Origin of the sequence: Bacillus timonensis (assembly GCF_004799755.1) — a bacterium.
Taxonomy (GTDB): Bacteria; Bacillota; Bacilli; order Bacillales; family Bacillaceae_L; genus Ferdinandcohnia; species Ferdinandcohnia timonensis_A.
The window spans coordinates 115,051-172,721 of sequence record NZ_SLUB01000002.1 but is presented as its reverse complement, the minus strand read 5'-3'; the positions used below and the strand labels follow the sequence as shown (position 1 = coordinate 172,721).

Sequence of the window (57,671 nt, the reverse complement as noted above, 5' to 3'; positions counted from 1 at the left end):
TATTAAATGTTGCGTTACCATCTATTATGATTGATTTGAATATCGAAAATTACTCAACTGTTCAATGGCTTGCAACGGGCTATATGCTTGTAAGTGGTGTGTTAATTCCTGCTTCGGCGTTTCTAATTACAAGGTTCTCAAACCGAAGCCTATTTATTACATCCATGCTAATTTTCACAATTGGTACTGCCATGGCTGCATTTGCTCCAAACTTTGGAGTATTAATTGCAGGACGGATGGTTCAAGCGGCAGGTTCTTCTGTGATGGGACCATTGTTGATGAACATTATGCTCGTGAGTTTCCCGCTAGAAAAACGTGGAACTGCAATGGGTGTTTTCGGATTGGTTATGATTACGGCACCAGCTATTGGTCCAAGTTTATCAGGCTATATTGTAGAGCATTATGACTGGCGCGTTTTATTTGAAATGATTTTACCTCTTGCAGTGATTAGTTTAGTTCTCGCAATTTGGAAATCAAGAAACGTGATGGAAATTAATAAAAATGCAACAATTGACTACCTTTCCGTAATCCTATCAACACTTGGATTTGGCGGTTTATTATACGGATTCAGTTCTGTAAGCAATGACGGATGGACGGATCCCCTTGTATTGACATCATTAATTATTGGTGGCATTACACTCATCTTATTTATTTTACGTCAATTAAAATTAGATAAACCTATACTCGATTTAAGAGCATATAAATACCCTATGTTTACACTAGCCTCTGTAATTGCCATTGTAAACGCAGTGGCGATGTTCTCTGGAATGATTCTAACTCCTGCTTATGTGCAAAGTGTTCGTGGAATATCGCCATTTGAATCTGGACTAATGATGCTTCCGGGTGCCATTGTTATGGGGATTATGTCACCGATAACTGGTAAATTATTCGATAAATTCGGTCCCCGTCTACTATCAATTTGTGGACTTATCATTACAGGAATCTCGACCTATTTATTAACACAATTACAGATCGATTCTTCATACACCTACATCATTACAGCATACACCCTTCGTATGTTTGGAATGTCAATGGTCATGATGCCGATTATGACAAACGGATTAAATCAACTTCCAGCACATCTATATCCACATGGGACAGCGATCAATAATACTGCTCAACAAGTTTCTGGTTCGATCGGAACCGCCGTTTTAGTAACAATCATGAATAGTGTCGCTAAAACTGAAGGAGAAAGTTTAGTCGCAAATATGGACCCAACTACAATAACTGAAACGACACAAGTTCTTATTGGCAAACAAGCTTTACTTGCGGGCATTAATTATTCCTTCCTTGTTGCTCTAGGTATCAATATTGTTGCCTTAATTTTATCTTTTTTTATTAAACGAGTAGATGTACGTGGAAAAGGAATGCCAATGCTTGAAAAATCAGCTCCAGTTAAGACTGCTACAAATTAATAGTACGCCCCCTGACATCTTGCTCAGGGGGTTTTTCATTTCCTTTTAACAATAAAAAAACAGATCCTATATTAGAATCTGTTTTGAACGGTTTATATTTGGTTCATTACATTTTTTGAACATTAGCCGCTTGTGGTCCTCTGCTACCTTCTTCGATATCAAAAGTAACTTCTTGACCTTCTTCTAACGTTTTGAACCCTTCGCCTTGGATTGCTGAAAAGTGTACGAACACATCGTCTCCACCTTCAACTTCGATAAATCCAAAACCTTTTTCACTGTTAAACCATTTTACTTTTCCTTGTGCCATTATGCTTCCTCCTATGTAATGCAACAAAAGTTTGTTGCAAGGTATTGCATGAATTATTATGTCCATAGAAAAAACTTTTTATAACCAAAAAGTTGATTCTATTTTTCAAAAAAAATTTTGTGGAGGAAAACAACGTGTTGTCTTATGCTAAAGAGCTTTTATTATGGTTATTCACAACCTGTAATAATCTTGTATTTGTCTCCATTTCTGATCCACACAATGGGCAGTTTGGTTCTGTAGTACTCTTAAAATTATCTCGTACCCATCCATTACATTCCTCAGATGTGCATTCCCACACCTTCGTTTCTTCAGTAACAATTTCTTCGACTGGTCTTCTTCCAAAAGCCATTCAAATCATCTCCTTTGTTTTGGTCGGCACGAAACGTTACAAAAACCATTACAGCTATAATAAAAAAACTTATTATAAAAAGTAGTTCTAAGAGCGCAAATAAAGCGCTAGGTTTCCCTGAGAAACTCCTTATAATAAGTATTATTATTAATTTATCTCTATTAATTAAATATTATACCACTTTCTGCCTATATTTGTAAAACTGCCGTATTATACATCATATAGATGGCACGCTGTGAAGTGAGACGGCTTTACTTCCTTCCACTTTGGAATTTCAATTGCACATCGTTCCATTGCATATTTACATCTTGTTCGAAACACACAACCTGATGGTGGAGATAACGGAGTAGGTACCTCCCCTTCAAGTACAATTCGCTCTCGTTTCACGGTTGGGTCTGGGATTGGAACCGCGGACAATAGAGCTTTTGTGTACGGGTGCAGTGGTTCATCATACAGAGACCCGCTATCTGAGAGTTCGACCATGTTACCTAAATACATCACAAGGATTCGATCTGATATATATTTAACCATTGATAAATCATGGGCAATAAATAAATAGGTTAAATCCATTTTTTCCTGTAAACTCTTTAACAGATTAACAATTTGAGCCTGAATCGACACATCTAAAGCTGAGATTGGTTCATCACAAACTATAAATTTTGGGTGAACCGCCAATGCTCTCGCAATCCCTATGCGTTGCCTTTGTCCCCCGCTAAATTCGTGCGGGAATCGATTGGCATGCTCTGGGCGAAGGCCAACTAATTCTAAAAGTTCATGGACCCGTTCTTTTCTTTTTTTACCTTTTGCGAGATGGTGAATATCAAGTGGCTCTCCAATAATATCTTCAATTTTCATCCTTGGATTTAATGAAGCATATGGATCTTGGAAAATAATTTGCATATCCTTGCGTAGTTCCTTCATTTGCCTTTGATTAAACTCATAAATATTTTCCCCTTCAAAAAGGACCTCACCGGCTGTAGGCTCAAGTAAGCGAATGATTGTTTTTCCTGCAGTTGATTTTCCACAGCCACTTTCACCTACCAATCCAACGGTTTCCCCTTTGTTAATAATTAAATTTAAATCATCAACCGCCTTTAGTGGCTTCTTTTGGATGGGAAAGTATTTCTTCACATTTTTCACTTCGATTAACTTTTGAGTTTTTACAGCCACTTTTTAACCTCCTCCTTAGACAAATTGCTTACGATTTTTAGCCATCGGATGCTTTAACCAACATGAGCTGTATTGGGTTGGGCTAACTGCCTCAAATTCCGGTTTATGTTCTGCACAAATTTTCATTGCCATTTCACATCTTGGATAAAATGAGCATCCCTTTGGCGGGTCAAGTAAATCTGGAGGGGTACCAGTAATGGTTGAGAGTTTTTCATGTTTATCCATATCTAGACGTGGGATAGATTTTAACAATCCCTTTGTATACGGATGAGTCGGTTTAGAGAAGATTTCTTCAACACTACCTGTTTCCACGATCTCACCTGCATACATCACAACAACCTTACTACACATTTCTGCTACAACACCTAGGTCATGGGTAATTAAAATGATGGAAGTATCTGTTTTTTGCTGAAGTTCCTTCATTAGTTGCAATATTTGAGCCTGAATGGTTACATCCAATGCAGTAGTTGGTTCATCTGCTATTAAAAGTCTCGGCCTGCAGGCGAGGGCAATTGCAATCATAACTCGCTGCCTCATTCCACCAGAAAATTCATGCGGATATTGATGGATGCGCTTTTCAGGCTGTGAAATCCCTACCAATTCAAGCATTTTAATAGCATGCTCAAGTGCTTCCTTTTTGGAAATCCTTCTATGCCGGATAATGCCTTCCGCAATTTGAATTCCAATTTTTGTAGTAGGGTTCAACGATGTCATCGGATCCTGAAAAATCATCCCTACCTCATTTCCTCTTATTTTTCCCATCGCTTTTTCTGATTTGAGAACAATATTTTCTCCATTTAACAGGATCGAGCCTTTTTCAATTTTTGCTTGTGGAGATGGAAGAAGTCGCATGATGGCTTTGGCTGTCACACTTTTCCCACAGCCTGATTCCCCAACAATGGCGATTGCTTCCCCCTTTTCCACTGAAAAGGAAACCCCTCTAACCGCTTTAACCTTCCCCGCACTTGTATCAAATGAAACATTCAAATCATTGATTTCTAATATATTTTCCATCTACTTTTCCCCCCTATCTATTTCCGCAATTTTGGATCGAGTGCATCTCTTAATCCATCGCCAAACACATTAAAAGCAAACATTGTCAGCGAGATGAGAAACGCTGGGAAAAATAATTGATAGAAATTCCCAATTAATATACTTCCTAATGCATCATTTGCCATTGTTCCCCAACTTGCTTGTGGAGCCGGAATCCCAAGACCTAAAAAGCTAAGTGTCGCTTCTGCAAAAATCGCAGTTGGAACGGTTAATGTCACGTTAACTAAAATCGGTCCCATCGTGTTTGGTATCATATGCCTACGTAATATCCACGAGGTTTTTGCACCCATTGCATTTGCAGCTTGAACATATTCATATTCCTTGAGCTGAAGTACCTGTCCGCGTACTAGTCTCGCCATCGGTATCCAACCGGTTATTGACATTGCTATAATTATCGCCCATATACCTCTTTCAAGTACGATCATCACTAAAATAACCATTAATAAGTATGGAATGGCATAGAGCACTTCCGCAATTCTCATCATGATATTATCGGTTCTGCCTCCACGTATACCGGAAATACCTCCGTAAATTATCCCTGCTACAAAATCAATGAGAGCTGCCATTAGCCCAATAAATAACGAAATCCTAGCACCATACCATGCACGTGTAAACAAATCTCTACCAGAAGCATCCGTTCCAAACCAATGCTCTGCATTCGGACGGAGATTCTTCTTTGTAAAATCCTGCTCATAATACGTGTATCCGTTTAAATGAGGTCCGATAATCGCCAAGATTCCAATAATGATAATGATGATGAGCCCAAGCATCGCTAATTTATTTTCCTTTAGACGATTCCATACATCCCTCCAATAGGAAATGCTAGGTCTAGCAATTTTTTCTGCATCCGCATGTTTCTGCTCAACTGGTGCAAACATGTCTTCTGTAAGATTTGGTTGATTTTTCATTTACTCTCCCCCGTTACTTTAATTCTTGGATCAATCCACGTATAGGCGATGTCAACAATGAGAATAAAAAGAATGAGGATAGCAGAATAAAAAATCGTCGAACCGAGAATGACTGGATAATCTCGATTAAAAATACTTGTCACAAACATTTCTCCCATACCTGGGATACCAAAGATTTTTTCAATTATAAAGCTTCCTGTTACAATATTGGCTATTAGGATTCCAACAATCGTTACAACAGGCAAGATTGCATTTCGAATCGCATGCTTCAAAATAATGGCACCTTTTTTTAGTCCCTTCGCTTTTGCAGTTAAAATATAGTCCTGGCCCATCACCTCTAGCATGCTTGACCTCATTAACCTCGCAATGAAGGCCATTGGCATCATCGCTAGTGACAGAGTCGGCAGTACAGTATGTGACCAAGATTTCCAGGTTGCAACTGGGAACCAACGTAATTCAACGGCTAAGTAATTAATGAGAAAGGTTGCCAGAATAAAATTTGGTACGGAAATCCCTATAATTGCTAGAATCATAGAGGAGTAATCAGGCCACCTATTACGATAGAGTGCCGCAATAATTCCAAAAAGCAATCCTAGTGGAATTGCAATCAATAAGGCTTGTGTTCCTAAATGCAAGGAAACAGGGAAGCCATGAACGATCAAGTCATTCACTGTTAGTGTTGAGGATTTGTATGAAGGCCCAAAATCAAACTGTAAAATAGAAAGTAAATAAAGACCATATTGTACAAGTAAAGGTTTGTCCAAATTATAATAGCTTTGAAGATTATTATAGACCGCCTCTGGCATTGTACCTTCTTGGGCAAATGGGTTTCCTGGAATACTATGCATTAAGATGAATGTTAGTGTGATAATCACCCAAAGGGTTACAACTGCAAGAACTATCCGTTTACCAATATATTTAAGCATGTTATCCCCCTTATTTAATGGATCGTCAACTACAAACAGCCATGTCCGATGGCAAAGGTAGTCGTCAGCACATCATATGCAAGTAAAAATCGGGTATGCTGGATTCCAGCATACCTCGATTTTCTTGATACCTAGTTTTTGATATCTGCATAAATGAACTGTGGATAACTATTGATTGGTGTGAAGATGCCTGTTACATGTGGTTTTACGGTAAATGGTTTTGTATAGAAATAAACTGGGACAACCGGCATTTCATCCATTAAGATTTTTTCTGCATCATGCATGGCTTTCATTCGTTCTTCTTGATTCATTGTTGTTTTCGCTAAGTTAACTAACTTATCGTATTCCGCGTTGCTCCAGTTTGCATCATTATAAGGTCCATCTGTCACCCATAGATCCATGAATGTCATAGGATCTACATAGTCACCAACCCAACCCGCTCTGGAAATTTCATAATCTCCTGCTTTTTCCCGATCGAGCTTAACTTGGAATTCAACGTTTTCTAATGTAATGTCAACACCAAGATTTTTACGCCACATTTCCTGAACAGCCTCAGCTATCATCTTATGTCCTTCTGACGTGTTGTAAGTCAGTGTTACAGCAGGAAACTTATCAAGACCTTCTTCGGCTAGTCCCTCTTCCATAAGCTTTTTCGCTTCTTCAATATTTGCTTCGAATAGTTTTCCTGTATTTTCTTGGTAATCACCTGAAACATCAGGGATTCCTGGCGGTACAATCGAATATGCCGCTTTTTGACCACCTTGAGCCACATGCTCCACAATCGTTTCACGGTCAATCGCCATTGATAATGCCTTTCGAATCTTTACATTAGTAAATGGCTTCTTCTCTGTGTTTAGATTATAGTAATACACGGCAAGATCCGTTCCAATTTCAAACTCAGGGTTGTTCTGATCCTTTAATTGACCAATGACATCCTGTGGTAATGGATATACTAAATCCAATTCATCCGATTGGTACATTTGCCATGCTGTATTCTCATCATCAATAATGACAAAATGAACTTCATCTAAATTGATTTTGTCTTTATCATAATAGTTTTCGTTCTTTGCGAGTTTCATGCTTTCTTTATGCTTCCACTCAGTCAATTTGAAAGCACCATTTGATACATACGTGTCTGCTTCCTGATACCATTCTGGATTTGCTTCCTGAACAGACTTATTAATTGGATAATACGTATAGAATGATGTTAAATCTAAGAAATAAGGAGTTGGTTGCGCTAGCTTCACTTCTAATGTTGTATCATCTACTGCTTTTACACCTACCGCTGCTTCAAGTGCAGCTAAATCCGCACCATCTTCTGCAGAGTTGTACGCTTCTCCACCCTCTAAATAATAGAGTTGATATGCATATGTAGATGCAGTTTCTGGGTTTAGTGCGTATTTCCAAGCATATTCGAAATCATGTGCTGTAACAGGGTCACCATTCGACCATTTTGCATCACTACGAAGCTTGAAAGTCCATGTGAGTCCATCTTCACTTGGCTCCCATGATTCTGCCATTCCAGCTACAATTTCTCCTTCAGGCGTCTTTTTTGTTAAACCTTCAAAAGCATGCTCAAGAATCCAAGAATCATGTGTTCCTTGTGCTGTGCCAGGATGTAAGGAACCAGGCTCTTCATTATTATTTAGGCGAAGAATCTTTGGTCCAGATGCTTCTTGATCATTTTCTTTTCCTTCCTCACTAGGAGTAGTAGGCTTTTCTGGTTCATCTGTTGTCGATTCACCACTAAAACAACCAGATAAAGCTAAAAAGATAGAAAGCAATAAGACCAATCCAACTGAAAGCTTCCTTTTCAAACAATTGACCCCCTATACTATTTTTTGAAACCATTTTGATTTCTACATTAAATCTATAAATAAAAACGAGAAAATATTACATATGAAGTAAATTTCTTTTGTATTTAAGTGATAAGTACTAGTTTTTCTTTCATACTTTAATACAACGACCTTTTAGCCTGGTAAATTCTCTCGTCTGAAATCTGGTAATACTTTACCTGTAATCTAGTAGTTTGGTACACTTAACGTAATAGTGAAAACATGGAGTGAATGCAAATGAATCGGATTGAAATAACGGAGGTTTTACGAACGGTACCACTTTTCAAAGAATTAACGAGCAATGAATTAAATGAGATGGTGAACATTGCTCAATATCGTCAATATAAAAAAGGTACACATGTTTTTATGCAGGATGATCCTTTAGAGAATGTTTATTTTATCTATAAAGGAAAAGTCAAAATATATAAAAATGATATAAATGGGAAGGAACAAATTGTAACAGTCCAAAAAGATGGAGATATGTTCCCCCATGTTGGTTTTTTCCGAAAAGGAAATTATCCAGCTTATGCTCTGGTAATGGAGGATACACAAGCAGTGGTTATTTCCATTTCTCATTTTGAGAATGTTCTTCTACAGCATCCACAGGTTAGTATCAAGCTTTTCCGGGTTATGGGTGAGAAAATTGTAGACCTCCAAAATCGTTTGGAGGCACAAATTTTAAATAATACATATGAACAAATTATTAAATTAATCATTCGCCTTTGTAATACAGATGGAAAAGGGCTCTCAGATGGCAGGATCATGATGACCACACAATTCACCAATAAAGATTTAGCAAATATGATTGGAACCACACGTGAAACCGTCAGCAGAACCTTAACAAAATTAAAGAAGAAAGAGATTGTCGAAATTGATGAAAAAGGGAATATCATTGTTGATCCAGAAACCTTAGAGAATGAATTATTCTCATAAGACAGAACTGAGCCCAATATAAGCTCAGTTCTTTTTTCATGCCTAAAACAAAAACATTTTCAATGGAATTGAATATAGTGTGAGTAGATTAAGCGTCTAGGGAGGAGAAAAGCGTGAAAGACGAAAAGTCAGATAAACCAATCCGAAAATATGATCATGAGTCATTCGGTCCACTGATGAAATCAATGAATGAATTCTTTAGCCAACAACCTATTAAACGTCTATTAGATACCATTGATGATTTCTTTGAAAGGCCGTTTCCCTTTGCATCCATACCCGTGGAAATGTACGAAACAGATACAGAACTTATTATTTCAGCAGAGATACCTGGGATTAAAAAAGAACAAATCGACATCGAATATTCAGAAAGATATGTGACAATCACTGTCAATCATGTTGAGGAATTGGAGGAAAGCAACGAAAAAAAACAATATTATGTTAAAAAGCATTCATATAATAAAGCAAGTCGCACTGTCGCATTACCATATCCGATTCATACAAATAATTTAAATGCTTCGTATGTAAATGGTGTCCTCAAAATTCGTATTCCAAAACAAAGAAGACGTAAAATTATGATTGATGAGAGCATGTAAAATAACATGCTCTTTTTTACATACTTTCGATAGAAGATTAGCATCATATGGCTAGGAGGTGTAAACATGGAGAAGAAGTTAGGCAATCAAAATCTACCTGATTTTAAAGAACTGAATGACCGGTTTATTGCAGAAGCTAGTGATGAGCCCATTCTTGTGATTAAAACGAATCTAGATCCCAAAAACTCAACCGAAGAAAACCCCTACTATAAAGAATCTGAATCTGATGATGAGGAATTTTCCTCATTTTTCGAAGAATCCTAACAACGAAACGGTGATTAACTATGGACAAAACACTAGGCTATTTAGTAGAAACTATTTCAAATTATGGCGATGAAAATAAAATAAGTCGTGCTATATTAACAAAGTTGGTAAAAAATCAATACCGCTCTGAGGAAGCTTTGGTTAGGGATTTGGATGAGGAAGAAATCGAATTTTTGAACAAAATCCTACCGGATGAAATCAATTATGCCATGGACGAAAAAGATTTTACACGTGTAAATCAATTAAACGAAGTATATGAATTGCTTTAGAAAAGGTGGAACAGATGGTAAAAGGATTTAGTACTAAGCAATATTCAAATACAGACGTCGAAGAAGTAAAACGTCTCAATGCTAATTCTGGATTATCGTATAATGAAGCATTACAGCTTTTAGTAAAACAATATAATGAACAGAAGAAGAAACCATAAACTATGTAAAAAAGAAAGCTGAAATCCTTATGACAGCTTTCTTTTTGTTTAACTTCTACACCTTAAACGCTTTCGTTAACCCTTTTACAATTGAATTAACTTGGTTTATCGTACCGACCATTTGACCCGCAGTGTCCATCATTTTATTGATGTCATAGGTACCATCATCTTTCTTAAATTGATTGAGGATGGCCCCTCCCCCTTTTTTCTGCACCTGCCCCATCCCAATTGGATAGGGTGTTGGAAATGGTGTTGGGGGTGTTTGATACCCAGATGATGAATATCCCGGGAAACTATTGATATTATATTGCATGTAAGAAGGAGGATAATAGGGATTCCATTGGTTCTGATTGTCTCCACCATAAAATTGTTGATAGGTCGCCTGGTCATAATTTGGCCACGAATAGCCATAAGGTCTTAAAGCTTTGTTCCTGCCAAAAGATTGATACATGTGGAACAAACCTCCTGTGATGTTCGTTTTCTATAGATTATGTAAGAACAGGCTTAGGTGTTCATCCCCATAAAAAAAGATACCATTTAGGTAAGGGTATCTTTTAACAAAAGGTATTTACTTAATTTGGAGTTGTCACCTTCACAAGAATATTATCAAGAACGTACTGGATGGATTCATACATATTTTTAAAGCGTTTGACTTTCGTATCCTGGTAAAAGCTTTGGATAGAGATATGTTGGATGTTTTCATGGGTTGCATCAATCTGATTGGGATGAAGGTTTTTAGGAAATTCTTTGTTAATCCAGAAAATTGCCAGCTCCCTCCACTTATCAGCGATTGCCATTGTATCATCAACAAAAGGCTTTACTTCTTTATAAAAATCTACCTCATTTAATTCACTCTCTTTAATATCTTCTAATCGTTTAAGCGATTGATCACAGAGATCCTTGAGCATCTTTGTATTTGCGAGTAATTCTGTATACATTCTCTCACCTCAACATCTATCATACCGCTTTAATAGCTTAATGTTAAGTGATAGGAATGCTCCTTATCGGTTTCTGATACTCGTCCACCCTTTTGATTTTGACACGCATTTCTTAATGAGTTTATTTCATTTTCAATTTGTTTCATATGATAAATATTCTGGCTTCTTTCTTCATGTAAATGCTTTCCTACCTCTGTCTGAATTTGCATATCAATTTTGTTTAACGTAGATAGCAATTGATCAATACTTTCAAGAACATGTCCTTTTTTCGTAAGTTCGTCCTTCAATATATCCACCCTCCTATACGATCTCTTTTTAAGTTATTTCGATGTGAATTATTTTCCTCCTGCACGCTTGACAAAACTAGTTTGTATTCGTCAAAGAAAGTGGAATTCTCCCATTGTTTATCCCTGTTTTCGACAAGGGTTTCATACATTTTTAGAATGGTTTCCACGAAAGATGCTCACACTACCTGTAGGAGGTGAAGATTCCATGGCAAAGCAAAATAAAAAGAAAAACAAACAAGAACGTAATGAAGAGAAAGCACCTGGTTATGGAGACAAAAAACTGGAAGGACCTGATCGGCCGTCCACATAATATACATACAAAGGCTGAAAAGTTCAGCCTTTGTTTTTTCGTAGTAATTCCTCTATTAATATCCCAAGTTGCATCTGCTTTTGCTTATTTAAGTACCAATTTGTAAGCTCAACTTGGTCATCTAACTTAACTTCGTAATACCATTTTTCCTTCCTTTTTCCTTTATACCAATCAATCATATTATCTTGTTTATGCCTGATGATCGGATACGTAGTGCGTAAAAATGGAGTATTTCGAAATCTTCTTTCCGAAACATATTGTTCATAGTCAAATCTTGAGCCTGTATGCTCTACCTTATTTGAAAATCTGAGGAATTGATCATAATATCTGTTGTGAAATAGCAAAGATGCCAACTTTTTACCAAGTTCAATTCGTGCATCTAGGTTTGTGAATTGATAAACAGAGAAACCGTATAACCTTCCTTCAAATGTTGGAAAAATGACAGAACTAAAGTGAAAAAAATCTTGAAGATTATAAAAAAGGCGTTGAAAAACCCTTTTCCTGTAAAATGGATGCTCGATAACTGGTTTTTGGATGATGTTTTGTTCATTAATGATTTGGGCGGTTACTAAACGGTTTCCTTCCCGATACCTCCAGTAATACTCCCATTCAATTTCAATAAATCGAGATACAGAAAAAAATTTAAGCAAGTGAAAATAAGGTTTACCTAATTGATATGAATATTCGTAAACTAAGAGCTGTGGAAAAGCATCGGAAAAAATAAGCCAATTCGCGCGTTCATATGTATGGAACAGAAATTTTCGCTCTTTTTTACTTAATATTTTAGGAAGCCACTCTCCTTCAAGATCTGTCATGTTCCAACCAGCATTTCTAGATACCTGACTTGCTAAGAAGGACCATCTTATCTCATTATGTTTTCGATAGTAGCTTGCATAACTTTTGGTCCTCGAAATATTGTCAAGATTTCCTTTTGCGGTTTTCGAGTTTATTTTATATAAAAGTTCTTTCTCTTCTATTGTTAATTGAAAATCTTGCATTCTTCGTTCATTAACCATTTTTTCAATTTCTGCAATCTCATTCATACATGCACACCTCTCACAGTATAGTGTGCCCTATCCCCTGTATCTCCACGCCCCCAAAAGTATATTTTCAGGCGAATAGTATGGTATAGTGATTGTAATTCTATAAACCTTAACCCAACTGTTTAAATTTCGTTAAACTATTTACCAAATTTTTTTGGTATAATAGGTGTCTTAAGGGGGATGGGAGAATGGAATTTCGTTATCCAAATGGAAAAGTATATAAGCCCCAGCAGGTAAAAAATAAACCACAACTCAAGCAAAGAATCTATGGAAATCGTGGGATGACATTAGAAGAGGATCTAAATGAGACCAATCAATTTTATTTGGAACAGGAAATTGCCGTTGTCCATAAAAAACCAACACCTGTTCAAATTGTAAACGTAGATTACCCACAAAGAAGTGCTGCCGTCATTAAAGAGGCTTATTTTAAGCTGGCATCAACAACCGACTACAATGGCATTTATAAAGGTCGTTATATTGATTTTGAAGCGAAGGAGACGAAAAATAAAACCTCTTTCCCGCTCCAAAATTTTCACGAGCATCAAATTAAGCATATGTCCGATTGTTTAAAACAGGATGGAATATGTTTTGTGATCCTATGTTTTACAACGTTAGATGAAATCTATTACCTTGAAGCAAAACACCTTTTGACCTTTTGGAAAAGACAATTGGAGGGTGGCAGAAAATCGATTACGAAACAAGAAATCGAAACGTTTGGCCATCATATAGCTATTGGCTATCGACCAAGAATTGATTATGTTAAAGTTATTGACAAGCTTTATTTTAGCTAGATAATTTAGCAATTACGCCATGAATGAAACAAATCCTTCCTATCATACGTCATATTATAGGAAAGCATTTTGAAAGGCAGGAAACAAGTATGTCTGAAAAATACCAATCACGTGAAGAGCGTCGACATGCAAATCAAAAGAAAAAAAAGCGAAAAAAAGCGAAAGGCTCGATTTTTAAACGAATCTTATTAATTATCCTATTAATTGGAATTATCGGTATGGTAGCAGGCGCCACGACATTTTTCGTGATGGCAAGCGGTGCTCCAGAATTAGATGAATCCCTCCTAAAGGATCCACTTTCATCAAAGGTTTATGATATGAATGGCAATAAAATTTATGAATTCGGGGCAGAAAAACGAACGTACGTGCCTTTAGATCAAATACCTGATGATTTGAAAAATGCTGTATTAGCTGTTGAGGATGCCCGTTTCTATGAACACCACGGTTTAGATGTGATACGTCTTGGTGGAGCTGTTGTTGCTAATCTCACTGAAGGATTTGGTGCAGAAGGTGCTAGTACGATTTCACAACAGGTTATTAAGAATTCCTTTTTCGTTGAGGGAGAGAAAAAGCTCACAAGAAAAGCACAGGAACTTTGGCTTGCATTTCAATTAGAACGCAAATATTCAAAAGATGAAATTCTTGAAATGTATTTAAACAAAATTTACTATGGTGTTGGAAACACATATGGAGTTGCAAAAGCAGCAGAAATATATTTTGGGAAGCCACTGGATGAACTCGAACTTCACGAATCTGCATTTATTGCAGGGCTTGGGCAAAATCCAGGAATCTATAACCCATTTGTTCATCCTGAGAATGCAGAAAAGCGAAGAAATATCGTGTTAAATTTAATGGTAAGACATGAATTTATTACGAAAGAAAAAGCAGACGCTGCAAAAAAGATTCCAATTGAATCATCCATTGTAGAATCAAAAGAACAATCACATCCTATCGATTCTTTCATGGATCAAGTAAAAAATGAGCTTAAAGAATATGGCGATATCGATGTGTATAATTCAGGAGTGAAAATTTACACAACTTTTGATCCTGAAGCACAAGCACATGTTGATTCATTATTAGCAAATGAAAATCCAAATATTCAATTTCCAGATGAGCAATTTCAAGCTGGTATTGCAATTGTCGATACGAAAACAGGTGAAATTAGAGCATTAGGTGGCGGACGAAATCAAGCGCAAAATAGCCGTGTTAACTATGCACTTGATAACTCAAACCAACCTGGCTCAACAATCAAGCCTATTTTAGACTATGGTCCTGCAATTGAGTATTTAAAATGGTCAACCTACCATCAGATCAAGGATGAGCCATACACCTATTCAGGTCCAGAGAAAACACCTATAAACAACTTCGACAGGAAGTATATGGGGCAAATTACAGCAAGAGTTGCCTTAGCACATTCAAGGAACATTCCAGCTCTTAAGGCATTTCAAGAAGTTGGAGTTTCAAAAGCAACGGAATTTGCAAACAACCTAGGCATTACATTTGAAAAAACAATTAATGAAGCATATGCAATCGGCGGAATGTCAGGAGGTATCTCCCCTCTTGAAATGGCTGGTGCCTACGCAACTTTCGGTAACCAAGGAAACTTTATTAAACCACATGCCGTTACTAAGATTGTATTTCCAGATAATCGAGAAGTTGACCTTGCACCAGAACCTGAGACAGCAATGTCTGAAGCAACAGCTTTCATGATTACAGACATGCTAAAATCAGTTATGGACTTTGGTTCTGGACGAAGATATGATGTTTCCGGATTGCAAATTGCCGGCAAAACAGGTACAACAAACTACACCGCAAAAAATATTAAAGACTTTAATATTCCTGCTGGTGGTGTTCCAGATATTTGGTTTAGTGGTTACACACCAAGCTATACGGTTTCCATTTGGACAGGATATGGAAGTAACAAAAATGCAATCATGCCTGCTGATCAAGGCTTAGCACTAAAATTATTTAGAGACATCATCACCAACCTTTCTGAAGGGAAAGAAGCAGAGGATTTCGTAATGCCGAAAACGGTCGTTAAGGTCGGTGTGGAAAAAGGATCGAATCCTGCAAAACTTCCAAGTGAATTTACACCAAAAGATGAAATTGTCTATGAGTATTTCATTAAAGGTACAGAGCCGACTGAGGTGTCAGATAAATATGATAAGCTAAATCCACCATCAAACCTTGATGTGATGTATGACCAAGTTACAAATCAACTTAATTTAACATGGGCTTATGCAGAAGGTGAAATGGAAGGAAATAGCTTTGAGGTTAGTGTTTCAATTGACGAAGGGCCTGCAAAAGTTCTTACAACAACGAAAGAATTAACATTTGCAGTTCCTGATGCGATTCCAGGGGCAATATACAAATTTAGTGTAGCTGCCGTGAATGATGAAAATCCTGAAAAACGCAGCGATCCTACTTCGACAACAATAGAAGTTCCGGAACCACCCGAAGAAGAAGAAGAAATCGAAATCCCACTACCTCCTGGTAATCCGGGAAATGGTAATGGAAACGGCAATGGTGGCGAAAACGGTGGCGAAACTGGTGGTGAAGGTGAAGGAAGCGGAGAAGGTGACGGTGGAGGACCGATCTTCCCCCCACTCCCACCTACTAACGGGGACCGAGAATAGGAACAACAAAAATAACGCGCAGATCATAACTGTGCGTTATTTTTTATGCTTACGTATTTTCATTGTGGCATAAAGTTTTAATACTTCATGATAAAGTTCATTTAATTGAACAAATGAATGATATTGACTCGGCTTTTTTAAAATAAATGAAAGACGCTCATCAAGATTAATTGGTTTATAATCCAAATCTTCAAGGCCATTTTGAAGGACTTCTTGATCTGGTGGTCTCTTTCCATTTATTACGAATAAAAAGGTTAAAAAAGCATCAATCGCTTCATCCATTGGCTCCTTAACAGCTGATTTATCTCTGTTGCGAAAAAGATTCATTAAATGTTCTTTCCGGGCACTCCACTTTTCAGTTATATCAGAAATGACTTTTTCATTAACCAATCTTGTCCTTCCCCTTCATACGCTTTTTACCTTCTCGACAAACCTCAAGAAGCGGACAAATTTCACACTGGGGATTTTGAGCCTTACAATGGTATCTTCCGAAAAAGATCATTCGATGATGGGTAGCAGACCATTCTTCCTTGGGAACCTTTTTCATTAATGTCTTTTCGACCTCTAAAACAGAGTCCTTCCATTTACAGAACCCTAGTCTTTTGCTAACTCTTTCCACATGTGTATCAACCGCAATCGCCGGAATTCCGAAGGCAACGGAGACAACAACATTGGCCGTCTTTCTGCCAACTCCAGGAAACTTTGTTAATTCATCACGGTCTTGTGGAAGGATGCCGCCATAGTCTTCTAGCAACATTTGACATAATTTTCGTATATTTTTTGCTTTGTTTCGATAGAGCCCAATAGAGCGAATGTCATTTTGAAGTTCTTCTAGAGAAACCGCTAAATAGTCCTCAGGGGTTTTGTATTTTTCAAAAAGGGTTGCCGTTACTTTATTGACCAATACGTCTGTACATTGGGCAGATAATGAAACAGCAATCACCAATTCAAACGGATTCCTATGGTTTAACTCACAATGAGCATCTGGGAACATCTCCCCCATTGTATCTAGACAAAATCGAATTTGTTGTTTATTTAACATTTATATCACCTTATATACTTTAACTTATAAATTTCGTTAACTTTCTAACCAATTGTAAAACGGGATTGTGCGCTTATAGTTCCCCTGCTGCGTTTGATCCGTTTGTTTTTGCTTATGTTGATATTGACGGAACTTTTGTGAATGGTTTTGGGCTTGTGTAATTGTACGGATGCCATTCTTTTTCCATTCAAATAGGATTCGATCAATATAACGGAAATTAAGCTTGCCAGACATGACAGCTTCACGTAACGCTGCTTTTATGATGGAAGGATCGTGGTGGTCTTGGTCGAGCCACATCGCTAATGATTCACATTCAAAAGGAGAAAGTGGTCGTCCAAATTCTTGTTCAAAAATGCTATAAAGGTCCATTTCATGCTGTTTATCCAATTCTTTTTCTTCGTCCATGTTTTGCTGTACGAGATATTGAAGCATTTTCTCCCATAATGGTCGCATTGAGTATTTTTCGTAGATGACACGATTTTCGTCATTGCCTTCATTTATTTCTAAATATCCACGTTGAATAAGCTGACGTAGGATTTCCATGCATTTTTCTTCTGTGATTGTCATGCGGTTCGAGATTTCAATTGGTGTAGGAAAGAAATTTCCACTGTCCATAAAGGTTAGGATGTGAAATAAGACCATCATTTCCTCTTCGTTTAATTGTAGATGTCGATACGAGGACATTAACATTTTCGGAATTGAAATACTGCCTTGTTCGAATAAATCAACTAATTTATCCATTTTCATGTATAAACACCTCTTCATTACCTAGTATAACATGAGACCTTAGCGTAGGGTTAAGAAAGAAATATTTGGTTTGGATATTTGTCCAAAATAAAGAGGACCTTCTACTTTGAAGGTCCCTTAACGTTGTTTAATTATGGATATAGACGGTTTAGTAGACGTGGGAATGGGATTGTCTCACGCACATGTTCAACACCACTAATCCAAGCCACAGTTCTTTCTAGCCCTAATCCAAAGCCCGAATGTGGAACAGAACCGTATTTACGCAATTCTAAATACCACTCATAAGCACCACTTGTTAAACCATGGGCTTCAAGCTGTTGTTTTAAAAGTTCATAATCATGAATTCGTTCAGAACCACCAATGATTTCACCGTAGCCTTCAGGAGCAATTAAGTCTGCACATAATACTACATCGTCTCGGTCAGGTGCTGGCTGCATGTAGAATGGTTTAATTGCCTTCGGATAATTTGTAATAAACACTGGTTTATCATAGCTTTCTGCAATAGCTGTTTCATGTGGAGCCCCGAAATCATCGCCCCACTTAATATCATCGAAGCCTTTTTCATGTAAGAACTCAATTGCCTCATCATAAGAAATGCGAGGGAATGGTGCTTTTATCTGTTCTAGCTTAGATGTATCGCGACCTAAGGTTTTAAGTTCAAGTTGGCAATTTTTCAAGACAGATTGCACAATATGAGATACATATTCTTCTTGTACTTTTAGGCTTTCTTCATGCTCAGTAAAAGCCATTTCCGGCTCAATCATCCAAAACTCAATTAAATGGCGTCTTGTTTTTGATTTTTCAGCACGGAATGTTGGTCCGAAAGAGAACACTTTTCCTAAAGCCATAGCTGCCGCTTCCATATAAAGTTGTCCACTTTGAGAAAGATATGCATCTTCATCAAAGTATTTTGTAGCAAAAAGCTCAGTTGTTCCTTCAGGTGCACTCCCTGTTAAAATAGGCGGATCAACCTTTGCAAATCCACGATCATTGTAAAACTCGTAAGTTGCACGAATGATTTCATTACGAATTTTCATAACGGCATGTTGTCGTTTTGAGCGAAGCCATAAATGGCGGTGATCCATTAAGAATTCTGTCCCATGCTCTTTAGGTGTAATTGGATAATCAACAGCCTCATGAATAACTTCTACATTCGTGACTGTAAGTTCATAACCAAACGGAGATCTTTCATCTTCTCTTACAACACCAGTAACATATAGAGATGTTTCTTGAGTGATTGATTTTGCTTTCTGGAAAACATCTTCAACCACTTCTGCTTTTACAACGACTCCCTGGATAAAGCCTGTCCCATCTCGAAGCTGTAAAAAAGCAATCTTTCCGCTTGAGCGTTTATTTGCTAACCAAGCACCGATTGTAACCTCTTCACCCACATATTTATTAACCTCTGAAATAGTTATTTTCACAATTGTCCCTCCAAAACCGTAAACCTTATGTATAAATACCTAATTTACCTACTTCATTATACATTTGTTAAGTGGACGAATCAAGAAATACCATGGGGACGGCCCTTTGGTTGCGTAAGAACCAATCGATCGTCCCCAATTATCATGATTACTGCATTTTCTCTTCAACAAATGTATGAATACGTTTAATAGCTTCTTCTAAAAGGTCTAACGATGTTGCATACGATAAGCGCATATTATCTGGTGAACCAAATCCTGATCCTGGAACAACCGCAACGAGCGCTTCCTCTAGTAATGCCTTCGCAAAATCATCCACATTATGATAACCTGTCAATTCAGCACATTTTTTCGCATTCGGAAATAAATAAAATGCTCCCTGTGGCTTAATACATGAAATTCCAGGAATGCTAACTAATTTATCGTATATTACATCTAATCGTTTTTCAAATGCCTGTCTCATTGTTTCAACCGGTTCTTGATTACCTTCATAGGCGGCTAATGCTGCATATTGTGCAATGGATGTTGGATTTGAAATACTGTGACTTGAAAGATCTGTCATACTTTTGATAATTTCCTGTGGACCTGCCGCATATCCGATTCTCCAACCAGTCATTGAATGTGATTTCGAAAGTCCATTGATGATAATCGTCTTTGCCTTCACTTCATCACTAATTTGCGCAATTGATGTATGTGTAGCCCCGAAATATACGAGCTTTTCATAAATTTCATCTGAAACGATCCAAATATTATGCTTTACACATAATTCACCAATCGCTTGTAATTCTTCTTTCGAATAAAGCATACCAGTTGGATTACTTGGTGAATTCAAAATTAGGGCAACAGTTTTTTCTGTAATTGCCGCTTCAAGCTGGTCGACAGTTACTTTAAATTGATTTTCTTCTTTACCTTCTACATATACAGGTACACCTTCTGCAAGCTTAACTTGCTCAGGATAACTTACCCAGTATGGTGTTGGAATGATCACTTCATCATCTTTATCTAAAAGCACTTGGAATAGGGCATATAAAACAAACTTTGCACCAGAACCGACTATTACTTCAGTTGGCTTATATTCTAATTGTTGGTCATTTAAAAGTTTTTTACAAATCGCTTGTTTTAATCCAGGTAATCCAGCAGATGGTGTATATTTAGTATGCCCTTCTTTCATAGCCTTTACTGCTGCCTCGATTATATAATCTGGTGTATTAAAATCCGGCTCACCAGCACCAAGTCCAATTACATCATGACCCGCAGCTTTTAATTCTTTTGCTTTCGCAGTTATAGCTAGTGTTGAAGAAGGCGTTAGCGCAGCTACTCTGTTTGCTAATTTCACGGTATTCCCTCCATGTTTTATGGTTTGATTGAATTGCGATATTTACCATTTTCAAAATAAAGTTTATGGTAGGTCAAACGATTATCACTACCGATATAAATAATTTCCCATATCGGGTTATTATCTTCGATTCCCAGTTTAACGGAGCGAATTTCTTGTGGATCTCGTTCACTTTTTAAAATCGTAAGGGCTTCATTTTCTGAAATCCCTTCACGTTTATAGCGTGTTACAATTTCCCCTTTATCCAGCGGAATCCAAGCAATCATTGCTTCATCTTTAGCATTTTTCCCAATGACAACTTGATATGCTTTTGTTCCAAGATATGTATAGCTATCTTCTATTGTTTCCATTTGCGTTTTCTCAAGCGCGATTTTATTTCCTTTTGCTTCAGCATTGTTTAATGGCTCAAGAGCCTTTTGATAAATAGTAACTCCTTTCCAAATAATAAGGACAAGGAGAACAACGAGTATGCCAATAATCCATTTTTTCATTTTTTATTCACTACTTTACGTACGATAAATTGTAAAAACGCACTTTTTTTGATCATCTCGATCAAGTGCAAGACCAAACATGAGATCTTCATGCTTTAATGTTCGATTTAACAAATCAACAATTTTATATAAATCAGGAGTATTTTGAATTTTAACAGTTGATAGAACTTCTATCTTACTTTCCAAGCAAGAGCTCTCCCTTCATTCATCACAAATTTTACTACTCATACGTTAGACGCATCAGGCAACAATAGTAGTACTACAACATTACAGTTGAAGTTGTCTTACATTTTATTGCCTTACATCATTATAACAGGTGTATAACCATTCACAATACAGTTTTTCAATAAAATCAACTCCAATCCCATGCCTTTACCTGTCTTTTGACAGGTCTTTTTTCGTTAAAGCCATTCATCTATATGATCTAAAAGCTCAGGAAGTGGTTTGTGGAAAAATTTCATTTTTGGAATTGATGTTAGAAACTTTTGTCCATACTGAGTTGAGACAATTCTGCGGTCCAGAATAAAAATAACCCCTTTATCTTTTTCAGATCGGATTAGCCTACCTATGCCTTGTTTAAAACGTATAATAGCATCCGGTAACGAGAGGTCTCTAAAGGTGTCTCCTCCCTTTTCTTGAATCTCCTTGGCACGAGCAATGGACATCGGATCATTTGGTGGTGCAAACGGAAGTCTAACAATAACAAGTGCGCTTAAATCCTCTCCAGGAATATCCACACCTTCCCAAAAACTACTTGTTCCAAGAAGAATTGCCTTATCAAAGGCTTGAAAATTCTTCGTTAATTTTGCGCGACTCCCACCACTTATACTTTGGGCGATTAATACAAACTGTTCAAGCTGTTCCCTATCTTTTAAATTCAAGTAAGTTTTTTGTAGCATTTCATAGGAAGTAAATAATACAAGCATCCTACCATTTGTTTTCTTTGCAATTTTAGCAATCTGATCTGATATTGAATCAACAAACTCATCCTGAGAAACAGAATTGATTAGTGGTAGATCTGTTGGTACCATCAGTGCTGCCTGACGCTCAAAATCAAACGGTGAAGGTATCGATAATGTTAAAGGTTGAAAATCAACCAAGCCCAGTCTTTCAATCATATAGGTAAACGAATCATCTACCGTTAATGTTGCTGAAGTCATGACGACACTTTTCTTAAAAGTAAAAAAGTGATCAGCTAAAAAGTCTGAGATGTCTGTCGGCTCTACTAGAAGGGCTGCCGAGTTGACAGGACCTTTTGGATCAATTTCAATCCACGTAAGCTGATGCTGATTGACGTTCAGAATGTTTTCAATAAGGGAGCATTTCTCCATTAATAAATCGATAGTCAAGATATAATCATTAAATAACCCAAGCTGTAATGGCGTAAATAAGGACTTATTTTGGATGATTTGCTGTTTTTGATAATTGACTTTATTTATAAGTTCTTTTTTTAATATGTTTAACTTTGTTAATTGCTCAATTGCTTCCTGCCAATATCCACCAGATTCCTGTATCGGATAAAAAATATATTGAATCCGCTTCTTTTCATTTTCTTCTTGCTGTTTCATTAAAACATGACTGCGGATCATCCGAAAAAAATCATTAGCTGCTGCTTTAATATCCTTGATAAGTTGATTTACACGCAAAAAAGAATCTAAGTCAAATCCGTTTCTTTCCATCAGTTTCGAAGATTTTGCAAGCAAGTCATTCGTGTCGAGCAGTCCAATTCTCATGAGGACAGAATGGATTGATAAATAATGAATATGGAAGCCAAGTTGCCGTTTTGCTAAAGCTTCAAAATGATGGGCTTCATCCAGTATTAAATATTCATACGGTGGCAGAATTTCAAATTGATTATTTAAATCCTGTAAAAGTAAGGCGTGATTTGTAATCACGATATCTGCTTTTTCAGCCGCTTTCTTTGCCTTTTGATAAAAACACCTTGATTCCCAGATAGGATCTTCAAATCCGGGATGTTCAACTGTACATTTCACTCGTTCCCATAGTAACTTGCCACCTGACGGTAAATTAATTTCGTCAATATCCCCTGTTTCTGTTTCTGTTAACCATACTAAAATTTGCGCTTTTGTTAACACTTCATCATAATTATCTGTGTTCTCATAAAGAGTTTGTTCAAACTTTCTTAAAGAGAGGTAGTTCCCTCTTCCTTTTAAAAGCGCAGCATTAAAATCAAATGATAGAATGTCACGCAATTTGTGCATATCTTTTTCCAAAAGCTGATGCTGCAGCTGTAGAGTATTCGTACTGATCAGGCAGCGTCCCTTCATTTTGGAGATATAAATAGCAGGGAGCAAATATGCGATTGATTTACCTATCCCCGTACCAGCTTCAATCAAAGCATGCTGGTTTGTTTCCATTGCATGATGTATCGTTTGTACCATTTCTAGCTGACCTTGACGAAACGGAAAGTGGTGAATCACTGAGTGAAATATCTCAGTATATGTATAGCTTTTTTGTTTTCGTCTTTCTTTTTGTTTCGTAATTTTATGAAGTGCAAGGCCACGATAAATATCAAATTTTGTATCCTTTTCCACTTGGTTTGATTTTTCTTCTAGAATTCCACTTAAAATTTCACGAATATCGCTTTTGAAAAACCTTGATAGTGAATATAATTTTTGAACCGTAACAAGCGGTAATCGTTCGATTTTATGTAAAATTTTCAAAAGAATTTCAGCTGTAACTTCTGCATCACTATCGGCTTGATGAGGGTTTTCATGGGTTAATGATAGAGACTCAGCAAGTTGCCCCAACTTATAGCTATCTGCTAAAGGAAGCATGACTCTTGATAGTTCAACCGTATCGATGGTGAGACAATGAAAATTTTTGAACCCACACTGTGCTAATTCTTCCTGCAAGAACGAATAATCAAAAGGGACATTATGAGCTACAAAATAGGAATCCTCAAACAATGAAATTATTTCTGGCGCAACGATTGAAAAATCAGGTGCATTCGCTACCACTTCATTAGATATCCCAGTAAATTGCTCAATAAAAACCGGTATGTCCTGCTTCGGATTAACGAAGGTTGCAAATCTTTCAACAATTTCTCCATCTTCAATCACAACCGCTGCAAACTGTATGATTTTATCACCTTTTTTTGGTGAGTTCCCGGTTGTTTCTAGGTCTACAACGACAAAGCGTTTTTTCATTGGTGCCACCTCCTAACACAAACGCCCCCAAATTGGGGGCGTATATACCGTTTATAGTACAGTTGCAGCTGGTTCTTCAAAGATTAATTCTTTAATTTGATTATTTTCGTTCATAATCGCTACTCGCGGCATATGATTTTCTACTTTTTCCTCAGGTACAATTGCATATGAGATGACAATTATGACATCGCCCTCTTGTACTAGACGAGCGGCAGCACCGTTTAAACAAAATACACCGCTTCCTCTTTCACCAGGAATAATATACGTTTCAAGTCGAGCCCCATTATTATTATTTACAATTTGAACTTTTTCATTAGCAACCATCCCGACTGCATCTAATATATCCTTATCAATGGTAATGCTACCCACATAGTTTAAGTTAGCTTCTGTTACACGTGCTCTGTGTATTTTTGCGTTCATCATTGTACGGAACATGATGCTCCTCCTTGAATCTCTTTTAGATTTCCATCAAAGATCAAAAATATTTATACATCAAAAGTAATATTATCAATAAGTCTCGCTTTTGTAAACTTGACAGCTAGCGCAATAATGATTCTTCCCTTTAGTTCAGAAAGCTCATCCAGTTCAGGATAGCGGTACATTTCAACATAATCGATAACCCCTGATGTATGTCCTGTAATATGTTTTTTTATTAATTCCTCAATCACCTTCGGATTACGTTGTCCCTTTTCGATCTCTCGTTTTGCCATTTGAAGACTTTCATATAATTTTGTTGATTCCAACCTCTCTTGTGGAGTTAAATTAACATTACGAGAACTTTTCGCAAGTCCATCCTCTTCACGAACAATTGCCACTGGTACAAGAGTTATTGGAAAATTAAAATCTGTGATTAATCCATCCACAACAGCGACCTGCTGAGCGTCTTTCAAACCAAAATATGCCCGATCTGGCTGTACGATATTAAATAATTTAACAAGTACCGTCGCAACTCCGTCAAAATGACCATTACGCTGCCTACCGCATAATACATTGATTCTTGAATGGACGACTGCTGTAAGAGACATTTTTGTTGGATACATTTCTTCAGTACTTGGATGAAAAAGAACATCCACACCATTGTTCTCTGCTAATTTACGATCACTTTCAAAATCACGTGGATAGGAATCAAAATCCTCATTTGGACCAAATTGCAGTGGATTTACAAATATACTCACAGCTAGCACATCATTTTCACTTCTAGCCTTATTTATTAAGGTCAAATGTCCTTCATGAAGATAGCCCATTGTCGGTACGAATCCGATTGTTTTTCCCTCTAGCTTTAATGACTTCATATATTGCTGCATTTCTTGGATTGATGTGATGACTTTCATGTTTATTTTCCCCCGTAAAGATTAGCAAGCTCTTCTTCTTTCATTGTATACGTATGTTTTTCTTCTGGGAATGAGCGTGCTTTTACCTCATCCACATAATTTGAAAGTCCTTGTAAAATTGGTTCATTCACTGAAGCATATTGTTTTACAAACTTAGGAACACGATTAACCCCATATGAAATCACATCGTGAAATACAAGAACTTGACCGTCCGTTTGGTTTCCAGCACCAATACCAATTGTAGGAATTGAAACGCTGTTTGTTACTTCTTCACCTAATTGTTTCGGTACGCATTCTAATACTAAAGCAATTGCTCCTGCTTCCTCGACTTTTTTTGCATCCTCAATTAACTGTCTTGCACTTTCTGCATCTTTTCCTTGTACCTTATAGCCACCTAATACTCCTACTGCCTGTGGTGTTAAACCAAGGTGCGCAACGACAGGAATTCCTGCTTCTGTTAAAGCTGAAATCGTATAAATAACGTCCTTTGCCCCCTCAACTTTAACAGCGTGGGCTCCAGATTCTTGAATAATTCGTGCTGCATTTTTCAACGTTTCTGAACGTGAAACATGATAAGACATAAATGGCATATCCGTTACAATAAATGTATCCATTGCTCCACGTTTTACGGCCTTCGTATGATGAATCATATCATCTACTGTTACTGGAATAGTAGAATCATAGCCTAATACAACCATCCCTACTGAATCACCGACAAGGATCATATCCACTCCGGATTCTTCTGCAAGCTTAGCAGATGGGTAATCATAAGCCGTCAGCATAACAATTGGCTCTTTCCTTTGTTTCATTTTCAAGAATTCCGTTGTTTGTTTCATCATTTTTCCTCCTTTTGGCTTTTAGAAAGTCAACAAACCTTCTTTAAAGTCGCCTTGCTCAAGTGTCCCTTGAGTTTCCTAAAAAGAGGAGATGAAAAGACCGATTCGTGGTAGTTTTTTGCGAAAATAAAGTAAAAAATCCTACTTTCAAATAGAGAAAGAAGGATTAAACATGAATAAGTTCGGTAAATTTCATCCCTCTGTCCCAGTCCAATGGATCAAGGCAGAATACAATTGTGTATTGCATTGTTAAAAAGTAAAAGCTTGGTGCATGGTGTAGTTCCATAACGGATACCACCCATTACTTTGAATTATATAAAAGATTCTCATTCTTTTCTACACTTTATTTTTTAGGAAGTTCAATATCTGCTGAATAAATATGATGAACCGTCCCTGCTGCATCCTCAAGAAGTAATACACCTTCCTCATTGATGCCAATTGCTTTTCCTTCAATCGAGCCAGAAATGGTTCTAGCAATAATCTGCTTTCCAATACTTGTCGCATAGCTTTCCCATAAAAGTTTCACGACCTTAAAGCCATGTTGTAAATACTCCTTGTATAGCTTTTCAATTTTCAATAAAATCACCTGAATTAATTTGGCACGGTCAATTTTCTCGCCTTTTTCAATCGCTAGTGAACTAGCAATGGTATGCAGATTCTCAGGAAATTGACTCAATTCTTGATTTACATTTATGCCAATTCCAATAATGACTGAATTAATTCGGTCTGTTTCAGCTTGAAGCTCCGTTAAAATACCCACAATTTTTTTCTGATGGATTAAAATATCATTTGGCCATTTTATATCTGGCTCCAAACCTGTCACTTCTTGGATTGCTTGGACGACACCAACTGCAGCTAATAAAGTTAATTGCGGTGCTTGTGATGGTGGAATTTGTGGTCTTAAAATCATACTCATCCAGACTCCGGTATGTTTAGGAGAATACCATGTCCGATCCAATCTGCCTCGTCCAGTTGTCTGCTCTTCTGCCACAACAAGTGTACCTTCGACAGCACCTTCATACGCTAATTTATGGGCAATTTTCTGGGTAGAGGTTACCGATTCCTCAAAATGAATATTTCGCCCTAAACTTTTAGTTTCAAGGCCCAGCTGAATTTCATTGGCACTAATTTTATCAGGCTTCGTAATAATACGATAACCCAGTTTGCGAACGGCTTCTAATTCATATCCTTCATTTCGTAAATCTTCAATATGCTTCCATACGGCTGTACGCGAGCACCCAAGTTGCTCGCTTAATTTTTGTCCAGATATAAACTCCCCGTTGGCACTAGAGAAGACTTCTAACAATTTCTTTCTTATTTCTGATTGCACGATAGAAGCCACTCCTTTATCTTTTCCTTGTTATTTTCAACTTTGTTTTCCAGAATTGCATTTTCAACTATTTCATAAAGATCCGCTACCCATTTCCCTGGTTTTTGCTTGTACCAGAGTAAAAAATCTTCACCAGTAATATCAAGTTCGGAACGTTGTGTAATAGGCAATTTTTTAAATTTCTGTAACGGTGACACTTCTTGATGAATCCTTAAAACTTCTAAAATGCGTTCTATCTGTTGGATACATTCTATCCCACAATCATATAGGAGACGTTTATTCCAACCTGTTTGTATGACTTTTTCAAGAAAAATTCTATTTTTTACAACTTGCTCAATTATTTTATTCGGCAATTTCCACTGTCTTAAAAATGCCTTACTATCGTTTTTGTTCAATAAATAACAAACAAGTGTCCAATATTCAGCTCTCTCTTGAAGTTGACTCCATTTATAGTAGGAAAACCGTACTAAACTTTGAATTTCATCTGTAAAGCCTGGTAAATATTGAAACAAATTGGTTTTTACTAAGATTGGAATGGATTCCTGGCAACTCGGACCACTCAGTAATTTTTCAAATTCTATTGTAATCCGCTCTACTGAAATCTTTTTTAATAATGCCGCATTTTCTTTAATGGCTGACTCCGTTTCCTTACATAATAAAAAGGACAATTGGCTTGAAAATCGAACAGCCCTCATCATCCTAAGTGCATCTTCAAAGAACCGTTCGTTAGGGTCACCGACAGTTTGAATTCGTTTCTCTTCAATTGCTTTCTTTCCTCCGAAAGGATCAATAATGGATCCATCGATCGTCATTGCAATTGCGTTCATCGTAAAATCTCTTCTTTTTAAGTCCTCATGAAGGGAAGTGACAAATTCAACATGAGAAGGTCTCCGATAGTCATCATACCCTTCCTCTGTTCGAAATGTAGTCACTTCATATTGTTCATCGTTATGTAAAACTATGACTGTTCCGTGAACAGCACCTACATCAATGGTTTTCGGAAATATAGCCATAATTTGCTCTGGGCGGGCAGAAGTTGCGATATCGATATCACCAATCGGTCGTTGTAAAAGATAATCACGGACTGAACCACCAACAAAATAAGCCTCATAGCCGTTGTTATGTAATGTTGTAAGAATTTTTTTTGCTTTTACAAAAGGTTCATCCATCATCGAGAGCCCCTCTCAACGTTTATCTTCAAGAATAGAATAATACAAATCCTCATAATCATTAACAATTCGCTCGGAATTAAACTTTTCTTGAACAGAGCGGATTGCCTGATTAGACATTTTTCTATGTAAATCGGAATCTTTTAATAATGCGATTGATTTGCTTGCGATGTCTTCAATATCCCCTAGTTCACAAATATAGCCATCTATACCTTCATCAATGACCTCTGGAATACCCCCCGTGTTTGTTCCAATCGTTGGAACCCCACAAGCCATTGCTTCAATTAAAACAAGTCCAAAACTTTCTTTTTCAGATAATAAAAGCTTTAAGTCACTAATTGAATATAGTTCTGGGAGGTTTTCTTGTTTTCCCAAAAGGAGAACTTTATCATTAAGTCCAAACTTATTAATTAATTTGCAAGCAGTGGTTAATTCAGGTCCATCTCCAACCAATAATAGCTTGGATTTCACTTCTTTTTGAATCAAGTTAAATGCTTGTACAACGTCAGGAACACGTTTTACCTTTCGGAAATTAGATACATGAATAATAACTTTTTCATCTTCTTGTATCCCATACTGTTCTCGTAAATCATCCACTTTTCGTTTGTAGTAAATTTTCTCGTCCACAAAATTATAAATCGTTTTAATCTCTTTTTTTGGCTCAATTAATTCATAGGTTTGTTCGACAAGTGATTTAGAAACAGCTGTCACAGCATCAGATTGTTCGATTCCAAACCGAATAAGTTCAGTTAAAGATGGATCATATCCGAGAACGGTAATATCAGTTCCATGAAGGGTAGTCACAATTTTAACATCCCCACCCACCATTTGCTTTGCTAAATACGCGCACGCTGCATGTGGGATGGCATAATGAACATGTAAAAGATCAAGCTTTTCCCTTTTTGTAACCTCTGCCATTTTACTTGCTAAAGCTAAATCATAAGGTGGGTATTTAAATACCGAATATTGATTGACTTCTACCTCATGAAAATAAATATTTGTGTATATTTTGTTTAAACGGAATGGAAGACTTGAAGAAATAAAGTGGATTTCATGTCCTTTTTCTGCAAGTAACTTCCCTAACTCTGTTGCAACGATACCTGATCCTCCAACTGAAGGATAACAGGTGATCCCGATTTTAAGTTTCATTGAAGAATCTCCCACTTCTACATTAATTACAAATACGGATACTGCTAAAGATTTGAAAGCTTATTGATTACCGCCTTCTTGTCTTTCACGTATGATTTCACGCCAAGAAAAAAATCCTTTTTCAAGTCCATGAATCAGTACCTCTGCCGTTCCCATATTCGTTGCTAATGGAACAGAATATACATCGCATAATCTAATCAATGCAGAAACATCTGGCTCATGTGGCTGTGCAGTTAGTGGGTCTCTAAAAAAGATTACCATGTCCATTTGATTATTTGCAATCATCGCCCCGATTTCTTGGTCACCGCCTAGTGGTCCTGATTGAAACCGGTGGATTTGCAGTCCAGTAGCTTCAGAAATGCGTAAGCCTGTTGTGCCTGTCGCGAACAATTCATGTTGTTCCAAAATAGATGTATAAGCTGTTGAAAACTGAACCAGGTCATTTTTCTTTTTATCGTGAGCAATTAGAGCAATTTTCATAGTTATGTATCCCCTTATTCGATGATATTTTCTAACCCATACACTAAAACATCAAGATTCATTACAGTGTCAACTGATAATTTGACACCTGACATGAAGGATGCGCGGTTGAATGAATCATGACGTATGGAAAGCATCTGTCCATTTCCGCCAAACATCACTTCTTGATGCGCAACAAGTCCCGGCAAGCGTACACTATGTATGCGTATTCCATCGTACTCAGCACCTCGAGCTCCTTGGATTGTTTCTTTTTCATTAGGATGTCCTTGTTGTTTTGTTTCTCTAACTGCCGTCAATAATTCGGCTGTTTTAACAGCTGTGCCAGAGGGTGCATCAAGTTTCTGGTCATGGTGAAGCTCGATAATTTCCACGTCTTGAAAATACTTGGCAGCCATTTGTGAAAACTTCATCATTAGTACAGCACCGACAGCGAAATTAGGTGCGATAATTGCACCTACCTTCCGTTCCTCTGCCATTTGAGACAGTCTATCTAATTCTTCTTTCGTAAAGCCTGTTGTGCCTACTACAGGGCGAACCCCATGTTCAATAGCAACCTCAGTATGATATTTACCTGTTTCAGGTGTAGTTAAATCAATCAAGACGTCTGGTTTTGTTTCTGAAAAGCACTCGACAATATCCGTAAAAATCGGTGCATTTACATTCGAAAACCCTTCTACATCACGTAAAGACTGACCATTGTTTTTTCGATCGATTACCCCTACTAGAGAAAAATGTTCTGTTTCTTGAACAAGGGCAACCGCTTCTTTTCCCATTCTGCCCCTCGGACCTGCAACTACGATTTTGATTGTATCCATGATGTATGTATTCCCCCTTATTTATTCGTGTCAATACGTGTCCATCTATCTTTGTCTCTTGTATTAAATTTGTTCATAACAGTATTATGTGCGTCTTCAAGGTCAATGTTCAAGGAATTTGCAAGACAAATCAGAACAAATAACAAGTCACCTGTTTCTTCAGCCACTGTTTTTTGCGTTTCTGTGCCTTTTTTAGGCTTTTCACCATAGTAGTGATTAACCTCTCTCGCAAGTTCCCCTAGTTCCTCAGTCAACCTAGCCAGTAATGCTAGCGGACTAAAATAACCTTCTTTGAATTGGCCTATGTATGCATCTACCTCTTCTTGCAGCTGTTTCATCGTTTTATCTGCCATTCCTATCACCTCTATCGTTTCTATTCCTATGTTAGCTTAAAATATAGCTTTTTGACAAATAATTCTTTTATACGACATGATTTGTTTGTTTTTCACCCATACTTTATAATGAAGTGGCAATTATTTCTATTCCGGGGGTATTTAACTTTGAAGTTTTCAATAAAAAATATTATATTCATTTTGCTGGGTTCCGCCATATTTTCGTTTGGGATTGTGCATTTTAATATGCAAAATAATCTTGCAGAGGGCGGTTTTACAGGAATCACACTTTTGCTGTATTTTTTATTTAAATTTGATCCGTCCTATTCGAACTTGATTTTAAATGTTCCATTGTTTTTTCTTGGGTGGAAGCTTCTTGGTCGTATTGCATTTTATTATACACTCATCGGTACAGTAAGTGTTTCAATATTTTTATGGTTCTTTCAACGTTATCAATTTGATATTCCACTTGATGGCGACCTGATGCTAGCAGCGTTATTTGCCGGTGTGTTTATTGGGGTTGGTCTAGGTATTATTTTTCGATATGGTGGTACAACTGGCGGTGTCGATATCATCGCAAGGCTTGTACGCAAATATGTTGGTTGGCCAATGGGGCGTACGATGTTCTTATTTGATGCGGTGGTTATTACGGTCTCCCTCATCTTCTACCTTTCTTATCGTGAGGCTATGTACACCCTGCTTGCTGTTTTCATTGGAGCACGAGTGATTGATTTCATGCAAGAAGGTGCCTATGCTGCTCGGGGCGCTATGATTATTTCAGAGAAGAATGATGAGATTGCTGAAAAGATATTACATGAGATGGATCGTGGAGTAACGATCTTAAAGGGAATGGGGTCGTATACGAAGCAGGAGAAGCATATCTTATATTGTGTTGTCGGAAGAAGTGAAGTCGGTCGTTTAAAGCAAGTGATTATCTCTGTCGATCCACATGCTTTTGTTTCAGTTAGTGATGTCCACGATGTGCTTGGAGAAGGGTTTACGTTGGATGAGAATAAAAAGCCGATCGAGCGGTGATCAAATTAAATTCAGCTCACTCACAAATTGGTCAAAAAAGTTATCCACAATGGTAAATTTTATAATTTCCTAGACCATGAGTAAAGCCGGTTATCCACTTTAGGAAACCGGCTTCCGTTTCTTTATTCTTCTCGAGTCATCCCTGTATATATTAGGATTAATCTCAATAGTTCAAGTACCGCTACCGCTGCTGCTGCAACGTAGGTGAGGGCTGCTGCGTTTAGTACTTTCTTTGTTTCGCGTTCTTCGTCGTTTCGTATGACGCCTGCAGAGACGATTTCATTCATAGCTCTTGATGAGGCATTGAATTCAACTGGTAGTGTAACAAGTTGGAATAACACGGCGGCTGCCATAAAGATAATTCCTACTAGAATTAAATTCGCCATTGTAAAAATAATACCAGCAATGATTAAAATCCACGAAAAGTTCGATCCAATGTTCGCTACCGGTACAAGTGCATGACGGAAACGAAGGAAAGCATAATCTTGTTGGTCTTGAATCGCATGACCAACTTCATGGGCTGCAACTGCTGCACCAGCGATAGAATTTCCATAATAGTTGTTTGTTGAAAGTCGAACGACTTTTGTTCTTGGGTCATAATGGTCTGAAAGTAAACCTGGTGTTTCTTCGATTCTTACATCATATAATCCATTTTGATCAAGTATTCTTCTTGCTACTTCTGCACCCGTCATACCTGATGAAGAAGGAATTTTTGAATACTTCTTATATGCACTTTTCACCTTAATTTGTGCATATATCGGAATGATAATGATCAAAGCAAAATAAACTAGAATCATTTTTTTTCCTCCAAATTATAGTATAATCTAATTTTAGATAGAGATTCGCTCAATGTCAATTGTCTTGCTTACAAAAATCTCTAAAGTAAACAGTGGGATATGTCCCACTGTTAGCGTTCTTCGTAATCTCTCTGTTTTTGGCGTTTTTGCTTGTCACCTTTATATTTTCTCCAGCCCACATAGATTAATGTAAGAATAATCGCCCCACCTGTTGAAATCATCACCCAAATCAGCGACGGATCGGCATCATCCTCCGTCATACGCTCAAACATATTTTTTAGATCTAATTCCATTTGTTCAAGCTGTTGTATTCTAGTAGCAGTCTTCAGGTCTTCGTTACGGTACGAATCTAAGAACGCAATATGAGAATCTATTTTTTGAACATCTTGAGGAGTGATGTCCACAGTAATACTCGGATGAATGATATTATATTTTGATAGAAAGATAGTCAGCAAGTGATTAAAAGTTTCCTGATCACCTTCTTCAATCGTTTCCTTCATTTGGTCAAACGTCGTCATTATAGAATCTTCCAATTCTGTCCACATTGGCTGATACTCAGACCTCATCGCATCTACCACTAAACGAAATTGGGTAACACGATTGACTCTTTCTTCAAGTCCGAGTGAATTAGATGTAACTGCTTCAAGGGCAGATTCATGAGTTAATGTAATGATTCGTAGTTCATCCATTGAAAAAGATCGGTCACGCTGATTCATTCGAAGGAATTCATTTGAAAAATGTGTTAACAATTGCTTAGCATCCTGGTATCTTTCCTGCTTCACCATTTGTAGGGCTTGGTCAGATATTTGATCAAGCTTATCCCAATTTTCTTCATTGGAGGTAGCGTTTATGGATATAGGATGAATCATAACTATAAAACAAATAATGCATATAATTCTAGAAATTTTCATACTTGTCCCTCCTCAAACATCTATTAAAATGTATGATAGATTGGACAAGAGTAGACCACTAATTTATTGAAGTTCTAGTTGATAGCGATCTTTTTTTATACAAAGTAAATAAGTAATGAGGATGGAAACCATACTTAACCAAAATGTAAAATAGCCGATCTGCGGTATATATTGATCGAGTACGCTATATCTTGGCATCATAAAGAAAACATAATCAATTACATCATTATGTAAGGTCCATACTGCTGCGATCATTAAATGGATTGGCTTTATGCGATAGTACGGAGCGTATAATAGTCCTTGAATTGCCATCCCGAGGTGAGAAAAAATCAACATATACCCATAAATATTGAAACCATCAACAAAATAAGTAAGAATATTCATGACCACTGCCCATATCCCATATTTAAAAAGGGTTACAATTGCCAACGCTTCAATAAGCGGCCAATTTCTTCTTAGCAAAAAGGCGATTAACACAAAACAAAAAAACAAGCTTGCCGTCGGGCTGTCTGGAACAAAGATTAAAAATTTTGGTGGAGTAATGTTTAGTTGACTTTCATACCAAACATATCCGTAGATAGTTCCTGGAATGTTAATAAGTAATAAAATCCAAAGTACCCATCGTTGCCCCATTAAATATGTAATCCATTTCATGCATGTACCAACTTTCCTATTTTCTTACATCAAGATTCTCTTAAATACAGTTACCTTGTCAAGAAAAATCAAAAAAAAAGCTGACCCTTAATAGTCAGCTTTTGTTTGTTTATTTAGAAGTTACACTTGAAATAAATTCAGCGAGCTTTTGTAATTCTTCGTCAGATCCTTCAAAGGCGTTAGCAGGCATATTACCTTGACCTTCTCTAGCGATCCTCGCAATATCCTCAGGAGATAATCCATTATCGACTAGCGCCTTTCCAGCTGGACCTCCTTCAAGGTCTTGACCGTGACATCCAATACAGCTTTGAGCTGAATAAATCGCATAGCCTTCTGAATCCTTATCAATTTCTGCCTCTGCTACTATTTTCGCAGATTCAGCTCTTGCTTCCCAGTCTACATGAGATGCAGATTCCCATGTTAAGTATGCAACTGAAGCAAATGCTAAAAGCATCATACCTGTAGCAATTGGACGCTTTGATGGTCTACGTTCAGGACCACGATCTAAGAATGGTGCAAGTAAAAGCGCTCCAAATGCAAGTCCAGGAATAACAAGTGTACCAATAACGTTAAAATCACCAGATGCATATGTGTATTTAATCAATTGGTACATGAATAAGAAATACCAGTCTGGTAGCGGTATATAACCTGCAGCTGTAGGGTCAGCGACTTTTTCAAGTGGTGACGGATGTGCTGCTGTTAAACATAAAAACGCGACTAAGAAAACAGAACCAACTAACCATTCTTTTAAGAGGAAGTTTGGCCAGAATGCTTCTGTTTTCCCTGGATACTCGGAGTAATCCTTAGGAATATGTTTTTTATTACTTACAGGAACACGTGAGTCCCCAACAAATTTCATTCCTTTTCCACGATGCATAATCGGTCCCCCTCCTTTTTAGAGAATTTTCATTCAAAAGAGATAGTATTATTCATTAAATTTTCGAGCATACCCTAATCCTTTTGTTCTTAGGTAATTCGTTAAAGGATGCTTATCCTTTACACTTCAAAATTAGAAGTCAATGGCTTGCATCCTACAGTGGACCAGAAATACCTTGACGACGAATCATGATAAAGTGAGCAGCTAGTAAACCGAATAATGCTGCTGGTAAGAAGAATACATGAATCGCAAAGAAACGAGTTAGTGTTTGAGCACCAATAATCTCAGGATGCCCTGCAATTAGAGTCTTTAAATAAGGCCCAATAAGTGGAACAGATTCAACAATTTGAATTGTAACCTTTGTTGCAAATAACGCTTTCATATCCCAAGGTAATAAGTAACCTGTTAAACCTAGAGCTAACATAACAAAGAAAATTAATACTCCAACAATCCAGTTAAGCTCACGTGGCTTTTTATAAGCACCTTGGAAAAATACACGTAGGGTATGTAAGAACATCATAACGATTACAAGACTCGCTCCCCAGTGATGCATTCCGCGAACAATTTGACCAAACGCTACTTCGTTTTGTAAATAGTAAACAGAATTCCATGCATTGATGATATCTGGAACATAGTACATTGTTAAGAACATACCAGATAATACTTGGATGACGACGATAAAGAAGGTAAGTCCTCCAAAGCAGTATACAAACGCACTAAAGTGGTGCGCTGGGTTTACATGCTCAGGAACCTCATGGTCTGCAATATCTGCCCAAAGAGGAGTAATATCAAGTCGTTCATCAACCCAATCAAAAATCTTATTTAACATTGATTACGCTCCTCCTACAGGGTTTGGTTTTGTTTTCCCTAAATATAAATAACCATCTTTCACTTGACTATCAAATACATCTAATGGGCCCATTGGTGGTGTGCCAGGTACATTCTTACCATCCTTTTCATATAATCCATAGTGACAAGGACAGAAGAAACGATTCGGGTTACCTGGATCCTCAGCCCAAGATACAGCACAGCCAAGGTGTTTACATACTGGTGATAATGCGATGATGTCGCCGTTATCATTTTTATAAACCCACGCTGAATTTGAAACTTCTGATTCATACCATCCATCAACTTGATTTATTTTGAAATCAAATTTTTGGGGTTCTTTCGTAATCTTATCAACACTCACTACTTGTACCATGTCGTGTTCAGCTTCTGGTTGAAGTAATGGGTCAATTGCAAAGCGGACCATAGGCATTAACATCCCAGCTGCCATGAAACCACCTACACCTGTTAGAGTATAGTTCAGAAATTGACGTCTTGAAACCCGTTGTTTATTCTCGCTCATTTTTTTCCCCCCTCTATGCTAAGCTAAGTCCACTCCGGACATAATTGTACACATTAAAAACTAGGACATTCTCATGATATATCAATATTTGGTACAGGTCAATAATAGGATTTGCCGAAACAGTGGCAACTATGTGACTTTCTTAGGAAAAGTCAGGAATTTTTTATTGTTATAGTCACATAATGTTAAAATCGAATACACCTTGGCGTATTTGCGCCCAGATTTTTTCCTCTGAAATTCTGTGGCATCCGCCGGAGGCTTTAACTTTAATCAGCAGAAAGGTTAATTTTTGCTGGTTAAAGTTAAAGCTTTTGCCAGATATTTGTGAATAGTGTAACAAGCTGTTTCATTTGATCCTGAAGCATGGTTTGCTTGTACTTTTCTTCGACGTATTCTAGTGGTAAAGTTGGCAGCCATATTAGTGAACCATTCAAATCTGATTCTACTTGCTTCCAGTTGCTATCTGATGTAATAAAGATGGTATGCTTCATACCACCACTAATCAAATCGCTTGTCCACTGATTTAATCGGTTACTTGCCATTTCTAACCCTTCACCATTTGAATATGTAAAGGCCGGAAACAGTATAATTCTTCCTTTAAATTGCCGCTCCACTTCATTTGAAAGAATGGTAATAAACTCACCCATAGAAACCGTATTCTTTAAATTCCCTTCAAGAGAAACTGGTATCAACGGAATCACTGCTGTATCCACGTATTCTTTTGCTTTCAAATAAACATCCATATCCTTCGTAATCCATTTCATTTTGTCTGCTCCCTTTCCCATTTGCTGTACGTAAATCAGATTCGTATCGTAATTTCGAGTTTTAAGCCAAACTCCCAAACTACCATACCATAATTAGGATAAATAAAAAAGACTGACTCGTTGTCAGCCCCTTCTAAGGTAAGCTTTTCTATCTTATAATTGTTTAAGCTTTTCAGTTAGCCTCTTAAACTCTGGTTCATCCTGTCTGTCAAGCGCCTCATCAATTCGCTTTAACAGATGCTCTTTTTGAAACATATGAATGGACTGATCAAGAAACTGTTTCGCAATCTCTTTATCCTGCTCATTCACCTGAAGATGCTTTGGCATATATGGATTCTCTTCAAGCACAGCCACATAATTAGGAGAATGGAAGGAGGATCTGAAATTAAGCTGAATATAAATCTCTTCTTCCCTGTTGAGGCGAATATCATGAAATGATTTTTCAGCATCCGTTGTCATGACATTTTCCTTATAAAAACGGAATGGTACATCATCAACACAATGCGTTGACATAATTATTCCTCGAGGGCAGTATTGGGCCTGCTCAACAAAGTGGACATTTTTCATGAGTTGGTCATGGCTCATTAAATAGTTTAAAATCCAAACACACTCTCTTCGTTTTAGCTGATAATTATTTAGAAACCAGCGTATGAAGTCTTTTTTCTCGTTGACAGATACAGGGGTAGTCATCGCACGCTTCCCTCCTCTGCTAGTATTGAGTAGTCATAATGATAATATACTGATATACTTCAACAATCACATTAAAAAATCCTTCTTAACATGAAAACTTTCGTTTACTCCAGTTCAGAAATGAATGCTTCAATTTCATACTTCATTGGGTCAAGCTTTAAGAGTTCCTTAAATATTTCGACAGCCTCTTGTCTTTTTCCGTCCTCCATTAAGAAATAACCAAACTCTTCTAAAAACTCTGGAGTTTCTTTAAAAGAAGTATATGCACGACGGTAATGGTTTAATGCATCCGAATATTGTTCTAATTTATTTTTTGCAAAACCGAGATCCCACTCGAATTGTTCATCATACTCTCCGTAGCTCATGACAGATTCAAGGCATTCCACGACATCCTCAAATCTTTCTTCCCGTAATAAAAACTTAGAAAGCTGCAAGGTTGCTTCCAGGTAACCAGGGTCAATTCCTACAGCTGCACGAAGGTATTTTTCTGTATTTTCCTTATCACCTAGCATCATAGATATTTTACCAGCGTAGAAAGTAAGCTCTTTATTTAATGATTCCACTTCAAGTCCTTCTAATAAGACATTAAAGCTTTCCCTCAAGCTAGCTTCTTCTTCATATGCCTTTGCAAGATATAGATAAAGAGAAGAATAGTCCGGGTCAAGTTCCTTTAGGCGCTCCAGAACTTCAATTGCTTTTTTATAATATTTCGCTTGATATGCGGTAACGCCAAAGCCAAACAATGTATTACTATCTTCCTGTTTTTTGATGGCTTCCTCATAATACGGTAGAGCTTCTTCAAACTTACCTGTTGTACTATAACTTTCCGCAATTCGGGCGTTAACATTTACACCTGCTATCTCGTCACCATTATGTAAAACTTTCTCATAATACGGAATACTTTTATTGTACTCTCCGTGACTTGAATACAATTCGGCTAAAGCAAAGTCAATGATCGTTTCATCATTAGATTTTTCCTTTGCTAACAGAAGCTTTTGCTCACTAACCTCAAATAAACCTTGCATTTGGAACAAATCAGCTTGTAAAACAAGGGATTCTAAGTAAACGGGGTCATCCTCTGCAATTTGTTCTAAAATATCAATTGCTTTCTCTTCCATATCAAGGTCAATCAGGACTTCAGCCAAAAAAACAAATAGTTCTCCTTCATCAGGGTAGCGTGATATTAATTCTTCTACGATTTCTTTTGCATCCTCGACAAAGCCCCATTTAAAATAATGCTCAGCAATTGTGTATTTCTCATCATCATTTGCATATTCTCTAAGTTGTTTTAAGGCTTTAAGTCCTTCTTCTGCGTTTCCATCTTCAACTAACTGAATGGCGTTTTCTATTTTATGCATAAATTATGAACTCCTCATATCTATCTCTCATTCACCAATATTTCGTTATCATAAGAAGATACAAAATAACCAGGTTTTTTCACTTTACATTCATTACCAAATCCGGAACGAAAGTATACCTTGGTGCCTACTTTTGTAAAATTCCCCTTGTGCATGGTGATAGTTGGTATAAGATTATGATAATCGAGAGTTGGCTTTTCATCAACTGAATAGCTTATAGAATCTTGTTCATATAAATTATAATCAAGCTCCCCACCAACGCGAATATCGCCTTTATCAGGATAAATCCCACTCTTTTTTAAAAAGTCTATGGACAATGGCACATCCTCGCTAGGGCAGAACGGAATTGTTGGGATTCGATTATCGTAGGTGATCTCTTTCCAAATCAGTTCTCTTCGATTATTAGCAAAAACGGTTTTCTCCTTCATCTTCCAATCTGGGATAATTGGAATTCGATAAGAATGATAGGATTCCCTAATCCATCCCCATGGTACATTATATAAATCATCGACTTTATTAATTGTCACGATAATTACCGGGATTTTTTTTCGCCGACATGCAACAAGGAAAGATGGTGTTAGGCTTTCGAGTGGAGTACGGACACCCAAATAATAGTCTATAGGACTATTTAATAGAAAATGTTTTGTGTTAGTAAGGGTTCGGGCTATTTCATGCTCATTCTTTACATCACTTATCACAAGTATGGTTGTACAACCTTTGCGCAAATAGTTTTCCGTCATTTCTTGCTTAAATGATTGAAACGAATATTCTTTCGTAAAGGAGTAGTTTATCATGACATGGCCAGGTGTTAACAGATATTGCGATAAGTTCGTTTTCATAAATGAAAGTCTTTTGAGGTTTTCCTTCATATAATCAACGCGGTGATTTTTTATAAGAATCGAACATGTGATAACTTTATTATTCTTAAGAACATTCGCTTTTTCTAATATATATGGCATCAAACCTCCCCTTTCGCATTAATTTATACACTTCTCTTTAAGACAAGCTATGCGATAAGCGGAGGATGTATGATATTAATTCCTTTAAATATGTAAAAACCCATGGAATTTTAAATTCCACGGGCCATTATGCATTAGTTTTCTACGATTAATCCATTTAGATGTTCAAAAAAACTTGGGTATGATACAGAGATGGATTCAGAATCTGATAGAGAAACTTCATCGTTTGCAATACATGCCGCAACAGCAAGCATCATTCCAATTCTGTGATCACCATGACTATGTACTTCGCCACCAGTCAATTGTTTTTTATCTCCATAAATAATCATTCCATCATCAGTTGGCTCAATCACTGCTCCTAGTTTAGAAAGCTCCCCAACAACAGTATCAATACGATTTGTTTCTTTCACTTTTAATTCCGCTGCATCTTTGATAACCGTTTTTCCTTTCGCTTGGCTCGCTAAAAGAGCGATAACTGGAATCTCGTCAATCAAACGAGGGATAATGTCGCCACCGATTTCAATCCCTGTTAACTCGGAAGTCTGAATGGTTAAGTCCGCAATAGGTTCATTATTCTTGATTCTTTCGTTTTTAATCTCAAGACGAGCTCCCATCTTAACTAAAACATCGATAATTCCTGTTCGCGTTGGGTTCATCCCTACATTTTTTAACGTAATTCGACTATTTGGCACAATCGCTCCCGCAACTAGGAAAAAAGCGGCAGAGGAAATATCACCAGGTACTTCAATATTTGTCCCCGTTAGCTTTTGACCACCTTTTAGTTTTACAGTAAGGCCATCTTCTTCAACCTCGCATCCGAAAGCACGTAACATGCGTTCAGTATGGTCTCTTGATTTATGAGGCTCCGTAACTGATGTTATCCCTGTAGCGTTCAAACCCGCTAAAAGAATCGAGGATTTCACTTGTGCACTTGCTACAGGAGAAATATAGTCAATTCCCTCCAAGGAGCCACCACGAATCGCTAAAGGTGTAAAATTGCCGTCTTCCCTACCATCAATTTTTGCTCCCATTTGACGGAGCGGCTCTGTTACACGTTTCATTGGTCTTTTGGCAATCGACTCATCACCTATCATGCAAGTATGAATAGGCACACCAGAAAGAAGTCCCACCATTAATCTAGTCGTCGTTCCTGAATTTCCAGTATCTAATACCTCAGCCGGCTCTCGTAGTCCACCGAAGCCCGCTCCCTCTATCTCTACATGATTATGATCCTGTGTAATTTTCACACCTAATTTTTCAAAACAACTAATCGTGCTTAAACAGTCATCCCCTAGTAAAAAGTTATCCACAATCGTTTTACCTTGCGCAATGGCCCCAAGCATAATTGAACGATGGGAAATTGACTTATCACCAGGAATATCAATTGAACCCTTTAAGCTAGCAATATTTGTACGTAGTTTTAGTAAATCCAAAATACCACCCCTAGAAAACATTTTCCATTATCCATTATATGTATCGTAACTCGTTTTACTTTCAATACAAACTTTCGCTTTTTGACGATCTTCGTCACTTTGGAAGCTAATCCTTAGCACTCCATAGATTTCCTCTCGTGTCTCAATAATTCTGATATTTGTAATGCTAATTCTTTCCTGAGCAAGAAGTCCAGTAATTTCAGAAACAATACCTGGATAGTCCGGAATATCAACATATAAATCATAAAACGAGGGAATCGCACCTTTTGTACGTGTAGGGAGTCCATCACGAAAATTTTTGGCATCCATAAAATAATCATAAATTTGATCACCCTTACCATTTGCCACAAAATTCTTGATTTGCTCCATTTCGTCAATCCATTTTTCAAAAAGGTCTAACAATACATTCCGATTTTGTATTAATATATCACGCCACATTGATGGATTGCTAGACGCGATTCTAGTAATATCTCGAAATCCCCCTGCTGCTAATGGCCGAACGAGTTCATTTACTTTATCATATTTTTGCGCTTGATGGACAAGACTTGCTGCAACAATATGCGGGAAGTGGCTAATTACACCAGCGACACGGTCATGCTCTTCAGGTGTCATAATTAAAAAATTAGCTTTTGTTCCGTTTAATAAGACTTTCAACTGTTTTACAGCCAAGTTGCTTGATGGTTTCTCATTATGAGGGGTAAATATATAGAAAGCATTTTCAAATAAATGTTCTTTTGCTGCAACAACCCCGCTTTTATGTGAGCCTGCCATCGGATGCCCGCCGACAAAGGTGACACCAAGATTTCCAAATATAGAATCCGCAATTTGAACGATTTGTTGTTTCGTACTTCCCACATCTGTCACAATGACATCCTTTTTAAGTGGATATGAGCTCAGTTCTTGAATAATGTCAATGGTTTGTTTGACAGGAACTGATATAAAAATAAAGTCACACTTATGTACAATATCCTCTAACTCAAATACGGCTTCATCAATCACCTTTAATGTTTTTGCTAGCAGTGATGATTCTTTATTCTTATCAAAACCATATATAGTAGTATCCGGATGTTCTTTCTTTATCGCAAGCGCAATTGAACCCCCTATTAATCCAAGTCCAATCACAAGCACATTTGAATTCATTTCATCACCACCGAGTATAGAAACAAATAAATGAGGGTTATGCTCTAACCCCCATAATTTTAGTTCTTTGGATTTTTCAGCATTTCTGTAAGTAAAGCTATGAGTTCACTATTTTGTTCCTCTGTGCCAACAGTTATTCGAACGCTAGTTGGAAAGCCTAATGCATTTCCTGAACGAACAATGAAGCCGCGTTCCAATAAATAGTGAAATACTTCATCACCTGGACGTTTAAAATGAATCAAAATGAAGTTTCCGAAAGAAGGATAATAAGTTAAATTATTTTCCTCACAGAATGTATAGAACTGTTGCAGACCTTTTTTATTTTTTTCAACATAAGCCGTAATGAAATCTTGATCATCCAATGCTGCTGCTGCAGCTAATTGACCAACACGATTGGAGTTGAAAGGCTGACGGACAGGTTCAATTTTGTTAATAAAATCACGATTTCCGATCGCATAACCAACACGGAGTCCACCAAGCCCATATGCTTTGGAAAAAGTTCTTAAAATAAGAAGATTTGGATAGTCATTTAATAAGGCAACAGTATTCGGATAATCCTGCTCATTTACTGCAAACTCATAATAAGCTTCATCCATAATAACGAGAACATGACTAGGAATTTGTTTTAAAAAGGCATGTAGTTTTTCTGAGTTAACATATACTCCTGTAGGATTATTTGGTGAACACACCCAAACAATTTCCGTATTTTCATCGATTTGCGCGAGCATTCCGTCAAGATCGTGATGGCCATCAATTAGCTCAACCTCACGAACCTCAGCTCCTTCAATAATTGCATTATGCTTATACTGAGAAAATGATGGATGTGCCATTACTGTATTTTTTCCAGGTGCAAGTAATGCAGCTGTAATAATATGAATGACATCATCTGATCCATTACCGAAGAGAAGCTGTGTGCCTTCTACACCTAAATGCTTTGCAAGCTTTTCTCTTAACTCGGTTGCATAACCATCCGGGTAAATCGCAAATGAATCTAAGCTATTTTTTACTGCCTCTGTTGCTTTGTCTGAGCATCCATATGGATTTTCATTTGAAGCTAGTTTCACAATCTTTTCTAAACCATATTCCCGCTTCACTTCCTCAATCGGTTTACCTGGTTGGTATGGTTTTAAATTCAATAATTGTTCTTTGATATTCATTTCAAGCTACACCTCTTAACTGTTGATAGGTTGCAAAACATCTCTAATAAAATTCTTGAAATGGTATAAGGCGGTAGCTCTTGTTTCCTCATTGACTAATTCAGGTAGATGCTCCTCAATTTTTTGGATAAGGGCACTTCCCATGATTACCCCATCGCAATGGTCCTTAAGTGCTTCTACTTGGGATGAACTCGAGATACCAAACCCAACTGCCACTGGTATATCGCTATATCGTTTAACCTCTTGTAAAAATGAGTATACCTCATTGTTCAAGGAATTTCGAACACCTGTAACACCTAAAGAAGATACGCAGTATAGGAACCCTTGTGCATGTGAGGCGATTTTTTCAATTCGACTGGAAGAAGTTGGAGCTACAAGAGAAATAAACTTCAATCCCTCGTCTTCACACTTTCTTCTGAGGTCTTCACTTTCTTCAAAAGGCAGGTCTGGTACTAGCAATCCGTCTATACCATTTTGTCGCGCTAAAGCGAAAAAGTTTTCTTCTCCTAATTGTAGCACAGGATTGTAATAGGTAAAGATAATTACAGGAATTTTTAATCCTTTTTTTCTCATTTCCGAAACAAGATTCATCGAATTTTCCAATGTAACTCCATTTTTCAAAGCACGAGCAGAGGCTCTTTGAATAACAGGTCCATCAGCTAATGGATCTGAATATGGAATTCCTAGTTCAAGGATGGAAGCACCAGCCTCTTGCAAGGTAAGTGCAATTTCAATCGTCACTTCTGGATGTGGATCACCTGCAACGATAAATGGAATAAATAATTTTTCAGCCTTGGGCAATCGGTTCGTAAAGGTTGTGTTCATTTGTAGCTCCTCCTTCTTCTAGGTATGCCATAAGGGAATGGACATCCTTGTCACCACGACCTGACAAACAAATGAGAATCGATTCTTCTGGTGACATTTCTTTCGCCATTTGAATAGCTTTTGCAATTGCGTGCGCAGATTCAATTGCCGGAATAATCCCTTCAACACGAGTTAGCATTTGCAGAGCATCGAGTGCTTCCTTATCTGTTACACTTTCATATTGAACTCTTCCACTACTGGCAAGATAGGCATGTTCAGGTCCCACTCCCGGATAATCAAGTCCAGCTGATATCGAATATGGTTCGGTAATTTGACCATGCTCATCTTGAAGAAGATAAGTGAGTGAGCCGTGAATAATACCTTTTGTACCTTTTGTAATTGTTGCTGCATGTAAGGAGGTATCGACACCTTTACCAGCAGCCTCAGCACCTACTAAGCGAACATCATCCTCTAAAAACGGATAGAACATCCCCATTGCATTACTGCCACCGCCAACGCAAGCAACTACTGTAGTCGGCAACTTATTTTCACGTTTTAGGAATTGTTCTCTTGCTTCATCACCAATGATTCGTTGAAAATCACGAACCATTTTTGGATATGGATGTGGGCCAACTACGGATCCAATCATATAATAGTGATCCTCACAATGCTGGACCCAATATCGAATTGCCTCATTTGTTGCATCCTTCAAGGTTTGGTTACCACTAGTAGCAGGGATCACTTCAGCACCTAAAAGTCTCATTCGGAATACATTAAGTTTTTGTCTTTCAATGTCCTCCACACCCATGAAGACCTTACATTCCAATCCAAACTTTGCGGCGACTGTCGCAGCAGCAACACCGTGCTGGCCAGCTCCCGTCTCAGCAATGATCTTTTTCTTTCCCATTCTTTTGGCAAGGAGTGCTTGACCAATTGCATTGTTTATTTTGTGTGCTCCGGTATGATTTAAGTCCTCACGCTTCAGATAAATCTTTGCCCCACCTAATTCTCTTGTTAAATTGTCAGCAAATGTAAGTGCTGTCGGACGACCTGAGTATTCTTTTAAAATACGAATATATTCATTATGAAATTCTTTATCTTTATAGGCTTCTTCCAATGCCTTTTCTATTTCTTCCAATGGCATCATTAATGTTTCAGGTACAAATTTTCCCCCAAAATCACCGTATCTCCCATTTTTATTAGGTACGTTCAACACATGTATCCACCCATTTCTCTATTGTTTGTATGATCGTGTCATCTTTTTTACCTTCACGTTCAATTCCACTGGAGATATCAAATCCATCAATCTCATAGCGAAGAAGTTCTTCGATATTAGTAGAATCAATTCCACCCGCTATGAGACAAGGAACTCCCTGTTCTCTTGCTTCCTGCTGATAGAATGGGATCGACTTCCAATCAAACGAAACACCAGATCCCCCCCACATATTCGCAACCTTTGTATCAACGACATATCCATCAGCAACACCAGCAAACTCCTTCATCGTCTGCAAACCTTGATCATCATGATGAATGACCTTCCATACGTGTAAACCCGTTTCGTTTTTTACTTGTTTAATAAATTCAACCGACTCAGTGCCATGGCATTGAATAACGGATAATGAGACTTTTGCCAATACATTCCTAATTTCATTTAGTTCCTCATTCACAAAGACCCCAACCGTCTTTTTATCCAGTAAATCGACTTTCTTTAACCATCCACTGACATCACCTGGATTTACTTTACGTTTACTATTTGCAAAAATAAAACCGATATAATGAGCATTGCTTTTCGCAACGACCTGTACATCCTCAAACGATTTATTCCCACAATATTTAATGAGAGGTTGTTGCATAGGGAACCTCACCAAACATTTGTTTAATCCCGAATCCAGGGGAGGATGCTCTCATAAATGCTTCTCCAATTAAAGCTGCCTTTGCACCGTATCGAATAACGTCTTTAATATCCTGTGGAGTATGAATTCCACTTTCACTAACGACTAGGCTGTCTGAAGGAGCATCCTTCACGATTTCTTTTGTATGGATAATCGAAGTTTCAAATACTTTTAAATTTCGATTATTAATGCCAAGAATTTTCGGGGTAAAAATGCTGCAAACCTGTTCCAGGGTTTCTCGTGAATGGACTTCGACTAAACACTCTAAGCCCCTTTCATAAGCTTCACAATAATATTCATGTAATTGATTAGGGGCAAGTGCTTCTCCAATCAACAAAATAACATCGGCTCCCATTTTTTCACTTTGTTTGATTTGCTTCGCATCAACAATAAAGTCTTTACGTAACACGGGGATGTTTACTTTTTTCTTAATGTCCATTAAATAGTTGATTGAGCCTTGAAAAAATCGCTCGTCTGTTAACACAGAGATTGCATCCGCTTTAGCTTCCTCGTATTCGGTGGCGATTGTGACAGGGTGAAAATCTTCCCGTATAATCCCCTTTGAAGGTGATGCCTTTTTCACCTCGGCAATAATGCCAAGTGAACGATTTGGGTTAGAAAGTGCGGAGTATAATGACTTTCTTTCAACCTTGCAATCTATTTCAGGGTAGTTGATGTTTTCCACTTCAACTTTCTTTTGTTCAAGTATTTTATTTAGCATAGTACTCCACCTCACGACTTCTTAGTTGTTCAAATTGATTCCTCGCAATTCCAGTGACAATTGCTTCTCTCGCTAACTCTACACCTTCACGAATACTGTTTACTCTTCCTGAAACATAAATGGCTGCTCCTGCATTGAGTAATACAATATTCGTTGCACTTTGATTAGCCTTACTATATAAGACATCACGTAATAGGTTCGCACTTTCAACAACAGAAGAGACTTGAATATCTTTCATGTTTCCACGTGGAAGGTCGACATCTTCAGGGGAAAGGACGAATCTTGTAATCTCTCCATCTTTTAATTCCACAACGTCTGTTTCAGTTGTAATACTGCATTCATCTAATCCATCACGACCTGAAACGAATAAAACGTGCTCGGAGCCGAGCTTCCCAAGGGCATATGCCATTTTTTCAGCATAATCTGTTGAATAAACTCCCAGTACCTGTTTTTTACATCTAGCTGGGTTTGCCATTGGCCCTAATAGATTAAATATGGTTCGAAAGCCGATTTCCTGTCTAGGCGTAACCGCATGCTTCATTGCGGCATGGTAAATAGGTGCAAACAAGAAGCTCATTTTTCGTTTACTTAATGCCTCTTTAGCTTCTTCCCCAGTTGATTGTATTTCAACACCTAAATACTCTAAAACATCGGCACTGCCACTTTTGGAGGAGACTGCTCGATTTCCATGCTTTGCAACCTTTATTCCTAAGGAAGAGACAACAATTGCTGATGCTGTTGAAATATTAAAAGTAGACGCACCGTCCCCGCCTGTTCCACACGTATCAATCACTTGATCACTTTCATAATCTAACTGCATCATATGCTCTCTCATTGCTCTAGCAAAGCCTGTAATTTCATCCACGGTTTCACCGCGAAAACGGAGAATAGAAAGCAAGCTCGCAATTTGACTTGCCGTAGCTTCTCCAGACATTATGACATCCATTACTTGATAGCTTTCCTCTTCTGTTAGAACCTCGCCGTTGATACATTTATTTAAAAGTTGTTTAAACATGAATATCCTCCTTTTCAAAAGCCTCTTCAGCCAGTTGAATTGTTTGAATCAAGGCACTTGCTTTATTAACCGTTTCCATCCATTCCTGTTCAGGTACCGAATCTGCGACAATTCCCGCTCCAGCCTGGACATAAGCTACACCATCTTTAATGATTGCTGTTCGAATCGTAATGCATGAATCAATATTTCCGTCGAATCCAATATAAGCAATGGCACCGGCATACAAGTTTCGTGCAGTTGGTTCAAGTTCTGAAAGAATTTGCATCGCTCTAATTTTCGGTGCTCCAGATACAGTTCCAGCTGGAAAGGCAGCAAGTAATGCATCCAGTGGGTCAATTTTCTCATCTAACTCACCTGTTACCTTCGAGATAATGTGCATAACATGTGAGAATCGACCAACCTCCATCAGTACAGGTGTTTTAACTGAACCAAATGTAGATACCCTACCGATATCATTTCTTGCTAAATCAACTAGCATATAATGCTCTGCCTTCTCTTTTTCATCCTGAAGTAATTCTGTTGCAAGTGCTTCATCCTCTTCCTTCGTCTTCCCTCTTCGCCTTGTCCCTGCAATCGGGTGAATTTCAAGATGCTTATTATGAATTTTAATTAAGCGTTCAGGAGAACTCCCGACAATCTCAATGTCATTAATTTTGATATAAAATAGATAAGGTGAAGGATTTACCATTCGTAAGACGCGATAGAGCTGGAATCCACTTACTGAAACCGGAATCTCAAAACGCTGTGATAAAACCGCCTGAAAAATATCTCCAGCGGTGATATAGTCTTTAATTTTATTAACCGCATCTAGAAAATCCTGTTTTTCAAAATTCGTCTTGATATCTGTCACATTCGGTATTTCGTGTAATTTTGGGAGCAGTAACATTTCACTTTGTTCTTTGTTTTGAATAATTCGCGATAAATACATATTAATTTTTGAATTGGCATGTTCAAAAACGGCTTTTAGAATCCGTCTATCTTCGCCCCCATTTAGTCGTACAAAATGAACGACAATCAATTCACGTGAATGATGATCTAACGCCAAAATCGTTTCACAAAAGAAAAATTGGTAACGTTCCATGTTAAAATCATTGTTTGAGTGTTCATCAACCTTTTCAAAAGTAGAGATTGCATCATAGCCAATATAACCAACTGCCCCTCCATAAAAGGGAATTTCGATATCCAGTGGTTTTAAAACAAGATAATCTTTGATCCAGTTAAAGGCATCCTTCATTGTTTGTTTTTTTATTAAGCTCTGTTGATTTTCGTTTTTTACATAATAATGACCGCTATTTTCATTCATGAACAGAAATGGCTTTAAGCCGATAAATGAATACCGCGACCAATCCGATTCATGGTCTTTACTTTCAAGTAGAAAGGATGCTTCATTTTTTAAGTTTTGAAAAATTTGAATGGGTGTCAACGTATCAACTAAGAAACGTTTGACAATTGGAATCGTCCGATATTGCTTGGCATCGGACTCGAACGAGGAAAAATTATACGTATTCAATAGGCTCACTCCTCCATGTAATATGGAGAATGAGGTTTAGGAGGTATATAAAGATTGGCATTGCTTTTAATAAAAAAGCAATAAAATTAAACAACCCAAAGACACGAATGTATCTTTGGGTAGAAGTAAACATAATAAACTTGTGCTAACCTCAGCTAAACTCGTCATTCTCATCTACCCTAAACTCGGCTCTTAAAACTCTACTACAAACTTACTAAACTCTCACTTAACTAAAAACTCATTAAACTCAAACTATACTAAATGTTTTAATTATCTTATCGTACGGTTTCCCTATTTGTCAATGCATTGTTTTTAATTATTTTCTTTGACTGTTGAAAGATCTGGTCGAAGAACTATAGCTCCACCTTGATAAATATGCTGGATTTCTTCTTGTTTGGCGGCTGTATTCACCGTCATCATTACACGAATGCACATTGGCAATGACCCTGGAACTGGAATCTCTCTCATGCTCATTACGGGAACAAATGACCACCCATCAATTTGTCTGGCAGCAGCTGCAGGAAAAGCTGCATCAATATCATCTGTTACTGAAAATACAATTTGTGCGACATCTTCTGCATCAATCTTGTTTTCAGAAATCATGACACGCAAAAGCTTTTCAGTTGCAGTTAATATTTCTTGTTTATCATTATTTTCAATTGTTGTAGCACCACGTATTCCTCTTATCAACTTTGCCCCTCCTATGCTTTCGGCAACCTTCTTAATGAAAATCCTTCAAGAGTTGAAGAAGTTGTTCATCTCCAATATCCTCAATGACAGTTTCACCAATATTTTTTAACAAGACCATTTTTACTTTTCCAGAGGTAGCTTTTTTGTCATGCTTCATACGTTCAAGTAGTTTTACTCGGTCTAGCTCTTCAGGAATCGCTGTAGGGAATTCAAATAAACGAAACCACTCCCTAATCTTTTCAGACTCTAGATTGATATGAAAGAGTTTTTCGCTCACCTTTAATGCAAAAATCATCCCAATTGCAACCCCGTCTCCATGGGTAATTTTGCCATAACCTGACTCCGCTTCAATCGCATGCCCTAGGGTATGACCAAAATTCAAAATGGCACGGAGTCCTTTTTCCTGCTCATCTTCAGAAACAACTTTAGCTTTTACAGCTATACCCTTTAAAACAGCATATTGAAGCTTTTCACCTCTTAGATCATCAAGAGATTGTATTTTTTCTGTAAGCCACCGATAAAATTCTGGGTCCCAGATGAGTCCATGTTTAATAACCTCTGCAAAGCCTGAGCGAAGTTCTATCTTAGGTAATGTCTTCATTAAATCGATATCATATAGAACCGCATTCGGTTGATGAAATGCTCCTATCATGTTCTTTCCTAGTTCATGATTAATCGCAACCTTACCTCCTACAGCACTATCATGGGCAAGTAATGTTGTTGGAATTTGGATAAATGGAATGCCGCGCATAAAAGTTGCTGCGACAAAGCCTGCCAAGTCCCCAACAACACCTCCACCTAATGCAAGGATCACAGAAGACCGATCCAATCCTTTTTCAAGCGCAAAGGTCTGGCATTGATAATACACTTCAAACGATTTTGCCTTCTCTCCAGCAGGAATAACAAATGATAATGGCTCTTCGGATTGTTGCTTAAGGATGTCGAGCACTTTATCTAAATAAAGTACAGCAACAGAATCATCACTTATGACGAGTACCTTTGAAACCTGGTTACATGTATCCTGTATCAACTGGGGAAGTTGACTTATTATTTCAGTCCCAATGTACATCGGATACGTTTTCGATTTTGTGACAATGGTCAATCTGTCCATTAAAATTCCCTCGAATACTCACGCATTTTCGTTACATTTTCTTGAATTAAATCGATTCTGTCTTGCCCAAATTGTTCAACAATCGCATTTGCAACCTCCCAAGCTACAACTGCTTCTGCAACGACGGAAGCTGCAGGAACTGCGCAGCTATCGGATCTTTCAATACTTGCTTCAAAAACTTCCTTCGTCTCAATATCTACACTTTTTAATGGCTTATATAAAGTTGGAATTGGTTTCATGACACCTCTAACAACGATCGGCATACCGTTTGTCATACCACCTTCGAAGCCACCTAAATTATTTGTTCTTCTCTGATAACCATTTTCTTTATCCCAAATAATTTCATCATGCACTTGACTTCCAGGGATTCTGGCTGCATCAAAACCAATACCGAATTCAACACCTTTAAAGGCATTAATACTTACCATCGCTGCAGCAATTTTTGAATCAAGCTTTCTATCGTAATGAACATAGCTTCCCACGCCTGCAGGTACGCCTTCAACGATAACTTCTACAATTCCACCAATCGAGTCACCATTTTTCTTTGCTTCATCAATCGCGTTCATCATTTGCGCGCCAGCTTCTTCATCAAGACATCTTACTGGTGATTCTTCTGATTTTGTTTTTAATTCTTCGATACTTGAATATGTTGTGTTCTTAGCTCGTACACCGCCAATTTCAAGTACATGTCCCGCTACATTGATTCCTAAAGAAGCTAAGAATTTTTTAGCTACGGCACCAGCAGCAACACGCACTGTTGTTTCACGTGCAGATGACCTTTCTAGAACGTTTCGCATATCACGATGCCCATATTTTAAAGCTCCATTAAGATCTGCATGCCCTGGACGTGGGCGTGTAATTTTCCGTTTGATTTCTTCGGATTCTTCATCGGTTATTGGTTCAATCCCCATAATTTTTGTCCAGTGCTTCCAGTCGTTGTTTTCAACGACTAATGCAATTGGGGAACCTAGTGTTTTACCATGTCTTACTCCACTTACGATTTGTGCTTGGTCTTTTTCAATTTGCATTCTTCTGCCCCGACCATGACCTTTTTGACGTCTAGCAAGTTCAATGTTAATATCCTCTGTTGTTAGTTCAAGACCTGCTGGTACACCTTCAATGATTGTTGTAAGCTGCGGTCCATGTGATTCTCCAGCCGTTAAATATCTCATATATGTTGCCCCCTTATATGTTAAAGTGAAAAATAATTTTACTTTCGTAATTTAAAGCGATTATGTATCAATATATCATAATTTTTGTAAAACAGGATAGATTTTTTCAAAAATTTCATGACTGGTCATATACAAAGATAAAGGAATCGAATTTACCAAATGGCAAATTCGATTCCTTTATCTTAACAAACAACATGAGATTTGTCATTTTTCTGACGTTTTAATTTTTTCGATAAAAGAACGTATCTTCTGTTTCTAGCCCATACGATGCTGGATTGAAAATTTGTTCAGTGCTTCCCACAAATAAGATTCCATCCCTTGCAAGAGCTCCACTAAATTTTTGATAAAGCATATCCTTTGCCTCTTCAGTAAAATATATTAAAACATTTCTACACACGATTAAATCGAAATTCGTTTCAAAGGAATCCGATAAAAGGTTATGCTTTTTGAAATTCACCGCCTTTTTTAAATCCGAATGGATTTTATAAAAAGTGCCATCTTGAGTGAAGTATCGTTTTTTCATTTCAATAGGTACTTCTTGAAGTGAGCGTTCAGGATATACCCCCATCCTTGCCCTTGCAAGAATGTTTTCGTCTATATCTGTAGCTAAAATGGATATTTGATGTAATGGTAAAAATTTTGAAAGGATCATTGCAAGCGTGTAGGGCTCCTCACCAGCCGAACAGGCTGCGCTCCACACTTTAAGCTTCCGATTTTGTTGAAGGAGTTTTGGAAGAATCTTGGATTCTAGTACTTCCCATCGTTTTGCATTTCGATAAAACTCTGAAACATTAATTGTCATTCGATCTAAAAACTCGAGTAATAGTTCATTGTCTTTATCAATTCCTTTAAAATATTCCTGGAAGCTTGAAAAACCTCTTTTTTCGTACAACGAGGTCAGTCTTCTAACCATTTGAGCCTCTTTATATAAACGTAAATCAATACCTGTTTTTCTTTTTACCTGCTCGGCAAATAATATATAATTCTTGTCCATAGTTTCTCCTCAAAAAAGATCATCTTAGGGGTGAGAGTTTCTTCAGAAAAACCAGCCCCGAATAGAGCTGGCTTGGTTAGATTAGTAAATCCAATTATTAATTAGCTTATCGTAGTCTACTAATTCTTCCTCTTTGAAGAATAAGGAAATTTCACGCTCTGCACTTGCTGTTGAATCAGAACCATGAATAACGTTCTTTCCAACTGTTAATCCAAAGTCGCCACGGATTGTTCCTGGAGCTGCATCCTTAGGATTTGTAGCACCCATCATATGACGAGCAGTTGCAATTACATTTTCACCTTGCCAAACCATCGCAAAAACCGGTCCAGATGTAATGAATTCAACTAGTTCTCCAAAGAACGGTCGCTCTTTGTGCTCAGCGTAATGTTCTCCTGCAAGGTCTTCTGAAACCGCCATCAATTTAGCTCCTACTAGTTGAAAGCCCTTTCTTTCAAAGCGTGATACAATTTCACCAATTAATTGACGCTGTACACCATCAGGCTTTACCATTAAAAATGTTTTTTCCATAACGATCTCCACCCCACCACAATTATGTATAATAGTCATTTAAACTGACCAATCAAAATAGTAACACTATTTTGATTGATTTGCAATGTTATTAATCAAATACGCTTTGGCGTATTTGCGCCCAGATTTATTAGGCCCACACGAGGTGGGTCACAAAGAAGTTGCCACAGGACGTGGCGTTCTTAGTCTTTGATCTTAAGCTCGAAAAATTACCTTTAAAAATCTGTGGCATCCGCCAGGGGCTTTAACTATATTCAGTGTGGGTCCCCCCACTGAATATAGTTAAAATTTTCTTTTCCCGATATATTTCGCAACATTATAGAGTGTATTTCTGGCACGACAAGCAGGCAATTCCCCTAGAATTTTATAAGCTTTCTCTAAATATCGATTACTTAAAGCCTCAGCTTGTTTTATTGCATCTGATTGTTTAATAGCAGTGATTAAAGGTTTAATCTCAGCTGCTGTTGTACGTTCGGATACCTGAACAATTTGCTGTTTAAGGCTTTCATTTTTCATTGCATATAGAACTGGCAACGTAATATTACCTTGCATTAAATCGCTCCCAGCAGGTTTACCTAATTGTTCATCAGTACCAGTGAAATCTAGAATATCGTCGGTAATTTGGAAGGCCATTCCGACATAATAACCATATAAAAATAGTTTTTTATGTACTTCGGTAGGGACATCTGCAGCAACTGCTCCTAATTGACAACTGCTTGCAATTAAAAGAGCCGTCTTTCGCTTTATTCTACGTAAATAGCAGCGCAAATTTTGATCAAAACGATATTTATCTTTGATTTGTTCGATTTCACCTAAACAAACTTCAACAATGGTGTGCGCAAGTAGTTTATGTAATAAGGGATTTGGAAGCTTCGTAATGATTTCTAATGAGCTACCTAAAATATAATCTCCCGCATACATCGCAATCTTATTATCCCATTTCGCCTTAATGGTAGGCTTGCCACGTCGAAGATCCGCGTCATCAATCACGTCATCATGCACAAGCGATGCCGTATGAATTAGTTCGAGTGTTACGGCAACATTTTTAATAACATTAATATCATAATCCCCAAATTTCCCTCCTAAAAGGACAAAAACAGGGCGTAGTCGTTTGCCGCCAGATTGTAATAGATGCAACCCGGCCTGTTGAAGAACTGGGTGATTCCCTTTAATGGATGCTTCCAGTTCTTTTTCTATAATTGCTAAATCTGTATTCAAATAAGAATACATCAAAGATAATTTCATCAGTTTCACCTTAGTCTAAAAAAATATGACGCGTTCAACCTTTTCGTTTATAACCTAAATGCATTGCAGCTACACCTAAAGTATATGGTTTCACTTCAATGTCGGTAAGGCCAGCTTCCCGAAACATGTTTGCGAGTTCCTTCATACCTGGAAAATCACGAGCAGATTCTTGAAGCCATGAATATTCCTTAAAGCTTTTTGCAAAAAGCTTTCCAAAAACCGGCATGATAAAGCGAAAATAGAAGAAGTATAACTGTCTAAAACCAAGCATCGTTGGTTGCGAAGTTTCTAAGCACACAACTTTACCACCGGGCTTAACTACTCTATGCATCTCTTTTAAAACAGTCATGTAATCAGGAACATTACGAAGACCAAATCCAATTGTTACATAGTCAAAGGTATTGTCCTCAAAGGGGAGTTCCATCGCATTACCATGTATTAATTCCACCTGATTTAATTTTAGCTTGTCTACTTTTTCTTGACCGATTTTCAGCATATTTTTACTAAAATCAAGACCGAACACTTTGCCTTGGGAACCAATTTTCTCAGCTAAGGCAATCGTCCAATCAGCAGTGCCACAGCAAAGGTCAAGTGCTGTTGCGCCCTCTTTGACATCCATTCGCTTCATTGTATCCTTACGCCAAGCTTTATGTTGTTGGAAGCTGATAACGGAATTCATTTGATCATAGTTTTTATATATTTTTTCGAATACATGATGTACCCGTTGTTCTTTAGATTGCTCCATAATTACCCTTCTTCCACAATCTTATTCAATGATAATGTTGTACTTTTAAGTAGTAATTCATTAATCCGGTTACGTAACATTTTGTTTAATTTAGGGTTGTCCTCTAAGGAATGTTCTAGCTTTTTGCTTACAAGAGAAAGATGCTTGTTATATTCATACATGACTTCCGTTTTCTGATCTAGTTTTTCCCTCGAGACTATTTTCTGAAGGGTCTTAAAAAGAATCGAATTTCCGCATTCTATATATTGCTCTCTCTCAAGTAACAGTCTTTTTAACAATAAAAAATT

The 57,671-nt window shown here is 37.5% G+C and carries 63 protein-coding genes (2 of these 63 only partly in view); 8 read left to right on the top strand and 55 right to left on the bottom strand.

Annotated features, from left to right (window positions below; all coding sequences use genetic code 11):
- A protein-coding gene (locus tag E1I69_RS02155; RefSeq protein WP_136377993.1) for an MDR family MFS transporter crosses the window boundary here: on the top strand, nt 1–1,415 show its 3' portion. Its footprint begins 91 nt before the window's first position; 1,415 of the gene's 1,506 nt are visible here — the last part of the coding sequence; its start codon lies off the left edge, out of view; the stop codon is at nt 1,413–1,415.
- Nucleotides 1,416–1,521: 106 nt separating this feature from the next.
- On the opposite strand, the gene E1I69_RS02150 is transcribed toward E1I69_RS02155, so the two are convergent.
- The 7 genes from E1I69_RS02150 to E1I69_RS02120 form a co-directional block, all read right to left on the bottom strand.
- The gene (locus E1I69_RS02150) at nt 1,522–1,722 is read right to left on the bottom strand and encodes a cold-shock protein (protein ID WP_136377992.1); all 201 of its coding nucleotides are present in this window, start codon (nt 1,720–1,722) and stop codon (nt 1,522–1,524) included.
- Between the two features lie 142 nt (nt 1,723–1,864).
- The gene (locus tag E1I69_RS02145) at nt 1,865–2,071 is read right to left on the bottom strand and encodes a cold-shock protein (RefSeq protein WP_136377991.1); all 207 of its coding nucleotides are present in this window, start codon (nt 2,069–2,071) and stop codon (nt 1,865–1,867) included.
- Nucleotides 2,072–2,281: 210 nt separating this feature from the next.
- Nucleotides 2,282–3,241 (bottom strand): ABC transporter ATP-binding protein, encoded by a 960-nt coding sequence (locus E1I69_RS02140; protein WP_136377990.1) that lies wholly within the window; start codon nt 3,239–3,241, stop codon nt 2,282–2,284.
- A gap of 15 nt (nt 3,242–3,256) precedes the next feature.
- Nucleotides 3,257–4,255, bottom strand: coding sequence for an ABC transporter ATP-binding protein (locus E1I69_RS02135; RefSeq protein WP_136377989.1), 999 nt, complete (start codon nt 4,253–4,255; stop codon nt 3,257–3,259).
- A 17-nt stretch (nt 4,256–4,272) separates the two neighbouring features.
- Complete coding sequence (locus E1I69_RS02130) at nt 4,273–5,202, bottom strand: ABC transporter permease (protein WP_136377988.1); 930 nt, start codon at nt 5,200–5,202, stop codon at nt 4,273–4,275.
- Entirely contained in the window at nt 5,199–6,128 is a 930-nt protein-coding gene (locus E1I69_RS02125; protein WP_136377987.1) for an ABC transporter permease, read from the bottom strand. Before E1I69_RS02125 ends, E1I69_RS02130 begins: the two co-directional genes overlap by 4 nt.
- 131 nt (nt 6,129–6,259) lie before the next feature.
- Nucleotides 6,260–7,945 (bottom strand): peptide ABC transporter substrate-binding protein, encoded by a 1,686-nt coding sequence (locus E1I69_RS02120; protein WP_136377986.1) that lies wholly within the window; start codon nt 7,943–7,945, stop codon nt 6,260–6,262.
- Nucleotides 7,946–8,200: 255 nt separating this feature from the next.
- Between E1I69_RS02120 and E1I69_RS02115 the strand changes: the two genes are divergently transcribed.
- The 4 genes from E1I69_RS02115 (at nt 8,201) to E1I69_RS02100 (ending at nt 10,022) form a co-directional block, all read left to right on the top strand.
- Nucleotides 8,201–8,896 carry a Crp/Fnr family transcriptional regulator gene (locus tag E1I69_RS02115; protein WP_136377985.1) on the top strand — a complete coding sequence of 232 codons (696 nt, stop codon included), beginning with the start codon at nt 8,201–8,203 and terminating at the stop codon, nt 8,894–8,896.
- A 113-nt stretch (nt 8,897–9,009) separates the two neighbouring features.
- On the top strand, nt 9,010–9,489 hold the full coding sequence (locus E1I69_RS02110) for an Hsp20/alpha crystallin family protein (RefSeq protein ID WP_136377984.1): 480 nt from the start codon (nt 9,010–9,012) through the stop codon (nt 9,487–9,489).
- A 66-nt stretch (nt 9,490–9,555) separates the two neighbouring features.
- A complete protein-coding gene (locus E1I69_RS02105) occupies nt 9,556–9,753 on the top strand; it encodes a hypothetical protein (RefSeq protein ID WP_136377983.1) in 198 nt (65 codons plus the stop codon).
- 20 nt (nt 9,754–9,773) lie between these two features.
- Entirely contained in the window at nt 9,774–10,022 is a 249-nt protein-coding gene (locus E1I69_RS02100) for a sigma-G-dependent sporulation-specific acid-soluble spore protein CsgA (RefSeq protein ID WP_136377982.1), read from the top strand.
- A gap of 213 nt (nt 10,023–10,235) precedes the next feature.
- Here E1I69_RS02100 and E1I69_RS02095 read toward each other — a convergent pair whose 3' ends face one another.
- From E1I69_RS02095 to E1I69_RS02080, 4 genes are all read right to left on the bottom strand, one after another.
- Nucleotides 10,236–10,631, bottom strand: a complete 396-nt coding sequence (locus E1I69_RS02095) for a YppG family protein (RefSeq protein WP_136377981.1) — start codon at nt 10,629–10,631, stop codon at nt 10,236–10,238.
- Nucleotides 10,632–10,752: 121 nt separating this feature from the next.
- Entirely contained in the window at nt 10,753–11,118 is a 366-nt protein-coding gene (locus E1I69_RS02090) for a YppE family protein (RefSeq protein WP_136377980.1), read from the bottom strand.
- Between the two features lie 29 nt (nt 11,119–11,147).
- A complete protein-coding gene (locus tag E1I69_RS02085; RefSeq protein ID WP_136377979.1) occupies nt 11,148–11,405 on the bottom strand; it encodes a hypothetical protein in 258 nt (85 codons plus the stop codon).
- Nucleotides 11,406–11,738: 333 nt separating this feature from the next.
- Complete coding sequence (locus tag E1I69_RS02080) at nt 11,739–12,758, bottom strand: DUF2515 domain-containing protein (protein ID WP_136377978.1); 1,020 nt, start codon at nt 12,756–12,758, stop codon at nt 11,739–11,741.
- A gap of 188 nt (nt 12,759–12,946) precedes the next feature.
- Between E1I69_RS02080 and recU the strand changes: the two genes are divergently transcribed.
- Together recU and E1I69_RS02070 are read left to right on the top strand one after the other, a co-directional pair.
- Nucleotides 12,947–13,549, top strand: a complete 603-nt coding sequence (gene recU, locus E1I69_RS02075) for a Holliday junction resolvase RecU (protein ID WP_136377977.1) — start codon at nt 12,947–12,949, stop codon at nt 13,547–13,549.
- 89 nt (nt 13,550–13,638) lie between these two features.
- On the top strand, nt 13,639–16,185 hold the full coding sequence (locus E1I69_RS02070) for a PBP1A family penicillin-binding protein (protein ID WP_242634519.1): 2,547 nt from the start codon (nt 13,639–13,641) through the stop codon (nt 16,183–16,185).
- Nucleotides 16,186–16,221: 36 nt separating this feature from the next.
- On the opposite strand, the gene E1I69_RS02065 is transcribed toward E1I69_RS02070, so the two are convergent.
- The 17 genes from E1I69_RS02065 to E1I69_RS01985 form a co-directional block, all read right to left on the bottom strand.
- Nucleotides 16,222–16,575 (bottom strand): YpoC family protein, encoded by a 354-nt coding sequence (locus tag E1I69_RS02065; RefSeq protein WP_136377976.1) that lies wholly within the window; start codon nt 16,573–16,575, stop codon nt 16,222–16,224.
- The gene (gene nth, locus E1I69_RS02060; RefSeq protein WP_136377975.1) at nt 16,568–17,227 is read right to left on the bottom strand and encodes an endonuclease III; all 660 of its coding nucleotides are present in this window, start codon (nt 17,225–17,227) and stop codon (nt 16,568–16,570) included. The genes E1I69_RS02065 and nth overlap by 8 nt, the downstream gene beginning before the upstream one ends.
- Before the next feature lie 36 nt (nt 17,228–17,263).
- Nucleotides 17,264–17,974 carry a DnaD domain-containing protein gene (locus tag E1I69_RS02055; protein ID WP_136377974.1) on the bottom strand — a complete coding sequence of 237 codons (711 nt, stop codon included), beginning with the start codon at nt 17,972–17,974 and terminating at the stop codon, nt 17,264–17,266.
- A 131-nt stretch (nt 17,975–18,105) separates the two neighbouring features.
- A complete protein-coding gene (gene asnS / locus E1I69_RS02050) occupies nt 18,106–19,398 on the bottom strand; it encodes an asparagine--tRNA ligase (protein WP_136377973.1) in 1,293 nt (430 codons plus the stop codon).
- A 148-nt stretch (nt 19,399–19,546) separates the two neighbouring features.
- Nucleotides 19,547–20,731, bottom strand: coding sequence for a pyridoxal phosphate-dependent aminotransferase (locus E1I69_RS02045; RefSeq protein ID WP_136377972.1), 1,185 nt, complete (start codon nt 20,729–20,731; stop codon nt 19,547–19,549).
- A gap of 17 nt (nt 20,732–20,748) precedes the next feature.
- Entirely contained in the window at nt 20,749–21,222 is a 474-nt protein-coding gene (locus tag E1I69_RS02040; protein ID WP_136377971.1) for a DUF5590 domain-containing protein, read from the bottom strand.
- Between the two features lie 15 nt (nt 21,223–21,237).
- A complete protein-coding gene (locus E1I69_RS02035; protein WP_136377970.1) occupies nt 21,238–21,408 on the bottom strand; it encodes a YpmA family protein in 171 nt (56 codons plus the stop codon).
- A 215-nt stretch (nt 21,409–21,623) separates the two neighbouring features.
- Complete coding sequence (gene dinG, locus E1I69_RS02030) at nt 21,624–24,392, bottom strand: ATP-dependent DNA helicase DinG (protein ID WP_136377969.1); 2,769 nt, start codon at nt 24,390–24,392, stop codon at nt 21,624–21,626.
- Nucleotides 24,393–24,443: 51 nt separating this feature from the next.
- Nucleotides 24,444–24,827: an aspartate 1-decarboxylase gene (gene panD, locus E1I69_RS02025; protein ID WP_136377968.1), complete on the bottom strand. Its 384-nt coding sequence runs from the start codon at nt 24,825–24,827 to the stop codon at nt 24,444–24,446.
- A gap of 50 nt (nt 24,828–24,877) precedes the next feature.
- A complete protein-coding gene (gene panC, locus E1I69_RS02020; RefSeq protein WP_136377967.1) occupies nt 24,878–25,723 on the bottom strand; it encodes a pantoate--beta-alanine ligase in 846 nt (281 codons plus the stop codon).
- A gap of 2 nt (nt 25,724–25,725) precedes the next feature.
- Nucleotides 25,726–26,559 carry a 3-methyl-2-oxobutanoate hydroxymethyltransferase gene (panB, locus tag E1I69_RS02015; RefSeq protein WP_136377966.1) on the bottom strand — a complete coding sequence of 278 codons (834 nt, stop codon included), beginning with the start codon at nt 26,557–26,559 and terminating at the stop codon, nt 25,726–25,728.
- 343 nt (nt 26,560–26,902) lie between these two features.
- Nucleotides 26,903–27,889 (bottom strand): biotin--[acetyl-CoA-carboxylase] ligase, encoded by a 987-nt coding sequence (locus tag E1I69_RS02010; RefSeq protein ID WP_431731851.1) that lies wholly within the window; start codon nt 27,887–27,889, stop codon nt 26,903–26,905.
- Nucleotides 27,874–29,061: a CCA tRNA nucleotidyltransferase gene (locus tag E1I69_RS02005; protein ID WP_242634518.1), complete on the bottom strand. Its 1,188-nt coding sequence runs from the start codon at nt 29,059–29,061 to the stop codon at nt 27,874–27,876. The genes E1I69_RS02010 and E1I69_RS02005 overlap by 16 nt, the downstream gene beginning before the upstream one ends.
- 12 nt (nt 29,062–29,073) lie before the next feature.
- Nucleotides 29,074–30,207 (bottom strand): N-acetyl-alpha-D-glucosaminyl L-malate synthase BshA, encoded by a 1,134-nt coding sequence (gene bshA, locus E1I69_RS02000; protein ID WP_136377963.1) that lies wholly within the window; start codon nt 30,205–30,207, stop codon nt 29,074–29,076.
- A 60-nt stretch (nt 30,208–30,267) separates the two neighbouring features.
- Nucleotides 30,268–30,687 carry a methylglyoxal synthase gene (mgsA, locus tag E1I69_RS01995; protein WP_136377962.1) on the bottom strand — a complete coding sequence of 140 codons (420 nt, stop codon included), beginning with the start codon at nt 30,685–30,687 and terminating at the stop codon, nt 30,268–30,270.
- A gap of 14 nt (nt 30,688–30,701) precedes the next feature.
- Nucleotides 30,702–31,502 carry a 4-hydroxy-tetrahydrodipicolinate reductase gene (gene dapB, locus E1I69_RS01990; RefSeq protein ID WP_136377961.1) on the bottom strand — a complete coding sequence of 267 codons (801 nt, stop codon included), beginning with the start codon at nt 31,500–31,502 and terminating at the stop codon, nt 30,702–30,704.
- A gap of 17 nt (nt 31,503–31,519) precedes the next feature.
- The gene (locus E1I69_RS01985) at nt 31,520–31,855 is read right to left on the bottom strand and encodes a nucleotide pyrophosphohydrolase (RefSeq protein WP_136377960.1); all 336 of its coding nucleotides are present in this window, start codon (nt 31,853–31,855) and stop codon (nt 31,520–31,522) included.
- 108 nt (nt 31,856–31,963) lie between these two features.
- On the opposite strand from E1I69_RS01985, the gene E1I69_RS01980 reads away from it, so the two are divergent.
- Nucleotides 31,964–32,869, top strand: coding sequence for a YitT family protein (locus E1I69_RS01980; protein ID WP_136377959.1), 906 nt, complete (start codon nt 31,964–31,966; stop codon nt 32,867–32,869).
- 122 nt (nt 32,870–32,991) lie between these two features.
- On the opposite strand, the gene E1I69_RS01975 is transcribed toward E1I69_RS01980, so the two are convergent.
- From E1I69_RS01975 to E1I69_RS01845, 27 genes are all read right to left on the bottom strand, one after another.
- Nucleotides 32,992–33,666: a zinc metallopeptidase gene (locus E1I69_RS01975; RefSeq protein ID WP_136377958.1), complete on the bottom strand. Its 675-nt coding sequence runs from the start codon at nt 33,664–33,666 to the stop codon at nt 32,992–32,994.
- Between the two features lie 110 nt (nt 33,667–33,776).
- Nucleotides 33,777–34,577, bottom strand: a complete 801-nt coding sequence (gene ypjB / locus E1I69_RS01970) for a sporulation protein YpjB (protein WP_136377957.1) — start codon at nt 34,575–34,577, stop codon at nt 33,777–33,779.
- 63 nt (nt 34,578–34,640) lie between these two features.
- The gene (locus E1I69_RS01965; RefSeq protein ID WP_136377956.1) at nt 34,641–35,231 is read right to left on the bottom strand and encodes a DUF1405 domain-containing protein; all 591 of its coding nucleotides are present in this window, start codon (nt 35,229–35,231) and stop codon (nt 34,641–34,643) included.
- A 109-nt stretch (nt 35,232–35,340) separates the two neighbouring features.
- Nucleotides 35,341–36,108: a menaquinol-cytochrome c reductase cytochrome b/c subunit gene (locus tag E1I69_RS01960; RefSeq protein WP_136377955.1), complete on the bottom strand. Its 768-nt coding sequence runs from the start codon at nt 36,106–36,108 to the stop codon at nt 35,341–35,343.
- A 154-nt stretch (nt 36,109–36,262) separates the two neighbouring features.
- The gene (gene qcrB / locus E1I69_RS01955) at nt 36,263–36,937 is read right to left on the bottom strand and encodes a menaquinol-cytochrome c reductase cytochrome b subunit (protein WP_116352354.1); all 675 of its coding nucleotides are present in this window, start codon (nt 36,935–36,937) and stop codon (nt 36,263–36,265) included.
- Between the two features lie 3 nt (nt 36,938–36,940).
- Nucleotides 36,941–37,456: a ubiquinol-cytochrome c reductase iron-sulfur subunit gene (locus E1I69_RS01950; RefSeq protein ID WP_136377954.1), complete on the bottom strand. Its 516-nt coding sequence runs from the start codon at nt 37,454–37,456 to the stop codon at nt 36,941–36,943.
- Nucleotides 37,457–37,758: 302 nt separating this feature from the next.
- Nucleotides 37,759–38,220 carry a YpiF family protein gene (locus E1I69_RS01945; RefSeq protein WP_136377953.1) on the bottom strand — a complete coding sequence of 154 codons (462 nt, stop codon included), beginning with the start codon at nt 38,218–38,220 and terminating at the stop codon, nt 37,759–37,761.
- Nucleotides 38,221–38,373: 153 nt separating this feature from the next.
- A complete protein-coding gene (locus E1I69_RS01940; RefSeq protein ID WP_136377952.1) occupies nt 38,374–38,910 on the bottom strand; it encodes a ReoY family proteolytic degradation factor in 537 nt (178 codons plus the stop codon).
- A gap of 104 nt (nt 38,911–39,014) precedes the next feature.
- The gene (locus E1I69_RS01935; RefSeq protein WP_136377951.1) at nt 39,015–40,268 is read right to left on the bottom strand and encodes a tetratricopeptide repeat protein; all 1,254 of its coding nucleotides are present in this window, start codon (nt 40,266–40,268) and stop codon (nt 39,015–39,017) included.
- 20 nt (nt 40,269–40,288) lie between these two features.
- On the bottom strand, nt 40,289–41,227 hold the full coding sequence (locus E1I69_RS01930; RefSeq protein ID WP_136377950.1) for a hypothetical protein: 939 nt from the start codon (nt 41,225–41,227) through the stop codon (nt 40,289–40,291).
- 134 nt (nt 41,228–41,361) lie between these two features.
- Complete coding sequence (aroA, locus tag E1I69_RS01925; RefSeq protein WP_136377949.1) at nt 41,362–42,681, bottom strand: 3-phosphoshikimate 1-carboxyvinyltransferase; 1,320 nt, start codon at nt 42,679–42,681, stop codon at nt 41,362–41,364.
- Between the two features lie 6 nt (nt 42,682–42,687).
- On the bottom strand, nt 42,688–43,800 hold the full coding sequence (locus E1I69_RS01920; protein ID WP_136377948.1) for a prephenate dehydrogenase: 1,113 nt from the start codon (nt 43,798–43,800) through the stop codon (nt 42,688–42,690).
- A 59-nt stretch (nt 43,801–43,859) separates the two neighbouring features.
- Nucleotides 43,860–44,957 carry a histidinol-phosphate transaminase gene (gene hisC / locus E1I69_RS01915; RefSeq protein ID WP_136377947.1) on the bottom strand — a complete coding sequence of 366 codons (1,098 nt, stop codon included), beginning with the start codon at nt 44,955–44,957 and terminating at the stop codon, nt 43,860–43,862.
- A 15-nt stretch (nt 44,958–44,972) separates the two neighbouring features.
- Nucleotides 44,973–45,782 carry a tryptophan synthase subunit alpha gene (gene trpA / locus E1I69_RS01910; protein ID WP_136377946.1) on the bottom strand — a complete coding sequence of 270 codons (810 nt, stop codon included), beginning with the start codon at nt 45,780–45,782 and terminating at the stop codon, nt 44,973–44,975.
- Nucleotides 45,745–46,977, bottom strand: coding sequence for a tryptophan synthase subunit beta (trpB, locus tag E1I69_RS01905; protein WP_136377945.1), 1,233 nt, complete (start codon nt 46,975–46,977; stop codon nt 45,745–45,747). Before trpB ends, trpA begins: the two co-directional genes overlap by 38 nt.
- A complete protein-coding gene (locus E1I69_RS01900) occupies nt 46,961–47,614 on the bottom strand; it encodes a phosphoribosylanthranilate isomerase (protein ID WP_136377944.1) in 654 nt (217 codons plus the stop codon). Before E1I69_RS01900 ends, trpB begins: the two co-directional genes overlap by 17 nt.
- Nucleotides 47,595–48,374, bottom strand: coding sequence for an indole-3-glycerol phosphate synthase TrpC (trpC, locus tag E1I69_RS01895; RefSeq protein WP_136377943.1), 780 nt, complete (start codon nt 48,372–48,374; stop codon nt 47,595–47,597). Before trpC ends, E1I69_RS01900 begins: the two co-directional genes overlap by 20 nt.
- Complete coding sequence (gene trpD, locus E1I69_RS01890) at nt 48,364–49,389, bottom strand: anthranilate phosphoribosyltransferase (RefSeq protein ID WP_136377942.1); 1,026 nt, start codon at nt 49,387–49,389, stop codon at nt 48,364–48,366. The genes trpC and trpD overlap by 11 nt, the downstream gene beginning before the upstream one ends.
- On the bottom strand, nt 49,382–50,899 hold the full coding sequence (trpE, locus tag E1I69_RS01885; protein WP_136377941.1) for an anthranilate synthase component I: 1,518 nt from the start codon (nt 50,897–50,899) through the stop codon (nt 49,382–49,384). Before trpE ends, trpD begins: the two co-directional genes overlap by 8 nt.
- 312 nt (nt 50,900–51,211) lie before the next feature.
- A complete protein-coding gene (gene aroH, locus E1I69_RS01880) occupies nt 51,212–51,589 on the bottom strand; it encodes a chorismate mutase (RefSeq protein ID WP_136377940.1) in 378 nt (125 codons plus the stop codon).
- A gap of 31 nt (nt 51,590–51,620) precedes the next feature.
- Complete coding sequence (gene aroB / locus E1I69_RS01875) at nt 51,621–52,700, bottom strand: 3-dehydroquinate synthase (RefSeq protein ID WP_136377939.1); 1,080 nt, start codon at nt 52,698–52,700, stop codon at nt 51,621–51,623.
- Entirely contained in the window at nt 52,700–53,872 is a 1,173-nt protein-coding gene (aroC, locus tag E1I69_RS01870; RefSeq protein WP_136377938.1) for a chorismate synthase, read from the bottom strand. The genes aroB and aroC overlap by 1 nt, the downstream gene beginning before the upstream one ends.
- A 220-nt stretch (nt 53,873–54,092) precedes the next feature.
- The gene (locus E1I69_RS01865; RefSeq protein WP_136377937.1) at nt 54,093–54,866 is read right to left on the bottom strand and encodes a CheR family methyltransferase; all 774 of its coding nucleotides are present in this window, start codon (nt 54,864–54,866) and stop codon (nt 54,093–54,095) included.
- Nucleotides 54,867–54,947: 81 nt separating this feature from the next.
- Entirely contained in the window at nt 54,948–55,394 is a 447-nt protein-coding gene (gene ndk / locus E1I69_RS01860; RefSeq protein WP_136377936.1) for a nucleoside-diphosphate kinase, read from the bottom strand.
- A gap of 282 nt (nt 55,395–55,676) precedes the next feature.
- On the bottom strand, nt 55,677–56,639 hold the full coding sequence (hepT, locus tag E1I69_RS01855) for a heptaprenyl diphosphate synthase component II (RefSeq protein WP_136377935.1): 963 nt from the start codon (nt 56,637–56,639) through the stop codon (nt 55,677–55,679).
- Between the two features lie 34 nt (nt 56,640–56,673).
- The gene (locus E1I69_RS01850) at nt 56,674–57,384 is read right to left on the bottom strand and encodes a demethylmenaquinone methyltransferase (protein ID WP_136377934.1); all 711 of its coding nucleotides are present in this window, start codon (nt 57,382–57,384) and stop codon (nt 56,674–56,676) included.
- A gap of 2 nt (nt 57,385–57,386) precedes the next feature.
- On the bottom strand, nt 57,387–57,671 hold the 3' end of the coding sequence (locus tag E1I69_RS01845) for a heptaprenyl diphosphate synthase component 1 (protein ID WP_136377933.1). The gene runs 528 nt beyond the window's last position; the window shows 285 of its 813 coding nt (coding positions 529–813); its start codon lies off the right edge, out of view — the gene reads right to left on this strand; the stop codon is at nt 57,387–57,389.

Bases quoted from the DNA above. Each gene is read 5' to 3' on its own strand.
- E1I69_RS01945 (WP_136377953.1), bottom strand. From the start codon at position 38,220: ATGAAATGGATTACGAAGGATATGGATGTTTATTTGAAAGCAAAAGAA.
- E1I69_RS02105 (WP_136377983.1), top strand. From the start codon at position 9,556: ATGGAGAAGAAGTTAGGCAATCAAAATCTACCTGATTTTAAAGAACTG.
- E1I69_RS01960 (WP_136377955.1), bottom strand. From the start codon at position 36,108: ATGCATCGTGGAAAAGGAATGAAATTTGTTGGGGACTCACGTGTTCCT.
- E1I69_RS01980 (WP_136377959.1), top strand. From the start codon at position 31,964: ATGAAGTGGCAATTATTTCTATTCCGGGGGTATTTAACTTTGAAGTTT.
- E1I69_RS02130 (WP_136377988.1), bottom strand. From the start codon at position 5,202: ATGAAAAATCAACCAAATCTTACAGAAGACATGTTTGCACCAGTTGAG.
- E1I69_RS02125 (WP_136377987.1), bottom strand. From the start codon at position 6,128: ATGCTTAAATATATTGGTAAACGGATAGTTCTTGCAGTTGTAACCCTT.
- E1I69_RS01865 (WP_136377937.1), bottom strand. From the start codon at position 54,866: ATGGACAAGAATTATATATTATTTGCCGAGCAGGTAAAAAGAAAAACA.
- qcrB (WP_116352354.1), bottom strand. From the start codon at position 36,937: ATGTTAAATAAGATTTTTGATTGGGTTGATGAACGACTTGATATTACT.
- E1I69_RS02150 (WP_136377992.1), bottom strand. From the start codon at position 1,722: ATGGCACAAGGAAAAGTAAAATGGTTTAACAGTGAAAAAGGTTTTGGA.
- recU (WP_136377977.1), top strand. From the start codon at position 12,947: ATGGAATTTCGTTATCCAAATGGAAAAGTATATAAGCCCCAGCAGGTA.
- trpA (WP_136377946.1), bottom strand. From the start codon at position 45,782: ATGAACACAACCTTTACGAACCGATTGCCCAAGGCTGAAAAATTATTT.
- hisC (WP_136377947.1), bottom strand. From the start codon at position 44,957: ATGAATATCAAAGAACAATTATTGAATTTAAAACCATACCAACCAGGT.
- ypjB (WP_136377957.1), bottom strand. From the start codon at position 34,577: ATGAAAATTTCTAGAATTATATGCATTATTTGTTTTATAGTTATGATT.
- E1I69_RS02135 (WP_136377989.1), bottom strand. From the start codon at position 4,255: ATGGAAAATATATTAGAAATCAATGATTTGAATGTTTCATTTGATACA.
- E1I69_RS01850 (WP_136377934.1), bottom strand. From the start codon at position 57,384: ATGGAGCAATCTAAAGAACAACGGGTACATCATGTATTCGAAAAAATA.
- panD (WP_136377968.1), bottom strand. From the start codon at position 24,827: ATGTTCCGTACAATGATGAACGCAAAAATACACAGAGCACGTGTAACA.
- E1I69_RS02090 (WP_136377980.1), bottom strand. From the start codon at position 11,118: ATGTATACAGAATTACTCGCAAATACAAAGATGCTCAAGGATCTCTGT.
- E1I69_RS01985 (WP_136377960.1), bottom strand. From the start codon at position 31,855: ATGGCAGATAAAACGATGAAACAGCTGCAAGAAGAGGTAGATGCATAC.
- aroB (WP_136377939.1), bottom strand. From the start codon at position 52,700: ATGGACAGATTGACCATTGTCACAAAATCGAAAACGTATCCGATGTAC.
- aroC (WP_136377938.1), bottom strand. From the start codon at position 53,872: ATGAGATATTTAACGGCTGGAGAATCACATGGACCGCAGCTTACAACA.
- E1I69_RS02080 (WP_136377978.1), bottom strand. From the start codon at position 12,758: ATGAATGAGATTGCAGAAATTGAAAAAATGGTTAATGAACGAAGAATG.
- ndk (WP_136377936.1), bottom strand. From the start codon at position 55,394: ATGGAAAAAACATTTTTAATGGTAAAGCCTGATGGTGTACAGCGTCAA.
- E1I69_RS02040 (WP_136377971.1), bottom strand. From the start codon at position 21,222: ATGAAAAAATGGATTATTGGCATACTCGTTGTTCTCCTTGTCCTTATT.
- E1I69_RS02100 (WP_136377982.1), top strand. From the start codon at position 9,774: ATGGACAAAACACTAGGCTATTTAGTAGAAACTATTTCAAATTATGGC.
- hepT (WP_136377935.1), bottom strand. From the start codon at position 56,639: ATGAAATTATCTTTGATGTATTCTTATTTGAATACAGATTTAGCAATT.
- E1I69_RS01900 (WP_136377944.1), bottom strand. From the start codon at position 47,614: ATGCAACAACCTCTCATTAAATATTGTGGGAATAAATCGTTTGAGGAT.
- dinG (WP_136377969.1), bottom strand. From the start codon at position 24,392: ATGAAAAAACGCTTTGTCGTTGTAGACCTAGAAACAACCGGGAACTCA.
- E1I69_RS02115 (WP_136377985.1), top strand. From the start codon at position 8,201: ATGAATCGGATTGAAATAACGGAGGTTTTACGAACGGTACCACTTTTC.
- E1I69_RS01975 (WP_136377958.1), bottom strand. From the start codon at position 33,666: ATGATTCTAGTTTATTTTGCTTTGATCATTATCATTCCGATATATGCA.
- E1I69_RS01965 (WP_136377956.1), bottom strand. From the start codon at position 35,231: ATGAAATGGATTACATATTTAATGGGGCAACGATGGGTACTTTGGATT.
- bshA (WP_136377963.1), bottom strand. From the start codon at position 30,207: ATGAAACTTAAAATCGGGATCACCTGTTATCCTTCAGTTGGAGGATCA.
- aroA (WP_136377949.1), bottom strand. From the start codon at position 42,681: ATGTTTTCTAGGGGTGGTATTTTGGATTTACTAAAACTACGTACAAAT.
- E1I69_RS01940 (WP_136377952.1), bottom strand. From the start codon at position 38,910: ATGACTACCCCTGTATCTGTCAACGAGAAAAAAGACTTCATACGCTGG.
- panC (WP_136377967.1), bottom strand. From the start codon at position 25,723: ATGAAAGTCATCACATCAATCCAAGAAATGCAGCAATATATGAAGTCA.
- E1I69_RS01950 (WP_136377954.1), bottom strand. From the start codon at position 37,456: ATGAGCGAGAATAAACAACGGGTTTCAAGACGTCAATTTCTGAACTAT.
- E1I69_RS02055 (WP_136377974.1), bottom strand. From the start codon at position 17,974: ATGAAAATGGATAAATTAGTTGATTTATTCGAACAAGGCAGTATTTCA.
- E1I69_RS01930 (WP_136377950.1), bottom strand. From the start codon at position 41,227: ATGCCATATATATTAGAAAAAGCGAATGTTCTTAAGAATAATAAAGTT.
- E1I69_RS02145 (WP_136377991.1), bottom strand. From the start codon at position 2,071: ATGGCTTTTGGAAGAAGACCAGTCGAAGAAATTGTTACTGAAGAAACG.
- trpD (WP_136377942.1), bottom strand. From the start codon at position 49,389: ATGTTTAAACAACTTTTAAATAAATGTATCAACGGCGAGGTTCTAACA.
- nth (WP_136377975.1), bottom strand. From the start codon at position 17,227: ATGTTAAATAAACAACAAATTCGATTTTGTCTAGATACAATGGGGGAG.
- mgsA (WP_136377962.1), bottom strand. From the start codon at position 30,687: ATGAAAATTGCTCTAATTGCTCACGATAAAAAGAAAAATGACCTGGTT.
- dapB (WP_136377961.1), bottom strand. From the start codon at position 31,502: ATGGATACAATCAAAATCGTAGTTGCAGGTCCGAGGGGCAGAATGGGA.
- E1I69_RS01935 (WP_136377951.1), bottom strand. From the start codon at position 40,268: ATGCATAAAATAGAAAACGCCATTCAGTTAGTTGAAGATGGAAACGCA.
- panB (WP_136377966.1), bottom strand. From the start codon at position 26,559: ATGAAACAAACAACGGAATTCTTGAAAATGAAACAAAGGAAAGAGCCA.
- E1I69_RS02095 (WP_136377981.1), bottom strand. From the start codon at position 10,631: ATGTATCAATCTTTTGGCAGGAACAAAGCTTTAAGACCTTATGGCTAT.
- E1I69_RS02005 (WP_242634518.1), bottom strand. From the start codon at position 29,061: ATGATGGATGAACCTTTTGTAAAAGCAAAAAAAATTCTTACAACATTA.
- trpC (WP_136377943.1), bottom strand. From the start codon at position 48,374: ATGCTAAATAAAATACTTGAACAAAAGAAAGTTGAAGTGGAAAACATC.
- E1I69_RS02070 (WP_242634519.1), top strand. From the start codon at position 13,639: ATGTCTGAAAAATACCAATCACGTGAAGAGCGTCGACATGCAAATCAA.
- E1I69_RS01920 (WP_136377948.1), bottom strand. From the start codon at position 43,800: ATGAATTCAAATGTGCTTGTGATTGGACTTGGATTAATAGGGGGTTCA.